Genomic DNA, 57,671 nt, shown 5'->3' on the forward strand with positions numbered 1-57,671 from the left:
TCTTTTACTGCTAAAGGGCTTAATAATCTTGAACAGCTTTTAGTTTCTAAAGGCATTATTAATGGATCTATGTATACCGATTCAAATTTTAATTATGTTCATTATATGACTCAAGCCTTGAAAGCGCATTTGCTTTTTTTAAAAAATAGAGAATATATTGTTGGCGATTCTGGAGTTGAAATTGTAGATGAATTTACTGGTCGAGTTTTAACAGGACGAAGATATTCTGATGGACTTCATCAAGCTATTGAGGCTAAAGAAGGAGTTAGAGTTGCTAATGAAAATAAGACCATGGCAACCATTACTTTTCAAAATTTATTTAGAATGTTTGATAAAATTTCTGGTATGACAGGTACAGCTGATACAGAGGCTAAGGAATTTCATAAAATATATAATCTTGATGTAGTTGTAGTTCCAACAAATAGATTGTTGGCGCGAATAGATGAGGATGATACTATTTATTATACCGAAGAATTTAAGTTTAATGCGATTACAGATGAGGTTTATAAGACTTACAAGAAAGGGCAGCCAGTTCTAGTTGGGACTGTTTCTATTGAAAAATCTGAGATTTTATCAGCTATGTTTAAAAATAGAGGGATTAAGCATGAAGTTCTTAATGCAAAAAATCATTCTAGAGAAGCATTTATTATTGCTGAAGCTGGAGCAAAGCATGCAGTTACAATAGCAACAAATATGGCTGGTCGTGGTACAGATATTAAACTTGGGGGTAATATTGAACACAGGGTTAGAAAAAAAATTGGAACTAATGTAAGCCTTGAAGAATTTCAAGAGGCTGTTAAAAATGAAAGAGAAAATTATTTAAAAGACTATAATGAAGTTAAAAGTCTTGGTGGGCTTTATGTTATTGGTAGCGAGCGTCACGAATCAAGGCGAATAGATAACCAGCTTCGTGGGCGTAGCGGAAGACAAGGTGATCCTGGGCGTTCAAGATTTTATGTGTCGCTTGAGGACGATTTAATGCGTCTTTTTGCCGGAGACAACCTAAGATCATTAATGGGTAAGCTTGGAATGGCAACAGGAGAGCCTATTACACATTCTCTTTTAACCAAATCTTTGATTAATGCCCAAAAAAGAGTAGAAGACAGGAATTTTGAGATTAGAAAGCATTTGTTAGAGTATGATGATGTTATTACAAAGCAGAGAGATTTTATTTATGCTCAGAGAAATTCTATTCTTGAAGACGCAGCTATTAAGGATCGTATTCTTATTGCCTTAGAAGAATATCTTAGTTTTTTGCTTGAGGGAACAAAAAGTAACACAGTTTCAAATGTTTTTTTAAATGAAGTAAATTTAATTTTTGCCTATATGCTTGAGAGTCTTGGTTCTATTGAAAATATTAATTCTCTTGATTTAAAGGCTAAGTTAATGCAAATAGCAAAGACAAATTTAGATGAGAAGGAAAATTCGATAGGTAAGGATCTTTTTAATGGATTTTTAAGGTATGAATATTTAAAAAATATTGATTTTAAATTTCAAGAGCATCTTGCAAATTTAGACTCTTTAAGAGAAGCTGTTTATCTAAGGTCTTATGCTAATAAAAATCCAATTACAGAGTACAAAGAAGAGGGGTTTTTAATATTTAGCGAACTTATTAAAGATATTAAAGTTTCTACCATAAGGCGCGTTCTTCAGTTAAAATTAGATAGTAATTCTTCCGATTTTAGGTCACTAAAGAAGTCTAAAAATGTTAATTCAATTCATAAAGAACTTTCAGGAATTTTTATTAATGAGAATAAAAGCATTTCTAATGTTCAAGTGGTTAGAAGTTCTCCTAAAATAGGCAGAAATGAATCTTGTTATTGTGGAAGTGGGAAGAAATATAAAAATTGTCATGGTAAAAGTTAGAATAGGAGGTTTTTATGTTTAAACTACCAGAACTTGGTTATAATTATGATGCTGTTGAGCCTTATATTGATGCTAAAACTATGGAAATTCATCATAGTAAGCATCATAATGGTTTTGTGATGAATTTGAATTCTATTTTTGAAAAAATGGGGAAAAGTCATTTAAAAGATGTGTCAAGCATATTAAAAAATATTCAGGATTTTCCAGATGAATTTCAAACTTTAATAAGAAATAATGCTGGGGGTTATTCAAACCATACTTTATATTTTAGAACTTTAAAACCAGGAAACAAGAGTAATCTTTTGGAAAATTTTAAAAATGATGTCAATATAGCTTTTGGAAGCCTAGACGTTCTTAAAGCTAACTTAAAAGATGCTGCAATGAAAGTTTTTGGAAGTGGTTGGGCATGGTTAGTATTATGTCCTGATAGTAAGCTTAAAGTCATTTCAATGCCTAATCAGGATAGCCCTTTAATGAAGTCTTATAAACCAATTTTAGGCATTGATGTTTGGGAGCATGCCTATTATCTTAAATATCAAAATAGAAGAATTGAATATGTTGATGCATTTTTAAAGGCTTTAAATTGGGAAGAAGTTTCAAAAATTTACAATGAAGCTAATAATTAGCTTTTATTTTATAAAGATAAAAATTTTTAATTTTAAAGCTAGTATTTTATTCTAAAATGTTAAGTAATTTATCTTAAATCATTATTAAAGTTTTCTCTTTCTATGTCGTTAAAGTATTCTACTGTTCCAACTTTTAATTCATAAGTTGCATTTTTATCAGATACTATGATTGCATTTTTATGTAATTGAAGTGCACTAATTGTCCACATATGATTAACGCCTTTTTCAATAGCATGCTTTAATGCTCTTGCTTTATTGTGTCCGTTTACTATTATTAAAATTTCTTGTGAATCCATAATTGTTCCAACCCCAACAGTTAGAGCGCTTTTGGGAACTTTATTCGGATTGTCTTCAAAAAATCTTGAATTAGCAATGATTGTATTTTGAGTTAAAGTTTTGATTCTTGTTCTTGATGTCAAGGAAGAGCCTGGTTCGTTAAAAGCAATGTGACCATCAGGGCCTATTCCACCTACAAAAAGCATTATTCCCCCAAAAGATTTGATTTTTTTTTCATATTCCTCACATTCTTTTTTAAGATTTAAAGCATTTCCATTTAGTATATTTATGTTTTCTTTTTTAATATCAATGTGAGAAAAAAAATTTTTCCACATAAATGAATGGTAGCTTTCAGGATGGCTTTTTTCAATTCCTATGTATTCATCCATGTTAAAAGTTATGACATTTTGAAATGAAATTTGTTTATTTTTATTTAATTCAATTAAATTCTTGTACATACCGATTGGAGAGCTTCCTGTTGGAAGTCCAAGGATAAATGGCTTTTCTTTTGTTGGAGAAAATTCTTTAATTTTTTGTGCTACGTGATTGGCTGCCCACCTTGATATGTCTTCGTACGTAGGTCTGATTATTAATCTCATTGCGATCTCCTTAAAATGGGTTAAAGTTAAAGATTGTTAAAAATTATTTTAGATTCTATCATTGTTAACTTTAGATTAAAATCTTTATCCAAGACATTTATGTTTGCATCATATCCATGGCATATTAACCCTTTTTTATCAATATTAAGAATTCTTGTTGGATTGTAGGAACTTGCTTGAACGGCATCGCTTAAACTGTAGCCGAATTCTACTAAATTCTTAAGCCCTTGTATCATTGTAAGTGTTGATCCAGCTATGGTGTTGCTTTTTACACTATGGAATAATCCATCTTCTGCAATATAAACTTCATCTCCGTTTGCAATTAATTTTCCAGAAGTTTGAAAATTTGGAGTAAGTCCGTCAGTTACAAGGACTATTTTACTTATATCTTTAAGCTTTCTCAGCATTAAGACTAATTTTGGGTGTATATGATGACCATCTGCAATAATTTCACAAGAAACATCACCATGTATTAATACTGCCCCAATTGCATTTGGATTTCTGTGGTCAAGTTTTGACATTGCGTTGAAAAAATGGGTTGTGTGAAGTATTCCGACTTGAAATCCTTCTATCATATTTTCATATTTTGCGTTTGTGTGTCCTGCTTGAAGGTTTATATTGTTTTCAAGGCAAAACATTGCAAGTTCTCTCATTCCTTTAAGTTCAGGGGCAACGGTCATTGTGCTTATATTTGTTTTTTTTTTACCGTTTGAGCCTGTAAATACCCCACCAGCTGCATCTATTAGTTTTTTCATAACTTCAATGCTAGGCTCGTGAAGATAGGAGACAGGGTGCGCTCCTCTTTTTTCAGGGGAGAAAAATGGCCCTTCAAGATGAAGTCCTAAAATTTTAGCTCCCTTTTCTTTACCAATTGCTGCTGTGCAAGCTTTTATTGTTTGAATCATTTCATCTATTGGTCTTGGATAAAGAGTTGGTAAAAATCCTACTACGCCGTATTGTGCTAAATACTCTGACATTTTAAGTATTGATTCTGTTGAACACTTGTCTGTCCCATGACCGTGAAATCCATGAATATGGCTGTCGTAAAGTCCAGGAGTTATATAATTGCCTTTTGTGTCAATCATTTGGTATTCTTTGAGATCCATTTTTTTAAGCCTATCAGATGTTACAATATCAAAAATTTTGTTGTCCTTAATTAGGACTGCTGAATTATCTAGTTTGTCGTTTCCAGTTAAAACGGATTTTGAGTTGAATAAGCAAAAACTTGGCATTTTCATGCTCCTTTTAATTTATTTTACTATAAAAATTGATCTTTTTTAAAGTTTTTGCCTATTTATATTTTTTTATTTTAAAGCCTTTGGATGTTTAAAAGTTTATGTTTTAAAATTTATTATATTTTATTTTCAATTTTATTAATGATATAATACACTTTGGAGGGCGTTATTATGGCATCAGGATTTTTTGTTCCTGGACTTGAGAGTAAATATAATACTAAAGAAATTCGTGAGTCCATGCTTAAGCCCGATAAAGCTAAAATTGATTCTTCTTTTAAGAAACTTGAATCTTTAGAGCAAGAGAAAAGTGCTTGGCAGTTAATTAATAGAAAAATTTCTACTTTAAATTCTCTTGCAAAAGAAATTACGTCATTTAACAGTCCTTTTAATTTAATGTCAGGAAATTCTAGTAATAGTGAAGTTTTAACTTTATCTACTCGATATGGATCTAAGAATGAGACTCACAAATTAATTGTTGATCAAATAGCATCAGCTGATGTGTTTTTGTCTTCAAGCTTTGATCCTAAAAAAGTTACAATTCCAGAAGGAGATTATATATTTTTAGTCGGGAAAAAAGAAATTAATGTAAAAAGTAATGGAAATATTGATTTGCTTGTTAGAGATATTAATAACAAAGGAAAGGGGTTTTTATCTGCAAAAATAGTAAAAAGTGATAAAAATGGGAATAGTCGTTTTATCTTGCAATCTTTAAAGGAAGGTAAAGAAAATAAACTTGTTATCAAGGGAGAAGGATTGTCTTTTGCCAAGCAAATTGGTATTTTAAGTGAACTGAAGACCAATTTTAATCCTATCCTTTCAGATATTGTTTTAAATCAATCTAGTAGCAATAATAGCCTTGCTTTTGAAAATAAAAACCTTGTTTTAAATCCGCTTTCAGAGGTGTCTATTGAAATTCCTGAAGATATTAAAATTACATCTAGGAGTAAAATTAAATTTGAAATTAAATATTTTGATACAGGCTTAGAAGAGTCTGATAACAAAATTATTTTTAATCCCGGAGAAGCTACATTTAAGGATGCAAAAGTCGACAGTGAAGATAGTGTAGTTGATCTTGGATCTGATTTAAAAATTCCTTTAGAAAAAAAATATATTCAAATGAATATGGTTAAAATATCTAGCAAGGAGGGGTCTTTAGAGCTTCCTTTAATAAATATTTCAAATAACTTTGAAGAAGTTGAAGTTGATATTGGAGCTCTTTCTAATTTAGAAGAAATAAATATTGAAAATAAGGCAAATAATAAAGTAATTGTTATTACCAATGTCGAAGTTTTTGATCCAAAAAATAGAGATGGTCATTTGCCAATAAATGCTAAAAGTTTTGCTGAGAATGCAAAAATTAAGTTTGATGGAGTAGATGTTGAAAGAGATTCAAATGTTATTAATGATTTAGTTCCAAATGTGACATTAAGTTTAAAAAAAGCTTCAAGTGATATTGTTGAGGCTAAAATTGAACCCGATTATGAGGGGATTAAGAGAGTTCTTTTAGATTTTATTGGTGCTTATAATGAGGTTCTGGCTGAGATTAACATTGTAAGTTCTAATGAAGATCAGCTTGGTAATCAAAAGTCTACTATAGTTGAAGAGTTAACTTACCTTAGCGAGTCTCAAAAAGAAGAGGCTTATAAAAATTTAGGCATTCTAAGGTCTGAATTTTTATTGAAAAATCTTAAATCCAGGCTAGAATCAATAATTTTTAAGCCTTATGTTACTAGTGATCCTAATTTTTCAATAATTAATCAGATGGGGGTGTTTACCAACTCTATTTCTTCTTCTGGCGGACTTTCTAGATATTTAAGGATTGATGAGAAAAAGTTTGATGAATCAATTCGCAACAACATTGATAATGTTAGAGAACTTTTTTTATTTGATTTTAATGGCGACAGAGTATATGATAATGGGATTGCCAAAATGCTAGGAGATTGTTTGTTGCCTCTTGTGACTTCTGGAGGAGTTATTTATAATAAAATAAAAAATTACGACTTGAAAATTGTTAATCAAAAAAATAAGGTTGAAGATTATAAAAAGAAGTATGATGATAGAGAGAGGAAAATAGAAGGCGAGTTGAATACTTTGGATTTTACAGTTAAGCGCATGAAAGATCAGGAGAATACATTAAGGGCTTTTGATTTTAATCAAAGAAATAGATAATAACAATTTATTTTTAATGCTTTGCTGCCTACGTTTCTTTTTTTTAAATTTTTGTGCTATTCTTTTTAACAGGTAAAAGGATTTGCCAAAAATAAATAATTAAATTTTATCATGGAGGAATGATATATGATTATAAATCATAATACATCAGCTATTAATGCTTCAAGAAATAATGGCATTAATGCTGCTAATCTTAGCAAGACTCAAGAGAAGCTTTCTAGTGGTTACAGAATTAATAGAGCTTCTGATGATGCTGCTGGTATGGGAGTTTCTGGTAAGATTAATGCTCAAATAAGAGGCTTATCACAAGCTTCTAGAAACACTTCTAAGGCTATTAATTTTATTCAGACAACAGAAGGGAATTTAAATGAAGTAGAAAAAGTTTTAGTAAGAATGAAAGAATTAGCAGTTCAATCAGGTAACGGTACATATTCAGACGCAGACAGAGGTTCTATACAAATTGAAATAGAGCAACTTACAGACGAGATTAATAGAATTGCTGATCAAGCTCAATATAACCAAATGCACATGTTGTCAAACAAATCTTCTTCTCAAAATGTAAGAACAGCTGAAGAGCTTGGAATGCAACCTGCAAAAATTAATACACCAGCATCACTTTCAGGGTCTCAGGCTTCTTGGACCTTAAGAGTTCATGTGGGAGCAAATCAAGATGAAGCTATTGCTGTAAATATTTATGCAGCTAATGTTGCAAATCTATTTTCTGGTGAGGGAGCTCAATCTGCTCAGGCTGCACCTGTTCAAGAAGGTGTTCAACAAGAAGGAGCTCAACAGCCAGCACCTGCTACAGCGCCTTCTCAAGGCGGAGTTAATTCTCCTGTTAATGTTACAACTACAGTTGACGCTAATACATCTCTTGCTAAAATAGAAAATGCTATTAGAATGATAAGTGATCAAAGAGCAAATTTGGGTGCTTTCCAAAATAGGCTTGAATCTATAAAGGATAGCACTGAGTATGCTATTGAAAATTTAAAAGCATCTTATGCTCAAATAAAAGATGCTACAATGACCGATGAGGTTGTAGCAGCTACAACTAATAGTATTTTAACACAATCTGCAATGGCAATGATTGCACAGGCTAATCAAGTTCCCCAATATGTTTTGTCACTGCTTAGATAAAATTTTAAATCAATTAGTGCGAATTATTAACAAAAGATCCTCTTAAAGGATCTTTTGTTTTTTTTTATTTTGGATCGGCAAAAATTTAATAATTTTAGTATAATTTATAATAATGTGTTATTAAGTATAATGCAGGCTTATTGAGGAGTTTGCCTTGAGTAGGGTTACTGTTAAAATTAGGGATTGTTATAAAGCGTTTTCTTATTATGTTGACAAAAAACAGATAAGTCGAGCTATAAAAGATTATGAAGATGGTAAAGATAGAATGCAAATTTACAAAGAATCTTCTATCTTTATTGCAAATGCCAATATTAATCTTGATGTTTATGAAAATGAAATTTTAGTTATTATGGGTATGTCAGGTTGTGGTAAGTCTACTTTAGTTAGATGCTTAAATGGTATTTACAAAATAGATTCGGGATCTATTTTAGTAAATAACATGGAAATGAATGCTATAAATCGCAAAGATCTTTCTAATCTAAGAAAAGATAAATTTGCAATGGTTTTTCAAAACTTTGGACTTTTCCCCCATATGAATGTATTGAGAAACGTTACTTATGGACTTGAAGTCAAGCATATCCCTAGGAAGGTTAGAGAAGAGCGTGCTATTGAGGTATTAAATCTTGTAGGACTTGAAGATTCAAAATATAAGTATATTGATGAACTTTCTGGAGGAATGAAGCAAAGGGTTGGAATAGCAAGAGCATTAGTAGTTAATCCAGATATTCTTTTAATGGATGAAGCTTTTTCGGCGCTTGATCCATTAATTAAAGGAGAAATGCAGGAAGAACTTTTAAGATTAGTAGCTAAGCTTAAAAAAACAGTTGTGTTTATTACTCACGATTTAATTGAGGCTTTTAAATTGGGACATAGAATTGCTTTTATGAAAGATGGAAATATTATCCAAGTTGGCAAACCTTTGGAAATTTTAGCCAATCCTAGTACGGATTTTATATCTCATTTTATTAAAAATTTGCCCGTTTTAAATATTTTAAAAATAAAAGATATTATAAGAGATGATTTTGATTTAAACTCTAGTAGTGATGATGGCTTAAATGTTGTTATTAAATATCAAGGTGAAAATTTTAGTTTATACGATAAAGTGCTTAATAAAAGATATGATAATCTTGTATCTTTAAATTTAGAGTTAGATGATGAGATAAAAAAAATTGTTGAATACTTGAATAAGCAAGACTATCTAATAATAAAAGAAAGAGGAGCTATTGTCGGATATATTAATTTAAATGAAATTTCCGACTTATTGTCAAGATAGGAATTTATGAATAAAGATTTTTTTATATCAAAAATAGATAATTTTTTTGATTTTTTAGTTGATAATTTTTCAATTTCTGATGGAATAGGTTTTTCTAAAAGTATAATTTTTTTATATGAAAATTTGAAAAATTTATTTCTTTTTGTTAATCCCATTATTTTTATTTTGATTGTATGCTTGCTAAGTTTTATTTTCTTAAAAAAGAGATTGGTATTTTTAATTTTGCCTGGGTTCTTTTTTATTTTGTATTTTAATCTTTGGGAAGCTTCAATGGATACAATAGCTATTATATTTGTTTCTGTATTTGTTTCTGTTATTTTGGGAATTCCTATAGGTATTTTTGGGGGATATTTTCCAAAATTTTATGTTTTTTTAAAACCCATTTTAGATTTAATGCAAGCTATGCCCCCGTTTATTTACTTGATTCCCGCTATTCCTTTTTTTGGAATGGGTACAGCTTCAGCTATTTTTGCTACAATAGTTTTTGCCATGCCTCCTGTTATTAGATATACAAGGCTAGGAATTGTTCAAGTTTCAGATGAGGTAATAGAAGCGGCCAAGTCTTTTGGCAGTAGTAATTTGCGCATTCTTTTACAGGTTCAGCTTCCTCTTTCTCTTCAGAGTATAATTGAAGGCATTAACCAGTCAATAATGATGGCGATATCTATGATAGTGATTGCTGCAATGGTTGGATCGTCTGGTTTGGGCAGAACTGTGATTTACTCTATAGAAAGATTAAATTTTGGCGAAGGGTTAATATCTGGATTGGCAGTTGTTATTATAGCTATTATTTTAGATAGGATTATGCAGTCTATCTTTATTAAATTTAGCTATTTGAATACGGACCATTATGGAGGAAAGAGAGAAAATAAATTTAAAAGATTTTTAGAAATGTATAATAAATAAATAAATGGAAGGTATTTTATGAGTTTTATTTATAAATTATTAGTTAGATTTTGTATTTTTCTTATTTTTTTATCTTGCGATGAGAAAAAGAGTTTAAATAATTTGAAATCGGTAAAAATTGCATATGTGAATTGGGGTGGAGAAACAGCAGCTACAAATGTATTGAAAGTTGTTTTTGAGAAAATAGGTTACAATGCAGAAATATTTTCAGTTACTACATCTGTAATGTATCAATACTTGGCATCTGGCAAAGTAGATGGCACTGTATCTTCTTGGCTTCCTACAGCTGATAAATTTTATTACGAAAAATTGAAAACAAAATTTGTTGATCTTGGCGCAAATTATGAAGGAACTATTCAGGGGTTTGTGGTGCCAAGCTATGTTCCAATTTCTAGTATTAGTGAGCTTAAAGGCAAAGGGGCTAAGTTTAAGAATAAGATGATTGGCATAGATGCTGGCGCCGGGACTCAGATTGTTACAGAACAAGCGCTAGATCATTATGGATTAAGCAAAGAGTATGAGCTAGTTCCTTCAAGTGAGAGTGTTATGCTTGCAAGTTTAGATTCTTCAATAAAGAGAAACGAATGGGTTTTGGTTCCTTTGTGGAAGCCCCATTGGGCTTTTTCTAGGTACGATATTAAATTGCTTGATGATCCTGATTTAATTATGGGGGGGGTTGAGAGTGTGCACACTCTTGTTAGGCTTGGTCTTGAAAATGATGATCTTGATGCATATTATGTTTTTGATCATTTTTATTGGAATGATGATTTAATATTGCCTTTGATGGATAGAAATGATAAAGAGCCAGGTAAAGAGTATCGCAATGCAGTCGAATTTGTTGAAAAGAATAAAGAAATTGTAAAGATGTGGGTTCCAGAAAAATATAAGATCTTATTTGATTAATCTTTTTTGAAATTCTTTTAAAGATGTTGAGATGGGATTGCATTTAGGAATAAAATCGCATCCCCCTTTAAATAATGCATTACATCTTATTATTCTTAATGTCATTAATGTTAAGGCCGTTGGAAGATTGTATTTTTTAAGGCATTCAATTGAATATTTTGAGCAAGTAGGGTTGTATATACATTGCAGTCCAAATACTTTAGAAAAAGTGTTTTGGTAAATTTTTATTAAAAAAATAATAATATAATTTAATATAAAGAAAATTTTGAGAATGTTCATATTTAGAATTGTATTATAATATAATGATTAATCAAGTGAATTAAAAAATATTAATTAAGGTTTATAATTTTTATTAAGGGGGCTTTGAATTAAAAAAATTTTTTTAATTTTTATGACTGTCTCTTTTTCTTTTGCTGAAATTATTCAAATATCACCGAAACAAGCTGTAAATATGGCTTTAAAAAGTAGCTTAGATTCGGAAAATGCTAGGTACAAGGAAAACATAAAAAAACTTTATAAAAATAATGCATGGAATGTTTTTGTTCCAAATGTTAACCTTAGCTCTACATTTAGTAGAAATCCCTCTGTTTCGAGTGAGCTTGAGAGAGATTATTGGGGCTTGGGGTTTGGAGTCGCTGTTAGTCTTTCTTTGTCGCCTTCTGTTTTAAAAAAGATTGAACTTATTATGTTGGAGTATGATAATGCAAAAATAGAAAGGGAGAGTGCTATTCGTAATATTAAGTTAAATGTTCTTAAGTCTTACAATCAATTAATAGCTTTAAAGAGTATTTTGAAGGTTTTTGAAAGTCAGATACAAAATAGTAAACTTAAGTTTGAACAAGCTAGAATTGCTTATAATAATGGACTAATATCAGAAATAGATTTCCTTGATGCGCAGCTTAAGTATAAAAAGTCTCAACCAGATTTAGATGGTCAGATTATTAATTTTGAAAAATCAAAAGAAATTTTCAAATTATTAATAGGATTAGATCCTGATCAAGATTTTGAGATTGTTGGAGAATTGCCAGATGAGACAATAGATTTTTCTTTATTTAATGAAGTGTTAAATTTTAATGAATCATTAGAGATTAAGAAATTAAATATGCGCTTAAAAATGACAGAGCAGCTTATTAGTTCGATTTGGCTAGATACTTTTTTACCAAGTCTTTTACTCTCATTTTCTTACTCTCCTTATAGATCATTTCATGAAAATTCTAAAGGTTTTTCAAGTGGGTTTTCAGCGTCTTTTAGCTTAAATTATGGTTTAACTGAAATATTTCCATTTTCAAAGAGTTTTACAAAAATACAAGATAACAACTATCAACTAAAAATATTGCAAAACAATATTGAGGATAAAATTAGAAATTTAAAATCTAGCATTGTGCAAAAAAGAAAAGATATTAGAAGATATAAATCGATTCTTGATGCTTCTAAAATTAATGTAGAATTAGCTAATAAAAATTATCAAATGGCATTTAATGCTTTTAATTCTGGGATCATAGATCTTTCCAAGCTAAATGATATTGAATTTGTTTATAAACAGAGCGATTTAAAGCTCGTTGAGGATAAATTGAATTATTCTAATTCTATACTTGAATATAAGGATTTAATAAATTCATTAGATTAAGAGGTATTTTTATGAATTTGATTTTTAATATTAATTTATATTTTAAAAAATATTTATTAGTCTTAGTCTTAGTTGGATGTGTGGGTAAGAACAAGTTAGATGAAAATATTAATGAAGGAAAAGAAAGTTCTTATAGATTTCCAGTAATTGCCATAAAAGCTAAAAGTGGAATCCTGAGTGATTATTTATCTTTAAATGGAGATATAGATACAAAAGTTAAAGCAGATATTTTCCCAGATACTACAGGTAAAATAACTTCCTTGAAAATAAAGCTTGGAGCTTATGTCCAAAAGGGACAAATAGTTGCGACTCTTGATCCTTCAAAGCCTGGTTCTGTATATTTGAAAAATCCAGTAAGAGCGCCAATCTCAGGATATATTTTAAATATTAGAAAAAGAATTGGTGAGACAGTCAATTCTCAGTCTAGCATAGCAGTAGTAGGAAGAATGGATACAAAGCAAATTTTAACTTATGTGTCTGAGAAATATATTTCAAATATTAAGGTTGGAAATGATGCTATTGTTGAGGTTAGAGCTTATCCTAATGAAAAGTTTAAAGCTAAAGTTTCAGAGATATCTCCTGTTTTAGATTCTAAAAGTCGTACTATCGAAGTATATCTTACACCTATTGGTAACAATTTAGATAAGCTGATTATTGGTATGTTTTCTAAAATCAAACTTATTACTAAACGCTTTAAAGATGTAATTAAGATTCCAAGAGGGGCTGTTGTTGAGAGAGAGGGTAAAAAGTTTGTATTTAAGCTTGATTTAGAAGGCAAAATTGTTCAAATGTTACCTGTTACAGTACTTCTTGAAATAGATAACATTGTGGCTCTTTCGGGAGAGGTTCAGGAGAATGATCTAGTTGTAGTAGAAGGCATGTCTACTCTTTCTAATGGAACTCCAATAAATTTGGTGGATACAAAAGAGAGTCTTTCAGCTGAAAGCAATATTTAATTTATTGGGAGATGTTTTATGTTGGTAAAGAGAATCGTTGGCAAACCAATAACAATGTTGATTTTATTTTCATTGTTAATGATGATAAGTTTATATACCTTTTCAAGATTAAAGGTAGACCTTTTGCCTGGAATTGATATCCCTCAAATAAGTATTTATACTGTTTATCCTGGCGCTTCTCCTAAGGAAGTCGAAGAGAGTGTTTCTAGAGTTCTTGAGAGTGGTTTGAGTTCTGTAAAAAATTTGAAAAATATATATAGTACTTCTTCTAAAGAAAGTAGCACTGTTTCACTTGAATTTTATCATGGGACCGATTTAGATTTGGTTTTAAATGAAATTCGAGATGCTCTTGAATTGGTAAAATCTTCATTGCCTAGTAAGTCGCAGACTCCCAGAATTTTTAGATACAATCTTAAAAATATTCCTGTAATGAAAATTCTTATTAATTCTGTAAGGCCAGTTTCTGAGCTTAAAAGATATGCCGATGAGATTATTAAACCCGGACTTGAAAGGCTTGATGGAGTTGCAATTGTTAATGTTAATGGTGGAAGTAAAAAACGTGTTTTAATTGAAGTTTCTCAAAATAGATTAGAGTCTTATGGACTTTCTTTATCAAGAATATCTTCGATTATAGCATCTCAAAATTTGGAACTTTCAGCTGGTAATATATTGGAGAACAACTTAGAATATTTAGTTCAAGTGTCTGGAAAATTTAAATCGATTGAAGAGATAGGCAATGTGGTTATAGCTTATAAGATGCCCGATATTTCTTCTGGCATAAATTCATCTGTTATTGAGATAAAACTTAAAGATATTGCTAATATTAAAACCGATTTTGAAGATTTGTTAGAATATGTTGAATATAATGGCTTGCCTTCAATCTCTTTATCGGTTCAAAAGCGTAGTGATGCCAATTCTATTGCAGTTTCTAATGTTATTAAGAGCGAAATAGAAAAATTGAAATTATCTATGCCTAAAGATATAAGATTAGAAATTGTTTCTGATAGTACCGATTTTATTAAAGCGTCCATTTCAACGGTTGTAGATTCAGCCTACTTTGGAGCTATGCTTGCAATATTTGTGATTTTTTTCTTTTTAAGAAGCTTTAGGGCTACAATAATTATTGCAATTTCTATTCCAATAGCAATTGTTTTGACTTTTTGTTTAATGTATTTTGTAAATGTTTCTCTTAATATTATGAGTCTTGCAGGTCTTGCGCTTGGGATTGGAATGGTTGTTGACTGTTCAATTGTTGTAATAGACAATATATACAAATATAGGCAAAAAGGAGCAAAGCTTATTTCATCTTCTATCCTAGGAGCCCAAGAAATGATGCTGCCTATTACATCTTCAACTCTTACTTCTATTTGTGTTTTTGGTCCATTTCTTATTTTTAAATCAGAACTTGGGATATATGGGTATTTTTTTAAAGACTTTTCATTTACGATTGTTATTTCTTTAGGGGTTTCTCTTTTGGTTGCGATTTTTTTAGTTCCTGTTTTATCAAGTCATTATGTTGGTTTATACACGAGTTTTCAAAAAAATATTAAGGGTGCTTTTATTAGGAAAATTGATGCCTTTTTTTCTAGTATTTATTATTTTTTAGAATTTTTTTATATCAATTTATTAAATATAGTTTTAAATCATAAATTGATTTTTGGATTAATTGTTTTTTCTAGTTTTATTGGTAGCTTGTTTTTAGGATCATTGCTAGATGTGACAACTTTTAGCAGAGGGAAAGAGAATTCCATTATTATTAATTTAAATTTTCCTCATAAAACTAATTTAGAATATGCAAAATTTTATTCTAATAAATTTTTAGAAATTGTAAAAAGCGAGGCTAAAGGATATAAAAGCATTATTTCTACCTTGAGCGCTGACAGAATAACTTTTAATATATTGTTTCCTCTTAAAGAAGAAGTAAAAGATAATTTGATTGAAAGTATAGATTATGATGCTATTAAATATAAAATTATGAATCGCATTGGAAATCTTTATCCTGAATATAATATTGAGCCTTCTGGTGGCAATGCTTTAGGTGGCGGAGATTCTATTAAAATTAAAATTTCAGGGAATGATTTTGAATATATAAAAGATTATGGAAAAATTTTAGTTTCTATGTTAAAAAAGGAAATTCCTGAACTTGTAAATCCAAGACTTAATATAAATGATTTTCAACTTCAAATTAGCGTTGAGATAGACAGAGCGTTAGCCTATAATTATGGCGTTGATATGAATACCATTTTAAATGAATTGAAGGCCAATATTAATGGTGTTATTGCTGGACAATATGTAGAGAATGGGCTTAATTATGATATTGTTCTTAAGCTTGATAGAATGGATGTTAAAAATTTAAAAGACTTAGAAAAAATATTTATTACAAATTCATCTGGAATTAAAATTCCTTTTTCATCAATAGCTACTTTTGAAAAAACTAATAAAGCCGAAGCCATTTATAGAGAAAATCAAGCTTTAACCATTTATCTTAGTGCATCTATTTCTCCAAATAGTAATTTAACTCAAGTAACTGCAAAAGTCATAGATTTTATTAACAATAAGGTACCTCATAAAGAGGGCACAGTGCTTAAGGTTGAAGGAGAGTATAATGAATTTTCAAATATTATGGATCAGTTTAAAATAATCATTATGATGGCCATTATTGTTGTCTTTGGTATTATGGCTTCTCAATTTGAATCTTTTTTAAAACCCTTTATTATTATTTTTACAATTCCTTTGACGGCAATAGGAGTTGTACTTATACATTTTCTTGTAGGAGAAAAACTTTCTATTTTTGCCGCAATTGGAATGCTTATGCTTGTTGGTGTTGTGGTAAATACGGGAATTGTTCTTGTAGATTATACTGGTTTATTGATTAAGAGGGGGTTTGGTCTAAGAGAAGCAATTATTGAGTCTTGTCGTTCAAGGTTTAGACCAATTTTAATGTCTTCTTTAACTTCAATAATAGGGCTTATTCCGATGGCATTTTCTAGTGGGAGTGGAAATGAACTTTTAAAGCCAATTGCATTCACTTTTATTGGTGGAATGACAGCAAGTACATTTCTTACTCTGCTTTTTATTCCCATGCTTTTTGAGATTTTTTCTAATATTGTTTCAAGTATTAAATCTAGGTTAAAAAGAGTGGTTCTTAGTGGAGATGTTGAAAAATCATTCAAAATTAATAATTCAACTAAAAGTAGTTATGATAATTTATTTGAAGAAGATGGAGATTAATATGACTAAATTTTATAGATATAGGATTGAAATAATTTCCAATTTATCTTTAGAGCTCGATATTTTTGAATGTATAGGAAAAATAGAGCGAGAGTTTGGGGAGCCTATATATTATTCTAAGATAGAAAATGTTTATGGAAAAGGCAAGAAGGGGGAAAAGCATGGTAACGGTGTTTGGCCTGAAGAAAATTTTATTCTGATTATTTATACTTCCAACCAATCTATTGTTAATAAATTAAAGGACATTGTAGATAATTTGAATCGTTCTTACCCTACAGAGGGGGTTAATTTTTTTATTTTGAGAAATTAATGCTTGGGAGTAGGATTTTGATTGCTGTTTTGGGTAATAAATTTTTGAATAATAAGAATTATGTTTTAAAATTCGGGTGTAAAATATAGCTTAAAGAAGGTTAATATTCGTTGCTAAGTTTTCAAAATTTTCACTCAATAAAATATTTTAAAAGAAACTTAGAATGTTACAGTCAGGCGATCAAGCTTATGTTAATTGTCTTGTGGGGATTTTATTTTAAATGAATAAATATTTATTACAAAAAAACTATATTTCTTTTTTAAAAGAAATATAAGGATTCTTTTTAGAAAAGGTGATTGATTATTTTAAAGGTAATAAAATGGATCTTAATAATGTTGTTTTTATATTTGTGAAAGTAATTTGATGATGTTTGATGTTTGATATATTTTGAGAAAAAAATATTACTTGCTAAAATATTAAAACGGAAATTTATTTTTAGATTTTAAGCTATTTTTTAAACTTAGTTTTGATTTTTTAGGTTTTTATTCTTATTAGCTTTTTGTGTATTTTTTATAATAGCGGGAAAGCTTTATAAAAAATTTTTTTATGAATTTATGGTTAATAATGATATAATAAACCATATTAATTTTGTTAAAAGGAGGATTATATGTCAATAGCAAAGGCATTCTTTGAAGTGGCTGATCAACAAAAGGACAAAATTGCTCAAATATATAAAATTTGCAATGGATATGCCCGCGTTACTTATGGCGACTTAAAAAACAATGTTTTAAAGCTTGCTTCCTTTTTAAAGTCAATCAATGTTAAGTATCAAGATAAAATATTTATTTGCTCTGAGAATAGGGCCGAGTGGTCTGTAATAGATTTTGCAATTTTATCTTTGGGTGCTGTTGATGTTCCAAAAGGCTCTGATATTACTCTTTTTGAAGCTGAAATTATTTTTAACTCTGTTCTTCCAGGTGTAGTTATTTTAGAAAATTTAAGTCTTCTTGATATGTTTGTTCGAATTCAATTTACAGTAAAGCCAATATTTATTATCATTGAAAATTTGAGCAAAGAAGATAGGCTAAAGTATAGTGATTTTGAAATTTATACTTATAGCGATTGTATTTTATTAGGGGACAATTTAAGAAAAGATATAGAAATTATTGAGATTGCAAGTAAAGTTGATTCTAATGATATGGCAACAATAATATATACTTCTGGAACAACGGGCCATCCAAAGGGGGTTATGCTCAGTCATGCTAACCTTCTTTATCAGGTTTCTAGTTTTAGTTTAATGGTTGATACACAAGTGGGACAAATATTTATGTGTATTTTGCCAATTTGGCATTCCTTTCAAAGATCTTTTTCTTACAATATTTTTCTCAAGGGTATGGTTTGTTTATTTTCTACCATTGTTCCAAGGGCAATGCTTGATGACATTAAAAATATTAATCCTCATTATATTGCAGCTGTTCCTAGGCTTTGGATTGCAATAAGACAAAATATTTACAAAGAAGTTTCCAAAAGGCCGTTTATTTCTAGAATAATTTTTCATTTTTTTATAAAATTAGCGTTTCTTAGCGATATTTGCTATAGGATGGTAATGGGACTTTATCCGGACAATGGGTTTAGTTTATTTTTCCCTATAAAGAAAATTTTAGGAATGTTTGGGTTAATCTGCATATTTCCTTTTAAAGCTTTGGGAAATATTTTGATTTTTAATAAAATAAATAAAATTTTAGGTAATAATTTTGTTGTTGGAATTACTGGCGGGGGGAGTATGCCTTTGTCTGTTGTTAGATTTTTTAATTCAATCGGTATTGAATTAGCTAATGCTTATGGATTGACAGAAACTTCGCCAGGAGTGGCTTCTAATAAGCATAAAAAAGTGATCATTGGTACTTGTGGGAAAATTTTACCCGGAACTGTTGCTGAGATTAGAGATTCTGATGGGAATAAGCTTAAAAAACCCGGAAAAGGAATTTTATTTGTAAAAGGGCCTCAAGTAATGCTTGGATATTACAAGGATAGAGTAGCAACTTATAAGATTATTGGTTCTGATGGGTTTTTAAACACAGGTGATATTGTAAAATTGTCTAAAGACAATGTTGTTCAAATTATTGGTCGAGAAAAAGATACAATTGTTTTGAATAATGGAGAGAATGTTGAGCCTGCTCCAATTGAGATTAAGCTTGAAGAATCAATCTTAATAGAAAAAGCGGTTGTTGTAGGGCAGGATCAAAAATTTTTAGGCGCGCTTATTCTCCCAAATTTTGAAGAAATAAATAAATATTTAGAAAGTGTTGGGCAAAAGATTTTTGATGCTAATAATAGGCGTCAAATTATTTCAAATAATATTGTTCTTAAGGCTATAAATGATGAAATAAAAAAATTAATCAATAGAGCTAATGGATTTAAACCTTTTGAACAGATATTGAAGTTTGCTCTTTTAGAAAAACCATTTGAAGTTGGTAAGGAAATATCGATTAAAATGGATATTAAGCGAAGTTATATTTTAAATTTTTATAAAAATGAAATTAAAAATTTATTTGCCTGATTATTTTAAATACAGTTCAAGCTCTACTATATCTTCTAATTTTGTATTGGGGGGTATGCTTTGCTTATAAACAAATCCTTTGCCATTTATTTTTATTTTTATATTGCTTTTATAGTGCTTTAGTATGGCTATTGCTTCTCTTTTAGAAAGGTTGATAAAATTTGGCAAGTATGCTTTGTTTTTATAATTGGTAGCGATTTTAGGTATTTTGATTTTTGATGGTATTTTGATTTTTTTATATGCGCTTGTATTTTGTTGGTATTCAATAAATTCTATTATTTCTTTTGCCATTGGGGCTGCTATTCTTGTTCCATATATTATTTTTTTTGGGTATCTGTATACAATATAAATAATGTATTTTGGTTGTTCTGTAGGATATATTGCCAAGATAGAAGATGTATAGTCTTCTTCTGAGTATTTGCCGGTTTTTCTATCAATAGCTTGAGATGTTCCGCTTTTTGCAGAAATGTCAAGATTTTTAATTTTAAGATTCGGAATTCCACCTTTATTTACAACTTCTCTCATCATTTTTAAAACTTTTTGTGCTGAATTCTTAGATATTGCTCTTTTTATTTCTTCTTTATCAAATTCTTTAATATTTTCTCCTTTATCGTTACTTATTTTTTTTATTATTCTGGGTTTTAACATTATTCCATTGTTGCCTAGTATGCTTGCAGCTTGTAATATTTGAACTGCTGACACCCCTATTTCTTGTCCAAATCCAATTGTAGCTTTACTTCGTCCTGACCATTTTAAATAATGATTTAGAAGACCTTTTGTCTCTCCAGGAAATGGAAATCCAACTTTTTTCCCAAATCCAAAATCTAAGAGTTTTTTATAAAAGTATTCATTGCTAACTTTCTCAGTAATATAAGCTATTCCTACATTTGATGAATAGATTAAAATCTCTGTAGAATCGATATATTTATAAGGAGGATTTAAGGTTTTAATTGTAATTTTCTCTCCTGATGGAAATTGTTTTTGATATATTCCATTGTCTAAAAATTTTTCTCCTAAATTTAATTTTCCACTTTCTAAAATTATTGCAACTGTAAAAATTTTATTAATGCTTCCAGGCTCATAGGCTAGCGATGAAGAAAGGTTTTTTCGTATTTCTTCAGGATATTCAGAATAAAAGTTCGCATCATATTGGGGAAATTGAACCATAGAGAGTATTTCTCCATTTTGGGAGTTCATTACTAAAGCAATCAAACTTTCAGGATTATTTTCTTTAAAGTATTTTTTAGCGATTTTGCTAACACCCTGTTGTATATTCATGTCTATTGTTAAGTAGATGTTATTTGTTTCTAATTCTTCGTTTAAAAATTGTTGTCTGGTTTTATCTTTTCCCAATATGCTGTTTAGAGAAAATTCAATGCCCTCAAGGCCAAGATTATCTGTTCCTACAAAGCCAGTAATATTGCTTGTGATATGCCTAAAAGGGTAAATTCTTGTGTAATCAGGATATAAAGCAATGTTTGAGAGTCTGCCTTCAGCTTGAATTCTTTTAATCAAATCTGATTCTTCTCTTTTTATTTTTCTTTTTATATATAAAAATTCTTTATTTGAAGAAAGCTTTTCCTTTAAAATTTTTGAATCAATTTGGAGTATTGCACCAAGAGTTTCAGATGTGCTGACAATGTTTTCTATTTTTTGAGGATTTGTTCCGATTGAGTATGACTTTGAAGAGAATGCTATTGGTTTGCCATTTCTATCGTAAATTGTTCCTCTTTTGACAATATCATTTGATTTTAAAGGTGTTGTGTTGTTTAGGCTGTTATTAAAGACCATTAGTGTGAAGTATTTGTAAATAGTTAGCAAAGTTATTCCTAAAAATATTGTTAATACCATCTTTATTCGGTACTTATTATTAAGTATTTTTTTGGTCATAAATTTTGGACCTCTTAAATTATTTTATGACTATATGAAATAAAAAATTATTCATTTTTTTTGCATCTACATTATTATATGTTATTATATTCTGAAAAAGTAGATTACTTATATATCAGAGGGTATAATATAATGGATATTAAAACTTTAAAAGGCTTTAAAGATTATTTACCTAAGGATTCTTTGATTCGAATTCATATTGTTAGGCAGATATTTAGCATTCTTAATTCTTATAATTTTGATTTAATAGATACTCCAGTTCTTGAATATTCAGATATGCTTTTAAAAAAGAGTGGGGATGAGACCGAAAAGCAAATTTATAGGTTTAAAGATAATGGAGGCAGAGATGTTTCCATGCGATTTGATTTGACTGTTCCTTTTGCCAGATTTGTTGCTACAAATATTTCTGATTTAAAATTTCCTTTCAGACGCTCTCAATTTGGAAAAGTTTTTAGAGGAGAAAATTCTCAAAGGGGTAGATACAGAGAATTTATGCAATTCGACTTTGATATAGTTGGGGAGGATAGTTTTAGAGGTGATGCCGAGATTCTTTCTGTTGTGTATTATGGACTTGAAGAGATTTTTTTGAATTTTATAGAAGGTATTAATAAAAAATTTATTATCCATTATTCTCATCTTGGTATATTAAATTCTTTTTTTGAAAAGTTAGGAATTAAAGAGAAATCCCTTTTTATTTTAAGGAATATTGATAAAATAGATAAAATAGGAATTGATAAGGTTGAAGAGGCTCTGCTTCTTGAGGTCGAAAAAGAAGCAGTGGATTCAATCTTAAGTTTAGTGAGCTTGCAAGGCGCTTTTAAAGACAAAATACAAGCCTTAAAAGGTATTTTAGGTGATAATGAGTCTGTTAAGAGAGTAGAAGCTGTTTATCAGCATCTTAGTTTATTAAAAATTCAGGATTCTTTTAATTTAAATCTTAAAATATCTCGTGGGCTTGATTATTATACAGGGATTGTTTTTGAAGCTGAAGTGTTTGGTAGTAATATGGGCAGTGTTTGTAGTGGGGGAAGATATGACAATTTGGTTTCTTCATTCTCAGGCTCTATTCAAAAAATTTCAGGAGTTGGGGGATCTTTTGGTGTTGACAGAATAAAGGATATAATTGATCTTGAAAAGTTTAGCTATATTAAAATATTTGTCACTAAAGCTAGGTCTAAGGTTTTAATTGTAAACCTAGATAGTGCTTTGCAAAATTATTATTATGAACTTGCTACTAGGTTTAGAAATCACGATTATTCTAAGGTTAAAAATATTTCTTGTGAAGTCTATTTGAAAAATAAAAATGGTAAAAATATTAAAGAGCAAATAGAGTATGCTTTAAGCAAAGAGATAAGATTTTTAATTTTTGTTGGTCAAGAAGAATACAAAGAAAATAAAATGAAAGTAAGAGATTTGACAAAAAAGGAGGAGTTGCTGCTTTCTTTTGAAGAATCAATAAATCTTATTAAATGTAATGAAAAGTTACTGTGCACCCCTTTTTAATCTTAAACATTGATTATTCTAAAAAGTTTTGGCACAGATATTAAGGTTGATTTGCATTTTTATCTATTTTCCTAATTGTGATTGCATTTAGGATAAGTTTTTTATTTTTATATTCTATTTGTCCAAGTATTTCAACACTGTCTTTAAAATCAATATCAATATCAAAGGTTGTTTTTGCTGGAATAATTCCAGAGAGTACATTTTTGTTGTATCCAACATAAAAGTCAAACTGTATTATATTGTCTTTTTTTTCAATATTATTTACTACCCCTTCCCATTTTACATATACGTTTGAATAGATGAATGGATCTTTTTTAATATCTTTTAAGTTTATATGTTCATTAAAGCTAATAAAATCTGGCCTTGAAATAAAACTTGCAAGATTTTTGGCTTTTAGCTTTATGGATTCTGATGCGTTTGAATTTAATATTTTATTTATCTCTACTCTTGCAAAATTATCTTTTCCTGTTTTTAAATAAATTTTGATTTTTTCGAAAGAATTTTTAATTTCGTCGTTGGTTAGTATTAATATAAATTGGCCTTCTTCATTTTTTATTTTTTCTTTGTTGTTTATTTTAATGTTGTCAATATAAGCAGCAATGTTGTTTAAATTTTTGTTTATTTCTGCTTTTCGATTTGTGTATATTGTTATTTTTTGTTCATAAAAAATAAAATAGATTGCTAACATTAAAATAAATACAATTGCACCAATGGTCATTATTATGACTAACTTTGTTAAATTTTTATCAGGCATTGCTTTAATTATTGGAAATAATTTCTCATATAGGTTGCTATTTTTAAAAAAAACAGATCCTTTGATAGGATTTTTTCTAATAATTTCAAGAGACAGCTCCGATCGATCTACTTCTTGATTTTCTTCTATCATTTTAAGCCATATCTGAATAGCTTTTTCTTCTTTACCTTGACTTACTAAAAGTATAGCAATAGCTTGCTTTATATTTGATTCGCCAGGATTTAAAGTATAAGCTTTTTTAAGATATGTTTGAGCATTGCCAAGGTTTCCAATGCGAAGATAAGACATTCCCAAGACATAGTGATATAAATAGTAATTTTTGTAGAAAAAAATTTCTTTTTCTAGGAGCTTTATTGCTTGTGAATATTTTTTTGAATTATAGTAATAAATAGCCTTATTAATAATTTTATTAGGTTCCATATAGCTATAATTTGACTCCACAATTTTCTTTTTAATATTATAATATAAGATTTTGTTTTAAAAGAATAATAAATAGAATATTGTTATTTTGCCTTAATTTCTTGTTTGACTAAAAATTGATAAATGATATAATTATATAAAGTGTAATGGGGGGTTTTATATATTTTTAAAATGGTGGGGATGTGTCATCAGATAGAATCGCTGAATTGATTAAAGAAATTTATTTGGATTTTAGAAAAGGCAACTTCAAGGAAGCTTTGTTGAAATCTGAAGAAGCCCATTCTCTTGATTTTGATAATATTGAAATTTTAACAGCTTTAAAAAGCGCTGTGTATTGGAATGGTCAAGTTGAAAGCCTTGATAGAATAGGGCAGGATTATGAAAAGGCAGAATTTTTAATAAGAGAGTGGAATAATTTTGCAGGACGATATTTGAAAAAGATGGGTTGTAATTTTTTGCAAGGTCGTAATTCTATAAAATATTTTGTCTTTCAGACTTGTCTTTATATATATAAAAATATATATAAACTTCATCCAGAAAATTTGGATCTTTTAATAAAAATTGCTAAGTCTTATAAAGGTATGGGGAATTACGAGAGAGCAATTAATGTCTTTTTGCAAATATTAGGAGAGGCTAAGGAAAATTCAGATGTTGTTGCAGAGCTTGCTGATTCTTATGCGTTGGTTGATGAAATTAAAGAGGCTAAGGTCTTATTCAGAGAGGCTTTTTTTATTAATCCTCAAAAGATAGATATATATTCTCTTGAGTCTGATATGATTTTAAGATTAATAGATCTTATTAGGTCTGACAAAAACATTTCAGATGATCTTATAAAAGAATGGATTCCTGTTTATGGCTCTCTTAATGGTGTTTTTAATGTTAAAAGAGAATTAAGACCTATAGAGCTTGGACAGCTGAAGCAGTCTGTTTACAGTTTGCGTAATGAGCTTAAAGAAAAGTCTTATAGATCAATAAATGAGAGCATATTGCTTCCAAGACTTATTAATAAGTATTTTTGGCTTATTGATCATTATGTAAGGATAAAAGAGGATAGAGCACGTATTGATGAGATTTTGTTATACATAAAAGAAATAGACTTGGGAATTTATCAACAGTATGTAAATTAGTTGCTTGATGCTAAAAATCGATGTTAGGAGAGTTTGATGTCTAATGTTACCATAGAAAAATTAGATAGTATTTTGCAAGAAGATAAGTGGACAAGAATAGTTGTTAATAATTATTCTCTTGCCAAAATAAAAGAATTGGATGATTTGATAGATAATATAATTGATGAGGGGTTAACAGAGGATGTGCTTGATATTTGTGGCAGGCATTTAAAAGATGTTAAAAAAAGCATAGCAGGTCTTTATATTTCTGGAATGCTTATATATAGTAGGCGGCCTTTAAATGATATGAATTTACTTGCTGTTATTGATTTATTCTCTCAAAACTTAAAATGGACCCTTGTTGAACATATTTGCAATGAAATGCTTTTTATTTCTGAGAATAAGCATGCTCTTTATACTCTTGCAAAGATATATGCCCAAAACAATGAAAATGATAAGCTTCCAGGTATTTGGACTAGAATTGTTGAAGCAGATATTGATGATACTGTGTTTGTAAGACAGCTTGCTACTTATTACGAAACTATTGATTTGCAAAAATCAATTTTTTATTTTAGAAAGGCTATTTATCGCTTTATTGATAAAAAACAAATGTCAGGAATAAGGGAAGTATGGGCAAAACTTATTTATTATGTTTCAGATGATTTTGATTCTTTTTTGCTTATTTTGCAAAAAATTGAAAAAGATCTTGGATTTAAAAAGGCTATAGTCCTTTATGAAGATTTGTTTGATCATTATTCTTTGACCGATAATATTGATGAGACAATAGAAATTCTAAAAGGTATTTTAAAGCTTGACAATAAAAATCATAAGGCAAGAGAAAATTTAGTTAAATTTTTAAGAGAAAGATATAAAGATGTAAAGGATATTGAGAATTATCTTATAAAGTCTGATATTGAAAACTTAGATAAAAATTTTATTGATGTATATTCAGATTTTGAAAAATATTTGTTTTTTGCAAAGGGGAATTTTGTTTATCATCAGACTTGGTCTGTTGGAATAGTAAAGGATGTAAATGATCATGGCATTACGGTTGATTTTGTTTCTAAAAGAGGCCATTTTATTGGTTTTGATATGGCAATGTCGGCTCTTTCTCCTCTTAGCAGAGAGGATATTAGGGTATTAAAGGCTGTAACGCCCAAAGAAGAACTTGCAGATAGGGTAAAAAAAGATATTGAGTGGGCTATAAAAGTTATTATAAAAAGTTATAAAGCTATTGATTTAAAGGGAATAAAAAAAGAGTTAGTACCAAGCTTGATGACTCAAAGTTCATGGAATTCTTGGAGCTTGAAAGCAAAGCAAATCTTAAAGGATAATCCCCATTTTGTTATGGACTCTGGTAAGCTTGATTATTATATATATAATGAGAGATCTTCCAATTTAAATGAAAAAATGTATGATAAATTTAAAATTGAGAAAGATTTTTATAAAAGATATGAGATATTTATAAACTATTGCAATGTTAAAGGAGTTGTTAAGGATTTACATATTGAAGAAGAGATGCTCAACTATTTTTTAATTTATGTTAACAATTTTACAAAGGTTGATCATCATGTTATAAGTTCTTATGTTATTCTTAAATCTTTAGATAATTTTTCTGAAGAATTGTCATCAAAAGTTAATATAGAAAAAGATGTTAATTTAGAGTCTCTTTTAAAGGAGTATTCAAAAGGAATAGTAGATCTTTTTGATTCAATTTTGAATGCAGAAATTAAAAAAGAATTGGTTGTTTTAATTAAAAGAGAACTTAGCAATTGGATTTTATACTATAAGGAGCTTTTTCCCCATTCTGTTAATAAGAAATTGATTGAATCTCTTTATAAAGAAGATCCCAAGGAAGTGGAAAAATTATTTAATTATGTTATAAAAAATTATAAGGTCTATAAAGATGCTTATATTTGGATTTTGAAGCACTGTAAAACTTACTCTATTGAGCTGAGTTATTCAGATTCAGATCTTTTAGCCAATTTGATTAAAATTTTAACAGATAGTGTTATTAAAATTAATAATAAAAATAATTCTGTTGCAAGTAAAAGAATTTATAAAATGGTAATGAATCTTTTAGTTAAAGATGGATATCTTAAATCGGTTTTAGAGTGCATAAGAGATGAGGAGCTTGCAAAGAGAGTCTATATGACTTGTTTTTATGTAAAAGATTTTCCTCCCAAGGATCTTTTAGAGATCAAATCTATAATAAGACAATTATTTGATTCGGTTGAATTTGAAGATGAAAAGATGCAACTTACAGGCGAGAGAATGGAAGTTGGATTTTTAACTATATTAAGTTCTTTAAATAAAAAGCAAAAAGAGCTTAAACATTTAAAGGAAGTTGAAATTCCAGAAAATTCAAAAGAAATTGGGAAAGCTCGTGAGCTTGGTGATTTAAAAGAAAATGCTGAATATCATTCTGCTAGGGAAAAACAACAGTTTTTGACCAAAAGATTAAATTCCTTAATGTTGGAAATAGAGAATGCAAAAGTTGTGGATACTAAAGATCTTCAAAGTTCTGTTGTTGGTTTCGGGACTAAAGTTGTCATTTTAAATGAAGTTACGGGTAAAGATGAATCTTATTTGATACTTGGACCTTGGGAATCAAACCCTGATGAAGGCATTATTTCATATAAATCACCTTTTGGAGAAAATTTGCTTAATTCTAAGGAAGGAGATAGTCTTGATTTTATTATAAATAATACTAATTTTAAATATTTTGTAAAGAAAATAGAACCCATAAAATTTAGTTAGGAAAAATTTAAGAATGTCAAAGTTAAAGGAAAAAAGAGAAAAAGTTGTTATTAGTATGGAAAGAGCAAGCAAAGAGGAAGCTGTTGAGCTTGCAAGAGTTCAAATAGAAAAAACTTTTGGAAAAGGAAGTCTTATTAAGATGGGAGAATCTCCTGTAGGACAGGGTATAAAGAGCATGTCAAGCGGGTCTATTGTATTAGATGAAGCTCTTGGCATTGGTGGGTATCCCAGAGGGCGCATAATAGAAATCTTTGGTCCTGAATCGTCTGGCAAGACTACTTTGACCCTTCATGCAATTGCTGAGGTGCAAAAAGAAGGAGGCATAGCTGCTTTTATTGATGCTGAGCATGCTCTTGATCCTGTTTATGCAAAAGCTTTAGGAGTTAATGTTGCGGAACTTTGGCTTAGTCAGCCTGATACCGGAGAGCAAGCTCTTGAGATCGCTGAGCATTTAATCAGAAGTGGTGGCATTGATTTGATTGTAGTTGATTCTGTGGCAGCTTTAACTCCTAAATTAGAGATAGATGGAGAAATGGGAGATTCTCAGATTGGTCTTCAAGCGAGGCTAATGAGCAAAGCTCTTAGAAAGATTACGGGGATACTTTCTAAGTCTAATACTTGTATTATGTTTATTAATCAAATAAGAATGAGGATTGGTATTATGTTTGGCAATCCCGAGACCACTACTGGTGGGAATGCTTTGAAGTTTTATGCATCTCTTAGGCTTGAGGTTCGAAAAATTGAACAAGTAACTAGATCGGGCTCAAGTGGTGATGTTATTGGTAATAAGATTAGAGTTAAGGTTGTGAAGAATAAGGTTGCTCCACCCTTTCGTAAAGTAGAATTGATAATTTATTTTGGAAAAGGTATTTCCAGAGAAGCTGGCATTTTAGATGTTGCTATTAAGTATAATTTAATACAAAAAACAGGTTCTTGGTATTCATTGGGAGATAATAAGTTAGGTCAGGGAAGAGAGAGTGTTATTGAATATCTTAGTAAAGAAGTAGAACTTACAAATGATTTGGATAAGAAGCTTAGAAAAATAATGTTTAATAATTTTGATCAAGAGGATGTTAATTTTATTGAATTTAAGGAAGATGAATGTGAGTAGTGGAGAAAGCTTAAGTGTCAGAATTAGGTAGTTACTCTATCAGTCTTGATAATTTTACAGGCGGAATAGAGCTTTTTTTTGAATATGTCAGTATGAATAGGCACATTTTAAGAACTTTGAATTTAAATCAAATAATTGAAGAATTTATAGTTGTTTCAAGTGACCTTAATATAAGTATTAAGGGATTGATTGATTTTTTTTATCTTGCTAATAATTTGTTTTATTGGAAAACTCAAATTTTATTTCCATTGAAGCTTGAATACAAAGATAAAACAGATCGCAAAGTTGTGGAAAGGCTACTAGGATATAGCAAGAATAGAGAAAATGAGAAATTTCAATTAAATCAAATAAAGAATTTTAAATTCTATGATCCAAAAATGATTGAAGATTTTATTTTTAGCAATGGTGTTAATTTTGTTAAAAATATTAATACTATTACTAAAAATAACAATAGAAAGAAAAATTTAAATAGTAAGTCTGGTGTATTGAAGAAAAAAGCTGTTAATAAAAATTCTTTGTGTAATAAAAAATCCGAAGTTGTTTGTAATAAGTATGAATTGAAAATTTTTGAGAAAAAGATGAAAATTATTTCTATCCTAAATAAGGAGAATAGCATAACTTTTGATTCTCTTCTAGATTTTAATGCTGATAATTATTCTTTTGAGAGATTTTCTTATTTTTTGGTATCTCTTGAGTGCAAAATGCTTAATATTGTAAATTTAGGATATCTGAATGATAAATTAGTATTATATCGAGGTTGTAAAATTAATGATTGCACTTAAGTTTCCCAGAGTTCACGTGTTTTTAGCTGAAAAGGGAGTAGGGTCAAGAAGATTTTGCGAGGAATTGATAAAAAAGAAGCTTGTAAGAGTTAATGGCTCTATTGCTAAGCTTGGAGATAAGGTAGCTTTAGGGGACAGAGTAATTTATAAGAAACAGATTTATGTTTTTAAAGATTTTCAAAGTAATAACAGAATTTATCTGGCTCTGAACAAACCTAGAAATTATTTATGTTCCAATTTTGATATTAATAGAAGAAAGTTGGCAATATCTTTGGTTCAGCCGCTATTTAAAGAGCGTGTATTTTCAATTGGTAGGCTTGATTTTAAAAGCTCTGGACTTTTATTATTTACTAATGATGGGAAATTTGCAAATGATATTATTCATCCAAGGCAAAAAGTTGAAAGAGAATATATTATTGAATCAAAAAGAGATATTGATGAAAATTTGCTTATTTCTTTTAAATCGGGCATAAAGGTAAAAGAGGAGTTTTTTAAATTAAAATCTTATGAAATTTTAAATAAAAATTCTGCTAGATTGATTTTAGACGAAGGAAAAAATAGAGAAATAAGAAAAGTGTTTTTAAGTAAAAATGTTTTTTTAAAAAAAATTCATAGAATTAGAATTGGTAATATTAATTTGGATAGTTTAAAGGAAGGTCAAGTAAAAATTATTCCTTTGATTAAGATAAATAGGTTGAAATCTAGGCTGGAGAAGGCAAATGATAATAGCAATTGATGGTCCTTCAGCATCGGGAAAAAGTTCAATTGCAAGAGAGCTTGGTGTAAAACTGGGCTATAAATTTATTAGTTCTGGGTATCTTTATAGGATAATAACTTTAATTGCCCAAAGATCTCTTATGAGTAGCTGCAATTTTATTAGCGAGAATAGACTTTTAAATTTAATTTTTGAGAATGATATAAGTTTTAATGATTCTGGCTTTTTGCTTAATGGAGAGAATGTTGAAAGTCAAATTTTAAACGATAAGATTGATTTTCAAGTTTCTTTTTATTCTTCTTATGTTGGAGTAAGAGACATTGTGAATAAAAAATTAAGAGAAGTTGTTAAATTTAGCGATGATAATTATATAATAGAAGGTAGAGATATTACTACTATTGTTTTTCCAGAATCTGAATTCAAAATATATCTTGATGCTTCTGTTAAAGTTCGAGCTTTGAGGCGATATAAGCAAAGAAATGGGAATGATACTTTAGAAGAATTAGAGCGTGCTCTTAAAATAAGAGATGATGTTGATAAGAAAAAACAATATGGTAAGTTAAAATTATCAAAAGGGGTTTTTTACCTTGATACAAGCTATAAAGGATTAGACGATGTATGTAATATTATAATAGAAAAGTTTAATTTGAAAAAAGTAAGAGAGAGGTGAGAATGGAAAATCAAAAAGATTTACAAGAAAATTATTTGAAAGTGCTTGAAAGAGTAGAGCTTGGAAGTCGTGTTTCTGGTACGATTGTTAATATTATGAAGGATTATGTTTTAGTAGATATTGGTTATAAATCTGAAGGCTTTATCAAGATTGAAGAATTTGAAAATGTTCCCAAAATTGGTGATAAACTTGAAGCAATCGTTGTAAGAATAGGTGGAGAATTAGGGCTGATTTTAAGCGTTGAAAAGCTTGATTCTTTAAATTTTCAAGATAAAGTATATGAATATATTCAAAATAAAAAAGTAATTAAAGGGAAAGTGTTGGCCGAGCTTCCAAATGGTTATAAGATTCAAATTAATGAAAATGTTTCTGGCTTTATGCCTTTTTATTTAAGCTCTAAATCTAAGGATGAGAAATTAAAAAGAGGCTCTATTGTTGAATTTTATATTCTTGAAGCAAGCGAAGTAGACGGTTTAAAACTTATTCTTGATAGGCGCACTTTAGAAAGAGAAAAAGATCTTGCTAAGAGAATAGAGCTAGTAAGTTCTTACAATGAAGAAGATGTGGTTGATGGTGTGGTTGATCGTATTACAGAATATGGTGCTATTGTAAAAATTAAAAATTTTGTTACAGGAATTTTGCATAAAAGAAATATTGCCTTTAGTCAGGTTGAAAATATTGAAGATTTTGTTAGAGTTGGCGATAAATTAAAGTTGAAAATCATTAAGATAAATCCGCAAACAGGTAAAATGGAATTATCTCTTAAGGCTTTAAAAGCAAATCCTTGGGATTCTGTGGATATTAAATATAAAATTGATAGCATTGTAAAAGGAAAAGTTGTAAAAATTTTGCCCTTTGGAGCTGTTATTGAGCTTGACAGTGAATTGTCAGGGTTTTTACATATAAGTAATTTTTCTTGGATAAGGGTAATAAAGAGTCCTCAAGAATTAATAAAACTTGGTCAGATAGTAGAAGTTAAGATTTTAGAAATAGACAAAGAAAATCAAAAAATATCGCTAGGTATTAAACAGATTAATGAGAATCCTTGGGAGAAATTAACTGAAAAATATCCTATTGGAAGGGTTATTCAAGGAGTTGTTACTAATATCACAAAAACAGGTGCTTTTGTAAACATTGAAGAAGGTATAGACGCTTATGTGAGTAAGTTTGACATTTCTTGGCTTGAAGAGGTTGATCCTGAAAAATATTTCAAGATAGGCGATTTAGTGAATGGGAAAGTGTTAGAGGTTGATAAACGAAAGAGAAATGTTAGATTAGGAATCAAGCAGTTAGAAGAGAGTCCTTGGGAAGATTTTTCTAAAAGTTATAAAAAAGGTGATGCTATTGAGGTTGAGATTGTAGAGAAAAAGTCAAAAGGCTTTCAAGTAAGAGTTTATAATAAAATAATGGGATTTATTAGCAAAATTCAATTAGGAGATACAAAAGAATCTAGTTTAGAGACTTTTGAAAAATTAAACATTGGAGATAAGCTTAAGGTGGTAATAACAAGTATTGATTCTAAAGACAAATCAGTGCTACTCTCTTATAGGGAGTATGAAAATCAAAGATCAAGAGAAGAAATTTCTTCTTATTTGTTTAAGGGCAATGATGAGGAATCTTATAAGCCATTTGAAAATTTACTAAAGAGGGATGAATAATGGCTAAAAATAATCTTTTAGTTTTCTTTATTGCTGTTATTTTTGTGTTTGTATCTGTTATTGTTGTTTTTTATAATTCTTTAAGTAAAGATTATGTAAAGGGTGGTGGAGAAATAGTAGAAAATCTTGAAAAGGATTTAAATGATTATTTAAAAGAAAATGATGTTAAAGAGAGAGAAAAAATATCTATTAGGATAAAGGAGCTTATTTCAAAGGAAAAAGAAATTTCATCTTACTTTATTTCAAGGTTTTATTTAGCTAGAGCTGTTTATTTGCAAAGTCAAGCGCAGTATGATGCGGCTATTAAGGATTTAGATATTGTTATTAAGGCAAAAGGTATTGAAAGCGAAATTGCTTTTATTAGTAAGGCTGCAGTTTATGAAAAAATGGGATTAAAAGAAGATGCTTTATTGGTTTATGAGAATCTTATTAAAAGTACTAGTTTAGATTTTTTAAAAGTAAGAGCCCTTTTGAGTAAAGCAATATTAATTGAGGAAAAAGATAAAGATCTTGCTGTTAAAATATATGAAGAGATTGTTAAGTTTCCATATGAAAATAATTTATATATAAATATAGCAAATAATAAAATTTTAGAACTTAAGCAAAATTAATTTGTATTTTTTGGGGGAGGTTTTATAATTTTTTTTATCTTATATTTTGTATTTTGTTTAGGAGTTTTTGGGTGTGGCCTTGACAATATTTTAATACTTCCTTCTCCAGAAAAGATTGACAATCGAATTTCAAGAGATTCTGTAGCGTTTTTTTTGCCAGCAGGTTATTTTTCTAATCAAGCAGCTGAAAAATTAAGGGGTTTTGATATATATTATAAGTTTTATCCAGAAGGTGCCAATTATCACATAAGTAGTTTCCGAAAAAGCGTGGAAAAAGATTTTGAAGCTTTAAGGGGTGTTTTTAACAATGTTGGTGAATTTAATAATAGAGGGTTTTATAAAATAAATTTGAGCTCTACTACTTATTCAGGCAAGCCTGTTTTTAAATTAAATAAAGAATGGGTTGATAACAAATTGCCTTTATATTTTGAAATAAATTTTGGAGAATTAAGAAAAAATTTTCCCGGCGAAGCTTTTATTGTTGTAAAAAATGGAAATACTTCTTCGTCTTCTGTTATTCTTGAAAAGAAAAATATATATAGGTCCTATATTGAGAAAGGAGAATACATAGGTTTTTCAAAATCTATTAAAAAGTCCAATCTTTTAGACAAAGAAAAAAGACCAATTGATCTAAAGCATATAAATGATAATTTTTTTACAAAAGATATTGCCCCTAAATATAATTTGGCAATTTTTGTTATGGGTGTGGGCAGTATTGTTGACGATGCCTATAGTGTACTTATTGATCTTGGAGATTTGTCGGGATTTAGTTTATCTGACTAGTTGGTTTTAAGGAGAGTATGATAGTATTTTTTTATCATTTAATTTTGACAAACATTATTATTTCTTTTTTGGTAAGCTTTTTTGTTATGTTTTTAAATATATTAAATTTTAAGTTCTTAGTAGTTTATTTTATAAGTTTTTTAGGTGGCATTTTATTTTTGTTTTTTATCCCTTTTTTCTATTCTGATTATTACGAAAGGCGAATAGATCTTATTCTTTATTTATTTCCCATTTTGGGTTCAGTTATTTTCATAGGTTTGATTAAATTCTCTGAAAGAAATAAGAATGATTTATAAAAGAATAATTTTAAAAAGCTTTGGGTATCAGGTTAGCTTTTAATATTTTTTATTAACGCAATTTGTTAATAATTTTATTAAAGAGATGATGTTTATTTTTAATATGGTAGACTTATTAATTAGATTGTTTTATTATATTCTTATAAAAGAAAGAATAATTTCCGCTATGTTTTGTCATAGTGAGTAAAAGAGAAGGATAATAGGAGGTTGATTTGGCAATTATTACGATGAAGAGCTTATTGGAGGCAGGGGTTCATTTTGGCCATCAGGTAAAAAGGCTTGATCCTAGGATGAAAAGATTTATTTTCTCTGAGAGAAATGAAATACATATTTTAGACCTTCAAAAAACTTTACAGGGCATTAAAGATTCTTATGAGCTTGTTCAAAGAGTGATAAAAGATGGTAAAAAGGTTCTTTTTGTTGGAACTAAAAAGCAAGCTAGCGAGATAATTGAACAAGAAGCAAGAAGAAGTGATATGCCGTATGTTAACAATAGATGGCTCGGGGGTATGCTTTCTAATTTTAATACGATTAGAAAATCTGTTCAAAAATTAAAAAAGCTAGAAAAGATGGAAGTTGATGGAACTTTTGATATGATAAGCAAGAAAGAGATTTCACAGCTTAATCGTGAAAAATTTAAATTAGCAAAAAATTTAACAGGTATTAAAGACATGGAAACATTTCCTGGTGCTATTTTTATTATTGATCCTAAGCGAGAGCAAATAGCTATTAATGAGGCTAGAAAATTAAAAATTCCTATTATTTCTGTGGTTGATACAAATTGTAACCCTGATGTTATTGATTGCCCAATTCCTGGTAATGATGATGCGATTCGTTCTGTTGCCTTGTTTACCAAAATAATATCCGATGCTATTTTAGAAAGCGATAAAGAGGTTGGTATTCAAATAATTGAAAATTTAAATGAAGAAGATTTGATGAAAGAAATTGAAATTAAAAATGATAAAAGTGATTCTATCGAAGAAGGAGTAAGTGATTTATGAGCATTATTAGTCCTCAAGATGTAAAAAAGCTTCGGGAAGAAACTAATGCTGGTTTTGGAGATTGTAAAAAAGCTTTGTCTGCTGCTGGTGGAGACTTTGAATTGGCTAAAAAAAAACTTAGGGAAATGGGGATTGCATCTGCTGAGAAAAGACTTGACCGAGATGCAAAAGAAGGTAGAGTATTCTCATATTCAAACAATATTCATGCCGGTCTTTTGCTGGTTTCTTGTGAAACAGATTTTGTTGCTTTAAATCATAGTTTTGTTGATTTAGGTAATTCTTTAATTAAGGAATTGGTAGAGAGCGGAAGAAATTCTTTAACTATTTCTCAAGAATCAGAGCTTAAAAATTTAGCAGCTACTATAAAAGAAAATATTCAGGTTAAAAAAATTTTTATTACCGAGATTCAAGCTAATGAATTTGTAAAAATTTATTTGCATGGTGAACAATCTAAGATAGGTGTTTTAGTTAAATTAAAAGTGGATGATTTTTCTAAAACTGAAGATAAAATGTTGCAAAATTTTGCTATGGATTTAGCTTTACATGTAGCCGCATTTGCTCCTATTTATTTGAAAAGTGATAATGTTTGTCCAAATTATATTAAAGAGCAAGAAGAGATATTTTTCAAACAATTAGAATTTAGCGGTAAGTCAGAAAGCATAATTAAAGGTATAGTTGCGGGGAAAATAAAAAAACATCTTGCTGAAATTTCTCTTCTTGAGCAAAGTTTTGTAAAAAATGATAAAATCACTGTCAGGGAAATGTTAGAAGAGATTTCAAAAGCAATTTTAAGCAAGATAGAAATAGTTGAGTTTAAGTATTTAAGAGTAGGGTAGATGGTATACTGCTTTTTATCAGCAAGGAGGAGTTTATATGGAAGATTATAAGGCTTTTCTAGATGAAAAGATGAGCAAAGTTCTTTTATCACTTGATAGTGAATATAAAACATTAAGAACAGGCAGAATTAGTAGTAATATTTTTGATAAAATTTTTATTCAATATCATGGTCAAAGAACCCCTATAACACAAGTGTCAAGCATTAGAATTCCTGAAGCAAGGCTTGTTGTTATTCAACCTTGGGATAAGACCATCTTGAATAAGATAGAACAAGCCATACTTAATTCTGATCTTTCTATGAATCCTTCAAGTGATGGCTCTGTTATTAGAATTAAGGTTCCAGCTTTAACTAGTGAAAGGCGGCAAGATATTGTGAAGCATGCTAAAAAAATAGCAGAGGAGCATAAAATTTCAACTAGAAATATACGGCAGGATTTAAACAATAAGGTTAAAAAGCAAGAAAAAGAATCGGAAATCACAGAGGACAGTTTAAAAAGAATTTTAGACGATATTCAAAAATCTACAGATATTTATATTAAAAAGATAGATTCGATTTTAGAATCTAAAATTCAAGAAATAATGGAAGTTTAAAACCATGAATAAAAGTTCTCTTCCAAGTCATGTTGGAATTATCATGGATGGTAATAGAAGATGGGCTTTAGGCAAGGGATTATCTTATTTAGAAGGTTATAAAGAGGGTCTTAAAAGGGCAAAAGAAATAGTTAAACATTCTTTAAAGGTAGGTATCAAATATTTATCCTTTTATGTATTTTCTACTGAGAATTGGAAAAGGGATGATTGTGAGATAGAAGAATTAATGTTTTTAATTTCTCATTATTTGAGAGCTGAATTTAATTTTTATAAAAAAAATGGAATAAAAATAATAGTTTCAGGAGATATTGAATCTTTAAGTAAAGAAGTAAGAAGTTCGATAAAAGATTCTATTAGCTTTTCTAAAAATTTTAACAACCTTATTTTAAATTTAGCAATCAATTATGGGGGTCGCAATGAAATACTTCTAGCTATTAGAAAATTTGTTTCAAGTGATTTTAATTTAGAGTCTTTAAATGAGAATACTTTTTCCAATTTTTTATACAATCCAGAGTTGCCCGATCTTGATCTTTTAATACGTACAGGTGGAAATACTAGAATAAGTAATTTTTTCTTATGGAGGATTGCTTATTCTGAATTAGTTTTTTCAAATGTTTTGTGGCCTGAATATTATGATAATAGGTATAGTAGGGATTTAGAATGTTTTCAATTTAGAAGAAGAAATTTTGGGAGATGATTTATTGAGCAAGGTTAAGAGATTCGCGTTTTTTGCAAGGTTGGGAACATTTTTATTTTTTGTTCCTTTGATTTTATTTTTAATATTTTTAGATTTTAAAAATTATTTATTTCTCAATATTTTAATTTTTATATTTAGTGGTTTTGCGGCAAAAGAAGTTAATGATTTATTAAAATTTAAATCTTCAGGCCTTTCGGGTATATTATCTTTTTTTTTAGGTTTTATTCCTCCAATTTTAACTTACATTCATTTTAATGTTTTTTATTTAGGTATGAATGTGATATATTACTTGGTTGTAGCATTAGTTTTTAGTAATTGGATTGTTAATTTAGTATTTATTAAAGAGCATGAGATTGGAAACTTTTTGTCTCAAGCAACGTCAATACTTTTTATACTTATATATCCTGGGGTATTAATGTCTTTTATAGTTTCTATTACAACTTTACCCAAGGCTCCATTTTTAATGTTAATACTTTTTGCCATGGTAAGTGGAAACGATACTTTTGCATATCTTTTTGGTTATTTTTTAGGGAAAAACAGTTATCGTCCTACTATTATTAGTCCAAATAAAACATTAATGGGGTTTATCGGGGGTATTTTGTTTTCTGTGTTTACTGCTATATTTGCAGTAATTTTTAGATTAATAAATTTAAGCTATGGAGAAGCTATTATTTTTGGCATTTTAATCGGAGTTTTTACTATTATTGGTGATTTGTTTGAATCTGGATTAAAACGAAGTGCTGGAGTAAAAGATTCTGGAAAAATCATTCCTGGTAGAGGTGGAGCTCTTGACTCGATTGATTCTTTTCTTTTGACAGGTCCAATATTTTATTTATATTTATCTTAGTAATTTTTGGAGGTAATTTTTATGTATATTCTTTTTAGCGTACTGGCTCTTAGTTTTATAATATTTATTCATGAGCTAGGACACTTTTTATTTGCCAAGCTTTTTAAAGTTAAGGTTGAAGTTTTTTCTGTGGGTATAGGTCCTAGCATATTAAAGTTTAAAATTAATAGTACTGAGTATAGACTTTCTCCAATCCTTCTAGGAGGATATTGTAAACTTAAAGGATTTGATCACTTGGAAAAGGAGCTTAAGGCAAATAAGGAATTAGAAGCAGATAAAGATTCTTTGTTTGGAATTTCACATTTTAAAAAAATTTTAATATATTTTGCAGGCCCTTTATTTAATTTGATTTTTTCATTTATTGTTTTTATTTTTATAAGTATGATGGGTATTATATATTTTGATTATTCTTCAAAGGTTAGTATTTTAAATAAAAATTCTTTTTTAAAAGATAAATTTAGAGATGGCGATGTTATATTAAAGGTTAATAATAAAAAAATTGAATATTTTTCTGATTTGAGAAATATTATTCCTAAGGAAAAATCTACAGTTACATTTAATATTTTAAGGGAAAAAGAAAATATTACTTTTGAAGAGGCTATTAGTTTGCAAGATTTTTTAAAAGAAATTGGCCCTTGGATTGATCTTGTGGTATCAGATGTAGTTTTAAATTCGCCTGCTAAGATTGCTGGAATTAAATCGGGTGACAAAATAATTAGCATTAATAATATTCTTTTGGAAAATAAAAGAGATTTAGATGATTTTCTTAAGAATTTAAATTCAGATATTGCAGAAATTAAGTTTGCTAGAAATGGAGAAATTTTTTCTTCAAAATTAGTATTTCAGGATAAAAAGAAAATGATTGGCATATATTTTTCACCGCCTTTAAAAAGAATAATTAAAGTGGAAAATGTTTCAGGTGCCGTTAAAGAGTCTTTTTTTAAAGTTGTAAATGCTTTGCAAGATATTTTGCATTCTATTTTTTTATTGATAACAAATTTTTTAAATACTTCTAAGAGTGTATCAGGGCCTGTTGGAATTATAGGTATTCTCTCTTCATCTTATTCTTTGGGACTATTGTATTGGATTAATAGCATTTCTGTTTTAAGCTTAATTCTTGCTGGTATGAATCTGTTTTTTATTGTAATACCTGTTTTTGACGGAGGGCAAATTTTTATTAGCTTTATTGAACTTTTGCGTGGAAAAAGATTTAAGGCTAAAACTATTTATTCTTTTTATAGCTTTGGTATTTTCTTAGCGCTATTTCTTTTTGGATTAGGACTTTTTAACGATCTAAAAGGCTTTTTGCATATTTTTAATTAAATATATTTAATTAAAAATTAGAAATGTATTTTAGCATAAGCCAAAAGTGAGATACTGATGCGATTATTATTAATATATGAAATACATCATGCATTTTCATGTTAATTGTCGGATTGAATTTTTTACTTAATATGTACACTATTCCACCTATTGTATATACGACTCCACCAAAAACTAGCCAAAAAAAGCCTTTTCCGCTAAGAGCTTTGTAAATGGGGTTAATTTTAAAAAGGATGATCCATCCCATAATTATAAATATAAGCCCATTAAACCAGCCAGGACTATTTGTAAATATTGCTTTGAAAATGATCCCGATTATAGCTAGGCTCCACACTATACATAAGATTATTAGTCCTGATTTGTTTGGTATAAGGATTGCACATGCAGGAGTATATGTTCCTGCTATTAGAATAAATATTGAAATGTGATCAAATTTCCTAAAGACTTTTTTTATCTTACTTCCTTTTGGAAATATGTGGTAAAGGGTGCTCATTGCATATAATAGAGTCATTGAAAATCCGTAAATAAAAAATACAAGTATATGCAAATCTTTTTTCTTAAGAGCAGATATAGTAATAAGAATTGTTGTTCCAATTATAGACAAAATAATTCCAAAAAGATGCGATATAGAACTAAAGAGTTCATTTTTTGGTATTTCACTTGTATTAACATTGCTTAATGAGTACTTTTTAAGTTTGTTTTTTGTAAGCACAACTTCGCCTCCATTTGATCATTTATTTATAAAAAATATAAAATATATAATACATTACTTTAATTGTAAGTTTTTCTCAAGATTAAATTAAATCTTACTTGATTTATCTAATCTTATGGTTTAGTTTGTTTTATAAAGTAAGGTTTTTTTTTGTAAAAAAAGCTTTATAATAAATAGTGTTTGTTTAAATTAGCATTGGAGAGGCTGAACATGATTAATTTTATTAAAATAATTAACTTTTCAAGTTTGCAAAAATTTTCTAAAGCACTAAGAGTGCCTATTTCTATTTTACCAGTTGCATGTTTATTGATTGGTATTGGATCTGTATTTTCAAATCCTTCTAATTTTGTTTATTTTGATAAATTCTTTTTTCAAGATGTTTTAGGTTTAATGAAAGCCATAGGCAATGCTATTCTTCTCAATATGCCTTTAATTTTTTCTATTGGAATTTCTATTGGAGTTGCAAGAATGGGGCAGGGAACAGCCGCCTTAGGTGGGCTTATTGGTTATTTAACATTTAATATTGCTGGAAATTATTTTATTGAAGCTTTCTCAGGACTTGTTGAAGCAGAGGCGATGTCTTCTGTGGGTCGTATAAATTTTCTTGGTGTTCAAACTTTAAATACAGGAATTGCAGGTTCTTTAGCGGTGGGGCTTTTGGTTGGCTATTTGCATAACAAATTTTATAATATGAAGTTGCCAAAGCCTTTTATTTTTTTTTCAGAGTGCCATTTTGTGCCTATAGTAATAATTTTACCTTTTTGTATTATTTTGGCAATATTTTTTTGTTTGGTTTGGTCAAGCGTTGATAAGTTAATTGCATCTTTAGGCATGTTTGTTTTTAGATTTGAATATTTTGGTAGTTTTCTTTATGGATTTTTAAATAGGCTTTTATTGCCTTTGGGATTGCATTCTATTTTATCTTTTCCTTTTGATTTTACTTCTTTAGGGGGAGTGGAGACAATTAATGGTAATATTTTTAGAGGTCTTAAGAATATATTTCATGCCCAGTTATTAGATCCATCACTTGTTAAATTTTCATCAGGTTTTGCTAAGATTAGTAGTGGATTTTATCTCTCTATTATGTTTGGACTGCCTGGAGCAGCATTAGGAGTTTATAAGGGTATTGTTCATGAGGATAAAAGCAAGGTTTCAGCTCTTCTTTTTTCTGGGGCTTTGACGGCTTTTTTGACTGGAATAACTGAACCTTTGGAATTTTTATTTATCTTTACAGCGCCTTTGCTTTATTTTGTTCATACCATTTATTCAGGATTTGCATTATTACTTGCTAATTTTTTTGATGTTACAATTGGCAATACTTTTTCTACCGGGTTTTTGGATTTTTTTATGTTTGGAATACTTCAAGGGAATTCTAAAACAAATTGGATTAGTGTAGTGCCTTTAGGAGCAGTCTTTTTTGTTCTTTATTATTTTACTTTTAGTTGGCTTTATAGATATTTTGATTTTCAGATATTTGTTGTAGACGATCCATTTTTTGAAGGTCAAGAAGGCAAGCTAGAGAGTCTTGGGATTGCCCATCTTTTAATTCAAGGTCTTGGTGGATTTGATAATATTAAAAAGCTTAATGTTTGTTCTACAAGATTGCATGTAGATGTTGTTAATACTGAGCTTGTTGATAATGATTTGCTTAAAGAGGCTGGAGTTCTTAAGATAGGACTTGTTAATGGCAAAGTGCAGCTCTTTTATGGATCTAATGTATATTATATTAAAAAGGCTATTGACACCTATTCTCCAAGGAGTCTTTTTGAAGCTAGTGTTATGATTGCAGTTGATAATGTAAAAAAAGGCTTTAAGACTTATATTGAAATGAAAGAAGACAAAAAACTTGAAAAACAAGGTAAGTCGGGGAAAACTTATAAGCTTAGCGAATTAGAAGAAGATTAAAAGTTAAGATTATGTTTTAGTTAGCGTTTTTATGCTATAAATAAAATTTTTATTGTTGAAAAAAATCAATCTCTTTTATATACTAACTAAGTAGCCTTTGTTGCATATTTTGTAACACGATAGACCATAAGGAGTTTTAATAATGATTAAAAGATATGAGGCATGTTTTTTGTTTAAAAGTGAAGAAATTGAGTATAAAGGTTCTTTAGAAGAAGTTAAAAAATCTTTAGAATTGTTTGGTGCAACTGATATTGTTAACAATTTTATTGGGGAGAGAGCCTTGGAATATCCTATCAAAAAGCAAGCTAGAGGTCGTTATGAAATAATAGAATTTAGTATGGAAGGTAATAATTTAAAAGAACTTGAATCAAGGCTTAAGCTAATTAAAAACTTGCTTAGATATATGATTTTGGTTAAAGTAGTTAGAAAGATTAATACTAAAAAAATTAAAAGAAGAAATTTTAGAGAATTTAAAGACAGTATTGATAAAGACGGTCTTAAAGGTAGCTCTAAAATCGAAACACCAAGGGGTCCTGAAAGCACAGAGATTCAGGAAAGATAAGAGGATTTTGATGGCCGATATTAATTCATTAGTATTATCTGGTAGACTTACAAGAGATTCTGAGCTTTCTTATACAGATAGTGGTATGGCTATTCTTAGATTTTCTTTAGCTAATAATAGAAGAATGAAAAAAAATGATGAATGGATTGATTATCCACAATATTTTGATTGTGTTATTTTCTCAAAAAGAGCCGAAAGTCTCAATGAGTATTTGAAAAAGGGCAAGCAAGTTGTGGTAAGTGGATCTCTTAAATATGAAAGCTGGCAAGATAGGAATACAGGCGATAAGAGAAGTAAAGTGAATATATTTGTGGACAATTTGCAAATGTTTGGTTCAAATTCTAATACTTTTCAAATGCAAGATTCAGATATTAATGGCTTGACAAACCATAAAAGAGAAGATGCAATTAAGGATATTGATGCTGTTGATGATAAATTTAGCGAAGATATACCTTTTTAATGGAGTTTAAATTTATGTATAAAGATAGAGATGTAAATCAAAGAGACTCAAGATTTGAAAATCAGCAGGATGGCTTTAAAAAAAATTCAAATTTCAGATTTTTTAAGAGAAAGTCATGTAAATTTTGTGATTCTGGCAAACATCCTGATTATAAAGATTTTGATTTTCTTAAAAAGTTTATTACCGAGCAAGGTAAAATTTTACCTAAAAGAATTACGGGAACTTCTGCTAAGCATCAAAGGCGTTTGGCATTAGAAATTAAACGGGCAAGATATATGGCTTTGTTGCCTTTTGTAAAAAAATAGTTATTTTAGGGGTAATTATGAAAGTGATTTTAAGGGAAGATTTTATTAATCTCGGAAGAGAAGGAGATACCGTAGAAGTAAAAGATGGATTTGCAAGAAATTATTTACTGCCCAAAGGTTTTGCGGTTTTTTCAAATAAACATAATATTGAGATTTTTAATCAAAAAAGAAGATCAATATTAAAAAAGCAAGAAACAAAAAAACAGATTGCCAATGATTTGAAATCTAAGCTTGATCTTGTTAAATTAGAGTTTTTTATGAAGTCCAATGATTCTGGAAAATTATTTCATAGCGTTAACAGTTTGAATATTGCTGATGAACTTTTTAAACTTGGTTTTGATATAGAGAGAAAAAAAATAGATATACATCATGGAACTTTAAAAACTTTTGGAACTTATGATGTGACAATTAAGCTTTATGAGGGCATTAGCTCTATTATTAAAGTAGAGATAAAAAAAGAAGAAAAGCAAGAGGATAAAAAGTCTTTAAATAAAAATTTAAATAAAGTAAATGAGTAAACTAAGAGATGGAGTGTAGTTCGTGGCTTTAGCAGCTTTTTCAAATTCTGCACTTCTTTTTAATGATGGTGCAGAAAAAGCGGTAATTTCTAGTATATTTTATAATTCGGATAAGTTAGAGCAAATTGCTTTTCATGTAAGAGCTGATGATTTTTACAATGAAACTCACAAGTTGATTTTCAAAGCAATGGTTTCGCTTTATGAAAAAAGGGAAAATATTGATCCTATTACTGTTTTTGAAGAAGTATCTAAGCATGTTTCAAAAACACAGCTTTTGATTAAAAAAGATTTAATCAATTTGCCGGACTATTTAGATTCACTGTCAGTTTATTTACCAACAGATAGAACTATAAATGTTTATGCAAAAATTGTAAAAGAACAGAGTGTTCGTAGAAGCATTTTAAATGTTTCTAAAGAACTTAATGATTATATAAATGATTCTACAAAAACTATTAATGAGGTTGTTGAAGAATCTCAGCAAAAGATTCTCTCAATTGAGTTAGATTATTCTAGTAAAAACCTCTATCATGCTAAAATTATTGCAGAACGTGTTCATAATGAGATATATGAACGTAGTATGAAGAAAAAGGAAGCGAATTTTGGCATTCCAAGTGGCTTTAGAAAAGTTGACTCTCTTATAGGGGGGTTTAGAAATAGTGATTTTATTATAGTTGGTGCTCGTCCTAGTATTGGTAAAACAGCATTTGCTTTAAATATTGCTTCTGCTATAGCTTTGAGAAAAGAAGGAAAGAAAAAAGTAGGGTTTTTTTCTCTTGAAATGACAGCGGATGCTTTAATAAAAAGAATAATATCGTCTCAATCTTGTATTGATAGCTTTAAGGTTCAAAATAGCATTTTATCTGGTCAAGAAATAAAGTTATTGAATGATATCGTAAATGAGATTAGTGATTCTGAGCTTTATATTGAAGATACTCCCAATATTAGTTTACTAACTTTAGCAACTCAAGCTAGAAAGCTTAAGCGATTTTATGGCATAGATATAATATTTGTTGATTATATCAGTCTAATTTCTTTTGAAACAAAAAATCTTCCAAGGCACGAACAAGTTGCATCGATTAGTAAATCTCTTAAAGAGCTTGCTAGAGAGCTTGAAATTCCAATTATTGCATTATCTCAGCTTACAAGAGATACAGAAGGACGTGAACCTAATCTTGCTAGCCTAAGAGAATCAGGAGCATTAGAACAAGACGCTGATATTGTAATTTTACTTCATAGGGATAAAGATTTTAAATTTGAGTCTTCTGCTGAGATGGAACCAATAGAAACTAAGGTTATTATAGCAAAACATAGAAATGGTCCTACAGGTAGGGCAGATATATTATTTTTACCGCACATTACCAAGTTTGTTAACAAAGATCATCATTATTAATTTAATGTCCTTATTTAATGACTATTCCAATTCCTAAATAATTAAAGTTAATAGAATGTTTTTCTACTTTTTTTTCATCTATGTTATAAGCTAGAGGTACATAGCTGGCCTTTGAATATATTTTGAAAATATATTCAGTGTTGCGATATTTTAACATTTTAAACAAAAGTCCCAATTCATTTTCAATTCCAACTTGAAGAATGTTTTTTATTCTTATTGGTCTGAAGATGCTTTTAATATTTTTGTTATTTTGATTATAGGCAAAAAATAATCCCGAAATGATGTAAGGATTGAATGTTTTTTGGGGTAAAAATTCATACATTATGCCTGATGATAATCGATTTGTAAAGCTATTATTTTCATTGTAATTGGTATAGTAATTTGTTGATATTGAGAAGTAATAGTTTATGTTTTCATTTATTTTGTAGAATATTAAATTTCTTACTTTAAGTGGGATCATAATATCAAATCCAAAATAAAAATTATTGCTTATAATATTAAATTCATTTTTCGGTTCTGATATTTTTATGCATTCTTCAGGCGTAATGATTATTCCAAATCCTCCAACGCTTAAGAAATTTTCTTTGGTTGAAAAATTTTTAATGTTTAAATTATTTGTTATGAAAAAATTGTTAGAGTAAAGTCGATAATTTATTCCAATTCCTGTTTCTGCTTCTTGTGTTTTTGAATATGTTTTAAGGCTTTTGATTTGATTTTGAGTTTGGGCGTAAAGTTTTATATCAAATCCAATATTTTCATTTTTCAAGGTGATTCCAATGCTGTTTTTGATAAAATAATCTGCAAAATAAGATAAATCTATATAATTTTCTAAATTTAAAAAATTCATGTAAGAATAATTTAGAGCAAAGCTTAAAAATCCTCTGTAATTGTAGTTATCGTAGCTTTTTATACCCGGAATTGGACGTTTTTGATTTAAAATGAGATGAATTATGCTTTGTATTAAGTATCCTCCCCAGTCTCCAAATAATAAGTTTTTAATTCCAATGCCAAGGTCTATTTCTCCAAAATTTTTTCCATTAATTAGCAATAATATTGGAAAGTAATACATGAAACCTATTTCAATTAAGTCCGTTCTACTAATTAAAGATTTTGGTGAGTCTTCATAGCCTCTAAAAGTTAACATGTGTGCTTCTAAATTTACTATAAAATTGTATTTTGAAGTATAGGTAAAAATTAGAGAGCCACTTCTCAAATCATCAAAAAAATCGCTTAATGAAAATCCAAATCCATCATTTAGTATTTCAAAATAGTATTTGTCAATACCTTCATTTTTGTATTGGATTGCATAATTATAAGAATAAGCTTTTAGAGTAGAAATTATTAATATTATGAAAAATATTTTTTTAAAGTTCATTTTAAAATTATAGCATTTTAGCTTATTTATTAATTAATTCAGGTTAAATAGTTTATTTTTCATTAAATAAACTTAGTTTTATAGTGGGCTATTGTATTGTATAATTCAATGGAGTTGCTAAGACTTTAGGAGTAGTTTTGATGAAAAAGGTAGCTATTATTGATGGACTTAGAACGCCCAATGCCAAGTTTGGAGGTTCTTTTAGGGGTTTGGATATTATTGATGAATCTTCAAAAGTTGTTAAAGCTTTACTTAAAAGAAATAAGTTATGTGAAGTGGATGAGGTTATTATTGGAAACGTAATATCTTCAGGACTTGGTCAAAATATTGCAAGGCAAATTGCTTTGAAATCTAGTTTAGGTGACACTGTTCCTGCATTTAGTGTTAATAAAGTTTGCGGTTCTGGTCTTAAGGCTTTAGAGCTTGCATTTAATTCTATTGTTCTTGGAAATAATGATATTGTTTTAGCTGGAGGGGTAGAAGATTTAACCAATGCTCCTTATCTATTGCCCAGAAAGATTAGATTCGAAGGTCTTAAATTTGGTAATTTTGGACTTGAAGATTCAATCCAAAAAGATGCTTTAATAGATCCTCTAAATTTTATTTCCATGGGACTTACAGCAGAAAATCTTTCAGAAAAATATAAGATAACAAGAGAGATGCAAGATGAATTTGCATATAATTCTCATTTAAAGGCCTTAAAAGCAAGAGAACTTGGATATTTTGAAGATGAAATTTATCCTTTGATTCTTTTTGATAAGAAGACTAATTCTAGTAGGGTTGTCTCAAGTGATGAGGAAATAAGAGATAATTTAACTTTAAATAAGCTAGCATCTCTTAATCCTGTTTTTAAAGAATCAGGCACAATAACCGCTGGAAATTCTTCTAGTTTAAATGATGGGGCTTGTTTTTTAATTTTAGCAAGTGAGGAGAGAGTAAAAAGCTTAGGGATAAAACCATTAGCTTATATTGGGGGATTTAAAAGCGTGGGGCTTGATCCGCTTTATATGGGTTTTGGAGCTTATACAGCTATTGAAGGCATTATTAGTAAATTAAGTTTAAACCCTAGAGAAATAGATTTGATTGAGGTTAATGAAGCGTTTGCTGCTCAAGCATTAAGCATTGAAAAAGCTTTGTTAAAAAAATACAATATAACTAGCGATATTATTAATGTAAATGGTGGTGCTATTGCTTTGGGACATCCATTTGCAGTTAGTGGTTCAAGAATTTTATTAACGCTTTCTCGTACTATGAAAATGAAGAATAAAACAAAAGGAATAGCATCTATTTGTGTTGGCGGTGGGCAAGGAATTTCTAGTTTTTTGTATAGATGAAAATATTTTATTAACTAGATTTAAATGTAAAATTTTGTTAAATTAGTGGGTAAGCGATTCTTTAATAAGAGGTTATGTTATGAAGAGTTTTTTATTTTTGGTAATATTGGGAACTGTGGGGATTAACTCTTTTGCTCAAAATACTCCTGTTGCTATTATTAATTTATATAAAAATGAAATTATTACTAAGACCAGTTTTGATTCTAAGGTTAATATATTTAAAAAGACCCAAGGCCGAGACTTAACTGATGCTGAGAAAAAGCAAGTTTTGCAAGTTTTAATAGCAGATGTTCTTTTTAGTCAAGAGGCTTCAAAACAAGGAATTAAAATTTCAGATGATGAGGTTATGCAAACGATTAGAACTCAATTTGGGCTTGTAAATCTTACTGATGAGCAAATCAAGCAGATGATAGAAAAACAAGGTACAAATTGGAGCGAGCTTTTGTCTTCAATGAAAAGATCTTTATCTTCTCAAAAACTTGTCTTAAAACAAGCTCAACCTAAGTTTTCTGAAGTTAAAACTCCTAGTGAGAAAGAAATTGTTGAGTATTATGAGGCTAATAAAACTAAATTTGTAAATCCTGATATTTCAAGAGTTAGTCATGTATTTTTTTCTACTAAGGATAAAAAAAGATCAGATGTTTTAGATCAAGCAAAAAATATTTTAAGCCAAATAAGGTCAAAAAAAATTACCTTTGAAGAAGCTGTAAGAAAGTATTCAAATGATGAGTCTTCTAAAGCTAAAAATGGAGATCTTGGATTTTTGTCAAGGGATGATCAAAACGCTAAAAATCTTCTTGGAGCTGATTTTATAAAAGAGGTTTTTAATTTTAATAAGGGTGATATATCTGCGCCTATTGCTTCAAAGGAAGGGTTTCATATTATTAAAGTTACAGAAAAATATGCTCAGAGATTTTTAGGCTTGAATGATAAAGTATCTCCTACTACAGATTTGATTGTCAAAGATGCAATAAGAAATAATATGGTTAATATTCAACAACAGCAAATTGTTGTTCAAGTGCAGCAAGATGTGTATGGTAAGCTTAACAAGTCTGCAAATATACAAATCTTGGACTCTAGTCTAAAATAAAGCATATTTTTATTTGTATAATTTTGGTATGGATTTAATGCATGAAGTTAGAATTTTGGCTTTTCAAAAGATTTATAGTATTGACATTAATCAAAGCGCAATGGACGATATTTTTGATATTTTTAATATTGAGGATAAAGGATTAGATATAGAAAATGAATCTATTAAGTCATTTTATTCTTCTTTAGTAACTGGTACTTTTAATAATTTAGAACATATTGACAGCTTGATTAGAGATATTTCCTGGAATTGGTCCTTAGATCGAATAGACAAGGTTGATCTTGCAATACTTAGAATGGGTGTTTATTCTTTGAAGTTCCAAAATTTTGGAAATTCAAAGCGTGCTGTAATTGATGAGTTGATTTTGATTGCCAAGAAATATGGTAGTAAAAACTCTTACAAATTTATAAATGGCATACTTGATGCTTTGCTTAAAAATATGGAGAATTGTATTGAAAAAAAATAAAACTTTAGTGTTCATTTTATTATTCTTATTATCGGTTTTTTCAGGCGGTTTTTATTTCTATTTCAATCCCAATATTTTATATTTTTTAAAGGGTGAGAAAGATTTTAGCAAGCTTATTATAGGAATTGATTTTTATATCGATAAAAAGAAATTTTCTGATGCAAAAAAAGCAATACGATTTTCATCATATTATGCTAATACTGAATTTAAATGGCTAGCTCTTATCAAAAGAGCTAAGGTTTGGGCTTTAAATACAGGCAACTACCATCTTATGGAAGATATTGTAAATCTTAGTGTTAAAGTTTTGCCAGGTAATTTAAAACTAAGAGCTTTAGAGGTTTATTCTAAGCTTAAAATTGGGTCTTTAAAAGACGCTTATAGAATTGCAAATCAATATCTTTTAAATAGCGAAGAGTATCAAAGTCTTTATGATGAAGTTTTTATAAAAAATTTAAGTTCAGATAATAATGTTTTAGATTTTAATAAATTTATTAATAAAATTTATAGAGAAAAGGATCCTCGTGTTTTTGAAGAGATAGGCTTAAATCTTAAAAATAATGCATTTTTAGTAAATGCAATGCTTTTGCATATAGAGAAAAAAAATATAGATGCTGCTAAGCGTATACTTTTTAAAATTAAAGAAGACAAAAATTTTTTAAAAGAGCTTGCATATATTTCATACAATCTTAATGATTTAGATTTTACAATTTCCAATCTTAAGTTGCTTAAAAATGAAGATGATCCGACTTTACTTTTTTTGCTTGCCGATGCTTATTTTAAAAAAGGAGATATCAAGAGTGCTAAGAATGAGTATTTAAAGCTTTATACAAAATTCCCTGATTATAATGTTCTTGTTTATTTAAATCTTGCACTTATAGCTAATAATGAGAATGATTTTAAAAGAGCAATTTCTTATTTAAATAAAGCTAATGAGCTGTTTAAAGACAATAAGATAATAAATTATTATTTAGCAAACATATACTTTAAAATTAAAAATTATTTTAAAGCTAATGAAATTATAGCTAATTACAAGGAAGATCCCTTATTTTTTAAAATTTATTTTGCGTTAAATTATGCAAATTCTGAGTATGAGGCAAAAAAGTCTTATTTGTGGCGATTATTTTACAAGACAGAGTACAATCCTATTATTGCCCAAGTTTTGGCTTGGAATTTGTTGCTTTATTCAGATTTAAAGGATTTAGATTTATTTTTTAAAATTTATAATTTTTCTGAAAATAGACAAGATTGGTATGATTTTTATAAATTTTATTATTATTTTCTTAAAAGAGATTTTGCTGGCTCAAAAAGAGTAATTTTTGATAATAAATCTCAAAAATATATGTTTGGAATTTATTATAATCTTGGAGTTTTGAGCTTTTCTAAGAAAGATTATAAAGAAGCAGAAAGATATTTTAATAAAGGAATATCTTTATTGCCTAGTAGTTTTTATGATAAAGATGCTAGCACTCATTATGAGCGTGAGCTTGTATCAAAAATCTACTTAAAACAAGGAATTAATTATCTTTATTTGGGGAAAATGGAAAAAGGCAAAGAGTCTATTTTGGCTTCTTATTCTTTTTACAAAACTGATGAAGGAAGGCTTTATAAAAATATGATAGATACACTTAGAGAAAGGAAGTTAAATTTTGACTAAACTAAGATTAAAGTCTAGAGATGAAATTAAAAAAATAAAAGCTTCAGCGAGTTTGCTAGCGCTTACTTTGTTAGAAGTAGAAAAAAATATTGCTCCTGGTATTAGCACCAAGGAACTTGATTTGATAGCCTATGATTTTATTATTAAAAATAAAGCTAAGCCCGCTTTTAAAGGATATCATGGGTTTAAGGGTACTATTTGCGCTTCTATTAATGAAGAGGTTATTCATGGTATTCCTGGGAAAAGAAAACTAGCTGATGGGGATATTATCAGTATTGATTGTGGGGTTATTCTTGATGGGTTTTATAGTGATATGGCAAAAACTTTTAAAGTAGGAAGTGTAGACCCTAGTATCGATAAACTTTTAGAAGTTACAAATGCTTCTCTTTACAAAGGTATTGCTGAGATGAAAGTGGGAAATAGAATTTTAAATATATCAAAAGCAATAGAAGAGCATATAAAACCATTTGGTTTTGGAATAGTTAGGGAATATACGGGACATGGTGTTGGATTTCAACTTCACGAAGAACCAAGTGTTCCAAATTATTATGCTCCTTTTTTTAAAAATATTAGAATTCAAGAAGGTATGGTTTTAGCTATTGAGCCTATGGTAAACTTAAAAGGGCATAAGGTTTCAATAAAAAGTGATGGTTGGACTGTTTTCGCATCTGATCTTAGTTATTCTGCGCACTTTGAACATACTGTTGCTGTTGTTGACGGATTGCCTTTAATTTTAAGTGAAGTTTAAATTTTAAATTAATCAAATATTAAAAATTTTATTTATAAAATAAAGTAATTATGTGGAGGTTATAAAAGTGGAAAAAAAGTTTTTTTCTGGATTTATTCTCAGTTTTTTGGCCTTAGGTATTGGATTTTTTATTGGAATGCATTATCTAGATTATAATAAAAGTAATATTGTTTTTGCAGAAGAAAAGGACAATACAGTACAAGCCTTACAAGATTCTTTTAGAGAAGTTTCTAAAAAAATTTTACCATCGTCTGTAGAAGTTCATGCAACAGGGGTAATTAAGAAGAGTTTTCCTATTCCATTTTTCTTTTTTGATATGCCAGAATTTGATTCTGAGAGAAAAAGCAATTGGGCAGGGTCTGGAGTAATAATTGGTAGAGATTCTCAAAAAAAATCATTATTTTATGTGGTTACAAATAGTCACGTAGTAGATAAGGCAACTGAGCTTGAGGTTGTATCTTATGATAAAAAAAAGCATAAGGCTAAGTTAATTGGCAAAGACGAAAAAAAGGATATTGCTCTTATTAGTTTTGAAAGCAATGACGCAACTATTAAAGTAGCTGATCTTGGCGATAGCGATAAGCTTGAAATAGGTGATTGGGTTATGGCCGTGGGGAGTCCTTTTCAATTTAGTTTTACAGTTACAGCAGGTATTGTAAGTGGATTACAACGCTCTGCAAATCCTAATTTGCAATCAAGAAATTTATTTATTCAAACTGATGCTGCAATCAACAGAGGTAATTCAGGTGGTCCTCTTGTAAATATAAAAGGCGAAGTTATTGGGATTAATGCTTGGATAGCTTCAAATTCTGGTGGAAATATTGGGTTAGGTTTTGCAATTCCTGTTAACAATATTAAAAGTACTGTAGATTTTTTCCTTAAAGGTAAAAAAATTGAATCAGCATGGCTTGGAATTTCTTTTTATCCGCTAAAGACAAGAGATTCTGAAGTCCTAAAAAGCTTAGGGGTTGAAGGCAATGATGTTTCAGCGGCAATTATTGCTTCTCTTTATCCAGGTTCACCCGCTGTTAAGTCAGGGCTTAGAGCAGGAGACATTATTGCGAAGGTTAATGATGTTCCCATGAGCGTTTTTCAAGACGTTACATCATATATTAGTGATTTTTATGCTGGTGAAAAAGTAAATGTAGAAATTTTAAGAGGTAATGTCAAAAAAAATATTGAGATTATTCTTGCTGTTAGACCTAAGGAGAAAGAACTTGTTTCTTCAAAAATGTTGCCAGGTTTTGTTGTATATCCATTAGTTGAGGATATTAAAGCGCAGCTTAATTTAAGAAATTGGATTAAAGGTGTTGTTGTTGATTATATCGATAAAAATTTAGCATCAAATATTAAGATGAAATCAGGAGATGTAATTCTTTCTGTAAATTCAAAAAGTGTTTCTAATTTAAGAGAATTTTATGATGCTCTTAAGATTGGTAAAAATACTTATAAAATTTTAAGAGACAATGATTCTTTTAATGTTTCTTTTTAGTGAATTTTAGTTTTGGGTTAAGAGTTTATCTTAACCCTTTTTTGGTTTGTGTATAATTTGTTAAACTTCGTTTTAGATGTTGCTATTTTTATTTTACGTAAATATTTATAAGATATTTTTACAGGTAAAATATTTTGATTAAATAAAATTTATTGTTATTAAGAAGGAATAAGTTTAAATTATGAAAAAATATATTTCTTATGAAGAGATAAGAATTAATGGGTTTAAGCTTGCTTATAAAATTTATAAAGATGGATTTATTCCAGATATTATGTATGTCTCTTTGAGAGGGGGAGCCTATCTTGGTAATATTATTAGTGAATTTTTTAAATTTGTAAAAGTAGATAAGCCCCTTTTATATGCCGCTGTTGTTGCTAGATCTTATGATATTTTTAATGAGCAAAAAAAGATAATGATAGATGGTTGGACTTATGATCCAAAATATTTAAGGGCAGGCGATAAAGTTTTATTTGTTGATGATATTTTTGATACGGGCCGTACTATTGTTTATTTAAGAGGTGAGGTTTTAAAAAAAGGTATAGAGAATAAAAATGTTAAAATAGCAGTTTACGATTATAAGGATCATGGATTTGTAGATTATATTCCTGATTATTATGTTAATAAATATTCTAGCCAAGAAGAATTAAATACTTGGATTCATTATGGAAATCATGAATTGACTGGATTGAATGAAAGTGAATATTTGAATAGTTTTGAATATATAGATGATGAGCTTAATGAGATTTTAAAATTTTTAGCAAAAAATAAATCTTAATTATTGTCTTCTATATATTCTATTAAAGAATATCCTTTTGTTTTTAACATTTTAATTATTATTCCTAAATTATCTTTTAATATTGGGCCGATTAAGACATGAGTTTTTTCGGTTCTAACTGGAAATTTATTAGTATTTTTAATTGCTTCAAAATTATCATTTTTATAGCTAGGATAGACTTTAATATAATGATTTGTTGTGTAATTTCCATCATTTGCGGTGTTTTGATTGATGTTATTGCTTAAATTTCTGTTAGGATAATTAATTTTTTTTGATTTTTGTATGTATATATTGGAATTTATATTCTTTTTGCTGTTTTCATCTTTTTTTAAAATCGATTCTTTTCTAATTTTTTTGAGATTTGAGTTTGAATCGTAAGTCTTAATTTTTTTTTTTATTTTTGTTTCTATGTTTGAAAATAATTCTAATTTATTGTTTAATTTTTCATCTTTTACTGGAAATAATCTTAATACAAAAAGAAGGAGTAACATTAATTTGTAGAGTTTTTTTAATCTCATTTCTTTGTTTCCTTTTTTTGATTAAAAATAAAGATTTTTAGGAGTCCTTGGGAATGGTATTGAATCTCTTATATTAGATATTCCTGTTGAGTATTGCACTAATCTTTCAAGTCCAAGCCCAAAACCAGAATGAGGAGTGGAGCCAAATCTTCTTAGATCAAGATACCAGTTTAGATGCTCAATGTTTAGATTTAATTCTTTTATTCTATTTTCTAATTTCTGCAAGTCATCTTCTCTTTCGCTTCCTCCTATAATCTCTCCAATTCTTGGAACAAGTATATCCATTCCTTTGACGGTTTTGTTATCTTTGTTTATTTTCATGTAAAATGCTTTAAAATTTTTTGGGTAATCAATAACCACTACTGGTTTTTTAAAAGTCTCTTCTGTTAAGAATCTCTCGTGATCTGTTTGCAAATCTATTCCCCAGTAAGGTTTTATTTCGAAATTTTTTCTTGAGCTTTCAAGAATTTCAATTGCTTTAGTATAGGTAATAACTTCAAAATTTGAATTTATTACGTTTTCTAATTTTTTGATTAAACCTTTTTCGATGTAACTTTCTAAAAAATCCATATCTTGTGAGCATTCATTTAAAATTGAACTTAAAAGATATTTTAAGAGGTCTTCTGCTAGGGTGATGTTGTCGTCAAGTTTGTAAAAAGCCATTTCTGGTTCTATCATCCAGAATTCTGAAGCGTGGCGTGTAGTATTAGAATTTTCTGCTCGAAATGTTGGACCGAATGTGTATATTTTAGATAAAGCCATTGCATATGCTTCACCGTGCAATTGACCAGTGACAGATAGAAAAGCTTCTTTTCCAAAAAAATCATCTTTAAAATCAATATTACTAAGTGTATTGGTTGGTTTGTTGAATTTTAATGTGGAAACTCTAAACAGTTCCCCAGCGCCTTCTCCATCATTTGATGTAATTATTGGTGTATTAATATAGAAAAACCCATTTTTTTGGAAATATTCATGAATCTTGTATGAAATTTTATTTCTTACTCTAGCAATAGCTCCAAATGTGTTGGTTCTTATTCTTAAATGAGGTATTTCTCTTAAAAATTCAAAGGTATGTCTTTTTTTTTGCAGTGGGTAAGTTTTTGAATCTGTTTCTCCGATTACATTAAAACTATATGTTTTTATTTCATAATTTTGTCCTTTTGCAGGACTTTCTACTAATAAACCTGTTAACGATATGCTTGCTCCTGTTGTTAATTTTTTTAGATCTTTTTCAGCAAATTGACTTTCTTCTTCGTTTATTACAGCTTGAATTCCTTTAAGCGTTGAACCATCATTAATTTCTATAAATCCAATCTTACCATTACTCCTCTTGGTTCTAATCCACCCGTTTATTGTAACATTGCTGTTTAAAATTGGATTTTCTAAAATATCTTTAATGCTTGCAAACATTTTATTTATCACCTTAAAATTTATTAATATTGCTAAATCAATTTTATTATAGCTTAAAACCTTTTTTAAAAAAACATTCAAAACATTTTTTATTATTTTAATTCTTGAAATTAACTTTGTTAATATTTATACTATGGTTTTTAGGAGTGATTATTATTTTGTAATGAAAAATTTCAAAGAAGTAATAATTGTTTTTGATTCAGGAGTAGGAGGGCTTTCTTATTTTAAATATATTAAAAGTAAAATCAAGGGATGCCAATATGTTTATGTTGCCGATAATAAAAATTTTCCTTATGGAGAGAAGAGCTCAGAATATCTTTTAGAAGCAGTTTTGTGTTTAATTGAGAAACTTAAAAGAATCTATAATATTGGTGCATTAATTTTGGCTTGCAATACAATTTCTGTTAGTGTGTACAATAAATTAAATTTGGTTTTTCCAGTAGTCTATACTTTGCCAGAGATAAGTTCAGCTTCAGAGCTTGCTTTAAAAAGAGTTCTTTTGATTGCAACAAATACTACTCTTGAGAGCAAATTTGTTAAAGATCAAGTAAATATGCATTATGATTTGATTGTAAAATCTGCTGGAGAGCTTGTTAATTTTGTTGAATATGGAGAGAAGTATAAAAAAGATGCTCTTAGCTGTTTAGAAGCTTTAAAATTTGAAGTTGCAAACACCGGTAGAGAAATTGTTTTTCTTGGATGCACGCATTATTTGCATATTAAGGCAATGATAGAAGATTTTTTAAAAATTCCTGTTTATGAGAATCGTGAATTAGTGGTACAAAATCTTATTAGGGTAATGAATTTATCCGAACGTAAACGAAACTATTATGAAAAGGATATTCATTTTGTAGATGAATTTTATTTGACTAGAAACGAAAATTTGACTTTTTATCAAAATTTTTGCAAAAAATATAATCTCCACTTTAAAGGAACGATAGTTTGAATTATCTTAAATTTGAAGTTATTTGGGGAGTTAATAATATAT

At 28.8% G+C, this 57,671-nt stretch carries 53 protein-coding genes (2 of these 53 cut by a window edge); 44 read left to right on the forward strand and 9 right to left on the reverse strand.

Going from position 1 to position 57,671, the window contains the following annotated elements; translation table 11 throughout:
* Both secA and DB318_RS03675 read left to right on the forward strand, forming a co-directional pair.
* Positions 1-1,866, forward strand: the 3' portion of a protein-coding gene (gene secA / locus DB318_RS03670) for a preprotein translocase subunit SecA (protein WP_151073754.1). It extends 834 nt beyond the left edge of the window; 1,866 of the gene's 2,700 nt are visible here — the last part of the coding sequence; the start codon falls outside the window, past its left edge; its stop codon occupies positions 1,864-1,866.
* A gap of 14 nt (positions 1,867-1,880) precedes the next feature.
* The gene (locus DB318_RS03675) at positions 1,881-2,492 is read left to right on the forward strand and encodes a superoxide dismutase (RefSeq protein WP_151060555.1); all 612 of its coding nucleotides are present in this window, start codon (positions 1,881-1,883) and stop codon (positions 2,490-2,492) included.
* A 68-nt stretch (positions 2,493-2,560) separates the two neighbouring features.
* On the opposite strand, the gene nagB is transcribed toward DB318_RS03675, so the two are convergent.
* A complete protein-coding gene (nagB, locus tag DB318_RS03680; protein ID WP_151060556.1) occupies positions 2,561-3,367 on the reverse strand; it encodes a glucosamine-6-phosphate deaminase in 807 nt (268 codons plus the stop codon).
* 26 nt (positions 3,368-3,393) lie between these two features.
* Positions 3,394-4,599, reverse strand: coding sequence for an N-acetylglucosamine-6-phosphate deacetylase (gene nagA, locus DB318_RS03685; protein WP_151060557.1), 1,206 nt, complete (start codon positions 4,597-4,599; stop codon positions 3,394-3,396).
* Positions 4,600-4,773: 174 nt separating this feature from the next.
* On the opposite strand from nagA, the gene fliD reads away from it, so the two are divergent.
* The 5 genes from fliD (at position 4,774) to DB318_RS03710 (ending at position 10,990) form a co-directional block, all read left to right on the forward strand.
* A complete protein-coding gene (fliD, locus tag DB318_RS03690; RefSeq protein WP_151060558.1) occupies positions 4,774-6,771 on the forward strand; it encodes a flagellar filament capping protein FliD in 1,998 nt (665 codons plus the stop codon).
* A gap of 126 nt (positions 6,772-6,897) precedes the next feature.
* Positions 6,898-7,908 (forward strand): flagellin FlaB, encoded by a 1,011-nt coding sequence (gene flaB, locus DB318_RS03695; protein ID WP_151060559.1) that lies wholly within the window; start codon positions 6,898-6,900, stop codon positions 7,906-7,908.
* Between the two features lie 154 nt (positions 7,909-8,062).
* On the forward strand, positions 8,063-9,181 hold the full coding sequence (locus tag DB318_RS03700; RefSeq protein WP_151060560.1) for an ATP-binding cassette domain-containing protein: 1,119 nt from the start codon (positions 8,063-8,065) through the stop codon (positions 9,179-9,181).
* A gap of 6 nt (positions 9,182-9,187) precedes the next feature.
* The gene (locus tag DB318_RS03705; RefSeq protein ID WP_151060561.1) at positions 9,188-10,087 is read left to right on the forward strand and encodes an ABC transporter permease; all 900 of its coding nucleotides are present in this window, start codon (positions 9,188-9,190) and stop codon (positions 10,085-10,087) included.
* Positions 10,088-10,105: 18 nt separating this feature from the next.
* Positions 10,106-10,990, forward strand: coding sequence for a glycine betaine ABC transporter substrate-binding protein (locus tag DB318_RS03710; RefSeq protein ID WP_172964867.1), 885 nt, complete (start codon positions 10,106-10,108; stop codon positions 10,988-10,990).
* On the opposite strand, the gene yidD is transcribed toward DB318_RS03710, so the two are convergent.
* Positions 10,979-11,269 (reverse strand): membrane protein insertion efficiency factor YidD, encoded by a 291-nt coding sequence (gene yidD, locus DB318_RS03715; RefSeq protein WP_151060562.1) that lies wholly within the window; start codon positions 11,267-11,269, stop codon positions 10,979-10,981. The two genes, DB318_RS03710 and yidD, sit on opposite strands and share 12 nt — an antisense overlap.
* Before the next feature lie 112 nt (positions 11,270-11,381).
* On the opposite strand from yidD, the gene DB318_RS03720 reads away from it, so the two are divergent.
* The 5 genes from DB318_RS03720 (at position 11,382) to DB318_RS03740 (ending at position 19,614) form a co-directional block, all read left to right on the forward strand.
* Positions 11,382-12,617 (forward strand): TolC family protein, encoded by a 1,236-nt coding sequence (locus DB318_RS03720; RefSeq protein WP_151073756.1) that lies wholly within the window; start codon positions 11,382-11,384, stop codon positions 12,615-12,617.
* 11 nt (positions 12,618-12,628) lie between these two features.
* Entirely contained in the window at positions 12,629-13,573 is a 945-nt protein-coding gene (locus DB318_RS03725) for an efflux RND transporter periplasmic adaptor subunit (protein WP_151060564.1), read from the forward strand.
* Between the two features lie 18 nt (positions 13,574-13,591).
* Positions 13,592-16,804 (forward strand): efflux RND transporter permease subunit, encoded by a 3,213-nt coding sequence (locus tag DB318_RS03730; RefSeq protein WP_151060565.1) that lies wholly within the window; start codon positions 13,592-13,594, stop codon positions 16,802-16,804.
* Between the two features lies 1 nt (position 16,805).
* The gene (locus DB318_RS03735) at positions 16,806-17,114 is read left to right on the forward strand and encodes a PG0541 family transporter-associated protein (RefSeq protein ID WP_151060566.1); all 309 of its coding nucleotides are present in this window, start codon (positions 16,806-16,808) and stop codon (positions 17,112-17,114) included.
* A gap of 607 nt (positions 17,115-17,721) precedes the next feature.
* Positions 17,722-19,614: an AMP-binding protein gene (locus DB318_RS03740; RefSeq protein WP_151073758.1), complete on the forward strand. Its 1,893-nt coding sequence runs from the start codon at positions 17,722-17,724 to the stop codon at positions 19,612-19,614.
* On the opposite strand, the gene DB318_RS03745 is transcribed toward DB318_RS03740, so the two are convergent.
* Complete coding sequence (locus DB318_RS03745; RefSeq protein ID WP_151060568.1) at positions 19,615-21,504, reverse strand: penicillin-binding protein; 1,890 nt, start codon at positions 21,502-21,504, stop codon at positions 19,615-19,617.
* Between the two features lie 132 nt (positions 21,505-21,636).
* Here DB318_RS03745 and hisS point away from each other — a divergent pair, with 132 nt between their 5' ends.
* Positions 21,637-23,007 carry a histidine--tRNA ligase gene (gene hisS, locus DB318_RS03750; protein WP_151074323.1) on the forward strand — a complete coding sequence of 457 codons (1,371 nt, stop codon included), beginning with the start codon at positions 21,637-21,639 and terminating at the stop codon, positions 23,005-23,007.
* A 40-nt stretch (positions 23,008-23,047) separates the two neighbouring features.
* Here hisS and DB318_RS03755 read toward each other — a convergent pair whose 3' ends face one another.
* Positions 23,048-24,181 (reverse strand): tetratricopeptide repeat protein, encoded by a 1,134-nt coding sequence (locus DB318_RS03755; protein ID WP_151074324.1) that lies wholly within the window; start codon positions 24,179-24,181, stop codon positions 23,048-23,050.
* Between the two features lie 182 nt (positions 24,182-24,363).
* On the opposite strand from DB318_RS03755, the gene DB318_RS03760 reads away from it, so the two are divergent.
* The 16 genes from DB318_RS03760 (at position 24,364) to rseP (ending at position 39,969) form a co-directional block, all read left to right on the forward strand.
* Entirely contained in the window at positions 24,364-25,308 is a 945-nt protein-coding gene (locus tag DB318_RS03760; RefSeq protein WP_151060571.1) for a tetratricopeptide repeat protein, read from the forward strand.
* A gap of 36 nt (positions 25,309-25,344) precedes the next feature.
* A complete protein-coding gene (greA, locus tag DB318_RS03765) occupies positions 25,345-28,047 on the forward strand; it encodes a transcription elongation factor GreA (RefSeq protein ID WP_151074325.1) in 2,703 nt (900 codons plus the stop codon).
* Between the two features lie 13 nt (positions 28,048-28,060).
* Complete coding sequence (gene recA, locus DB318_RS03770) at positions 28,061-29,158, forward strand: recombinase RecA (protein ID WP_151074326.1); 1,098 nt, start codon at positions 28,061-28,063, stop codon at positions 29,156-29,158.
* A 14-nt stretch (positions 29,159-29,172) separates the two neighbouring features.
* Positions 29,173-29,940: a hypothetical protein gene (locus DB318_RS03775; protein WP_151074327.1), complete on the forward strand. Its 768-nt coding sequence runs from the start codon at positions 29,173-29,175 to the stop codon at positions 29,938-29,940.
* On the forward strand, positions 29,927-30,676 hold the full coding sequence (locus DB318_RS03780; RefSeq protein WP_151074328.1) for a pseudouridine synthase: 750 nt from the start codon (positions 29,927-29,929) through the stop codon (positions 30,674-30,676). Before DB318_RS03775 ends, DB318_RS03780 begins: the two co-directional genes overlap by 14 nt.
* Positions 30,660-31,325: a (d)CMP kinase gene (gene cmk, locus DB318_RS03785; protein ID WP_151073765.1), complete on the forward strand. Its 666-nt coding sequence runs from the start codon at positions 30,660-30,662 to the stop codon at positions 31,323-31,325. The genes DB318_RS03780 and cmk overlap by 17 nt, the downstream gene beginning before the upstream one ends.
* Before the next feature lie 2 nt (positions 31,326-31,327).
* Positions 31,328-32,983 carry a 30S ribosomal protein S1 gene (locus DB318_RS03790; RefSeq protein WP_151074329.1) on the forward strand — a complete coding sequence of 552 codons (1,656 nt, stop codon included), beginning with the start codon at positions 31,328-31,330 and terminating at the stop codon, positions 32,981-32,983.
* On the forward strand, positions 32,983-33,594 hold the full coding sequence (locus DB318_RS03795; RefSeq protein ID WP_151074330.1) for a tetratricopeptide repeat protein: 612 nt from the start codon (positions 32,983-32,985) through the stop codon (positions 33,592-33,594). Before DB318_RS03790 ends, DB318_RS03795 begins: the two co-directional genes overlap by 1 nt.
* 87 nt (positions 33,595-33,681) lie before the next feature.
* On the forward strand, positions 33,682-34,377 hold the full coding sequence (locus DB318_RS03800) for a hypothetical protein (RefSeq protein ID WP_151074331.1): 696 nt from the start codon (positions 33,682-33,684) through the stop codon (positions 34,375-34,377).
* Between the two features lie 17 nt (positions 34,378-34,394).
* Positions 34,395-34,673, forward strand: coding sequence for a hypothetical protein (locus DB318_RS03805; protein WP_151060580.1), 279 nt, complete (start codon positions 34,395-34,397; stop codon positions 34,671-34,673).
* A gap of 212 nt (positions 34,674-34,885) precedes the next feature.
* On the forward strand, positions 34,886-35,674 hold the full coding sequence (gene rpsB, locus DB318_RS03810; protein ID WP_151060581.1) for a 30S ribosomal protein S2: 789 nt from the start codon (positions 34,886-34,888) through the stop codon (positions 35,672-35,674).
* The gene (tsf, locus tag DB318_RS03815) at positions 35,671-36,510 is read left to right on the forward strand and encodes a translation elongation factor Ts (protein ID WP_151060582.1); all 840 of its coding nucleotides are present in this window, start codon (positions 35,671-35,673) and stop codon (positions 36,508-36,510) included. Before rpsB ends, tsf begins: the two co-directional genes overlap by 4 nt.
* Before the next feature lie 37 nt (positions 36,511-36,547).
* Positions 36,548-37,102, forward strand: coding sequence for a ribosome recycling factor (frr, locus tag DB318_RS03820; protein ID WP_151060583.1), 555 nt, complete (start codon positions 36,548-36,550; stop codon positions 37,100-37,102).
* A 4-nt stretch (positions 37,103-37,106) separates the two neighbouring features.
* Positions 37,107-37,799, forward strand: coding sequence for a polyprenyl diphosphate synthase (gene uppS, locus DB318_RS03825; RefSeq protein ID WP_151074332.1), 693 nt, complete (start codon positions 37,107-37,109; stop codon positions 37,797-37,799).
* A complete protein-coding gene (locus DB318_RS03830) occupies positions 37,789-38,646 on the forward strand; it encodes a phosphatidate cytidylyltransferase (RefSeq protein ID WP_172964377.1) in 858 nt (285 codons plus the stop codon). The genes uppS and DB318_RS03830 overlap by 11 nt, the downstream gene beginning before the upstream one ends.
* Before the next feature lie 21 nt (positions 38,647-38,667).
* A complete protein-coding gene (rseP, locus tag DB318_RS03835; RefSeq protein ID WP_151074333.1) occupies positions 38,668-39,969 on the forward strand; it encodes an RIP metalloprotease RseP in 1,302 nt (433 codons plus the stop codon).
* A gap of 10 nt (positions 39,970-39,979) precedes the next feature.
* Here rseP and trhA read toward each other — a convergent pair whose 3' ends face one another.
* Entirely contained in the window at positions 39,980-40,681 is a 702-nt protein-coding gene (trhA, locus tag DB318_RS03840; protein WP_151074334.1) for a PAQR family membrane homeostasis protein TrhA, read from the reverse strand.
* A gap of 210 nt (positions 40,682-40,891) precedes the next feature.
* Here trhA and DB318_RS03845 point away from each other — a divergent pair, with 210 nt between their 5' ends.
* From DB318_RS03845 to dnaB, 6 genes are all read left to right on the forward strand, one after another.
* Positions 40,892-42,586 (forward strand): PTS transporter subunit EIIC, encoded by a 1,695-nt coding sequence (locus DB318_RS03845; RefSeq protein ID WP_151060588.1) that lies wholly within the window; start codon positions 40,892-40,894, stop codon positions 42,584-42,586.
* A gap of 142 nt (positions 42,587-42,728) precedes the next feature.
* The gene (gene rpsF / locus DB318_RS03850; protein WP_151060589.1) at positions 42,729-43,148 is read left to right on the forward strand and encodes a 30S ribosomal protein S6; all 420 of its coding nucleotides are present in this window, start codon (positions 42,729-42,731) and stop codon (positions 43,146-43,148) included.
* Between the two features lie 10 nt (positions 43,149-43,158).
* Positions 43,159-43,608, forward strand: coding sequence for a single-stranded DNA-binding protein (locus tag DB318_RS03855; protein ID WP_151060590.1), 450 nt, complete (start codon positions 43,159-43,161; stop codon positions 43,606-43,608).
* Between the two features lie 14 nt (positions 43,609-43,622).
* Positions 43,623-43,913 carry a 30S ribosomal protein S18 gene (gene rpsR / locus DB318_RS03860; RefSeq protein WP_004792283.1) on the forward strand — a complete coding sequence of 97 codons (291 nt, stop codon included), beginning with the start codon at positions 43,623-43,625 and terminating at the stop codon, positions 43,911-43,913.
* A gap of 17 nt (positions 43,914-43,930) precedes the next feature.
* Positions 43,931-44,431 (forward strand): 50S ribosomal protein L9, encoded by a 501-nt coding sequence (rplI, locus tag DB318_RS03865; RefSeq protein ID WP_151060591.1) that lies wholly within the window; start codon positions 43,931-43,933, stop codon positions 44,429-44,431.
* 22 nt (positions 44,432-44,453) lie between these two features.
* Complete coding sequence (dnaB, locus tag DB318_RS03870; protein ID WP_151060592.1) at positions 44,454-45,821, forward strand: replicative DNA helicase; 1,368 nt, start codon at positions 44,454-44,456, stop codon at positions 45,819-45,821.
* 10 nt (positions 45,822-45,831) lie between these two features.
* On the opposite strand, the gene DB318_RS03875 is transcribed toward dnaB, so the two are convergent.
* Positions 45,832-47,196: a hypothetical protein gene (locus tag DB318_RS03875; protein ID WP_151060593.1), complete on the reverse strand. Its 1,365-nt coding sequence runs from the start codon at positions 47,194-47,196 to the stop codon at positions 45,832-45,834.
* A gap of 140 nt (positions 47,197-47,336) precedes the next feature.
* Here DB318_RS03875 and DB318_RS03880 point away from each other — a divergent pair, with 140 nt between their 5' ends.
* The 7 genes from DB318_RS03880 to DB318_RS03910 all read left to right on the forward strand — a co-directional run bounded on the left by DB318_RS03880 (position 47,337) and on the right by DB318_RS03910 (position 54,755).
* Positions 47,337-48,530, forward strand: coding sequence for an acetyl-CoA C-acyltransferase (locus DB318_RS03880; protein ID WP_172964868.1), 1,194 nt, complete (start codon positions 47,337-47,339; stop codon positions 48,528-48,530).
* Positions 48,531-48,609: 79 nt separating this feature from the next.
* Entirely contained in the window at positions 48,610-49,620 is a 1,011-nt protein-coding gene (locus tag DB318_RS03885; protein ID WP_151060595.1) for a peptidylprolyl isomerase, read from the forward strand.
* Positions 49,621-49,657: 37 nt separating this feature from the next.
* Positions 49,658-50,086 (forward strand): transcription antitermination factor NusB, encoded by a 429-nt coding sequence (nusB, locus tag DB318_RS03890; RefSeq protein WP_151060698.1) that lies wholly within the window; start codon positions 49,658-49,660, stop codon positions 50,084-50,086.
* Positions 50,073-51,740 carry a tetratricopeptide repeat protein gene (locus DB318_RS03895; protein ID WP_172964869.1) on the forward strand — a complete coding sequence of 556 codons (1,668 nt, stop codon included), beginning with the start codon at positions 50,073-50,075 and terminating at the stop codon, positions 51,738-51,740. The genes nusB and DB318_RS03895 overlap by 14 nt, the downstream gene beginning before the upstream one ends.
* Positions 51,733-52,488 carry a type I methionyl aminopeptidase gene (gene map / locus DB318_RS03900; RefSeq protein WP_151074336.1) on the forward strand — a complete coding sequence of 252 codons (756 nt, stop codon included), beginning with the start codon at positions 51,733-51,735 and terminating at the stop codon, positions 52,486-52,488. Before DB318_RS03895 ends, map begins: the two co-directional genes overlap by 8 nt.
* Before the next feature lie 67 nt (positions 52,489-52,555).
* Positions 52,556-53,980, forward strand: coding sequence for a DegQ family serine endoprotease HtrA (htrA, locus tag DB318_RS03905; RefSeq protein ID WP_151060597.1), 1,425 nt, complete (start codon positions 52,556-52,558; stop codon positions 53,978-53,980).
* A gap of 181 nt (positions 53,981-54,161) precedes the next feature.
* Complete coding sequence (locus tag DB318_RS03910; RefSeq protein ID WP_151060598.1) at positions 54,162-54,755, forward strand: phosphoribosyltransferase; 594 nt, start codon at positions 54,162-54,164, stop codon at positions 54,753-54,755.
* Here the strand turns inward: DB318_RS03910 and DB318_RS03915 are convergent.
* Together DB318_RS03915 and asnS are read right to left on the reverse strand one after the other, a co-directional pair.
* The gene (locus tag DB318_RS03915) at positions 54,752-55,273 is read right to left on the reverse strand and encodes a hypothetical protein (RefSeq protein WP_151074337.1); all 522 of its coding nucleotides are present in this window, start codon (positions 55,271-55,273) and stop codon (positions 54,752-54,754) included. The genes DB318_RS03910 and DB318_RS03915 overlap by 4 nt on opposite strands.
* A 21-nt stretch (positions 55,274-55,294) precedes the next feature.
* The gene (gene asnS / locus DB318_RS03920) at positions 55,295-56,683 is read right to left on the reverse strand and encodes an asparagine--tRNA ligase (RefSeq protein WP_151060600.1); all 1,389 of its coding nucleotides are present in this window, start codon (positions 56,681-56,683) and stop codon (positions 55,295-55,297) included.
* 163 nt (positions 56,684-56,846) lie between these two features.
* Here asnS and murI point away from each other — a divergent pair, with 163 nt between their 5' ends.
* On the forward strand, positions 56,847-57,629 hold the full coding sequence (gene murI, locus DB318_RS03925; protein ID WP_151074363.1) for a glutamate racemase: 783 nt from the start codon (positions 56,847-56,849) through the stop codon (positions 57,627-57,629).
* A protein-coding gene (gene rsgA / locus DB318_RS03930; protein WP_151060602.1) for a ribosome small subunit-dependent GTPase A crosses the window boundary here: on the forward strand, positions 57,626-57,671 show its start. The gene runs 878 nt beyond the window's last position; the window shows 46 of its 924 coding nt (coding positions 1-46); it begins with the start codon at positions 57,626-57,628; its stop codon lies off the right edge, out of view. Before murI ends, rsgA begins: the two co-directional genes overlap by 4 nt.

The sequence above is a fragment of the [Borrelia] turdi genome, assembly GCF_008828755.2.
Taxonomy (GTDB): domain Bacteria; phylum Spirochaetota; class Spirochaetia; order Borreliales; family Borreliaceae; genus Borreliella; species Borreliella turdi.

Bases quoted from the DNA above. Each gene is read 5' to 3' on its own strand.
- DB318_RS03675 (WP_151060555.1), top strand. From the start codon at position 1,881: ATGTTTAAACTACCAGAACTTGGTTATAATTATGATGCTGTTGAGCCT.
- nagB (WP_151060556.1), bottom strand. From the start codon at position 3,367: ATGAGATTAATAATCAGACCTACGTACGAAGACATATCAAGGTGGGCA.
- nagA (WP_151060557.1), bottom strand. From the start codon at position 4,599: ATGCCAAGTTTTTGCTTATTCAACTCAAAATCCGTTTTAACTGGAAAC.
- fliD (WP_151060558.1), top strand. From the start codon at position 4,774: ATGGCATCAGGATTTTTTGTTCCTGGACTTGAGAGTAAATATAATACT.
- flaB (WP_151060559.1), top strand. From the start codon at position 6,898: ATGATTATAAATCATAATACATCAGCTATTAATGCTTCAAGAAATAAT.
- DB318_RS03705 (WP_151060561.1), top strand. From the start codon at position 9,188: ATGAATAAAGATTTTTTTATATCAAAAATAGATAATTTTTTTGATTTT.
- DB318_RS03710 (WP_172964867.1), top strand. From the start codon at position 10,106: ATGAGTTTTATTTATAAATTATTAGTTAGATTTTGTATTTTTCTTATT.
- yidD (WP_151060562.1), bottom strand. From the start codon at position 11,269: ATGAACATTCTCAAAATTTTCTTTATATTAAATTATATTATTATTTTT.
- DB318_RS03720 (WP_151073756.1), top strand. From the start codon at position 11,382: ATGACTGTCTCTTTTTCTTTTGCTGAAATTATTCAAATATCACCGAAA.
- DB318_RS03725 (WP_151060564.1), top strand. From the start codon at position 12,629: ATGAATTTGATTTTTAATATTAATTTATATTTTAAAAAATATTTATTA.
- DB318_RS03730 (WP_151060565.1), top strand. From the start codon at position 13,592: ATGTTGGTAAAGAGAATCGTTGGCAAACCAATAACAATGTTGATTTTA.
- DB318_RS03735 (WP_151060566.1), top strand. From the start codon at position 16,806: ATGACTAAATTTTATAGATATAGGATTGAAATAATTTCCAATTTATCT.
- DB318_RS03740 (WP_151073758.1), top strand. From the start codon at position 17,722: ATGTCAATAGCAAAGGCATTCTTTGAAGTGGCTGATCAACAAAAGGAC.
- DB318_RS03745 (WP_151060568.1), bottom strand. From the start codon at position 21,504: ATGACCAAAAAAATACTTAATAATAAGTACCGAATAAAGATGGTATTA.
- hisS (WP_151074323.1), top strand. From the start codon at position 21,637: ATGGATATTAAAACTTTAAAAGGCTTTAAAGATTATTTACCTAAGGAT.
- DB318_RS03755 (WP_151074324.1), bottom strand. From the start codon at position 24,181: ATGGAACCTAATAAAATTATTAATAAGGCTATTTATTACTATAATTCA.
- greA (WP_151074325.1), top strand. From the start codon at position 25,345: ATGTCTAATGTTACCATAGAAAAATTAGATAGTATTTTGCAAGAAGAT.
- recA (WP_151074326.1), top strand. From the start codon at position 28,061: ATGTCAAAGTTAAAGGAAAAAAGAGAAAAAGTTGTTATTAGTATGGAA.
- DB318_RS03780 (WP_151074328.1), top strand. From the start codon at position 29,927: ATGATTGCACTTAAGTTTCCCAGAGTTCACGTGTTTTTAGCTGAAAAG.
- cmk (WP_151073765.1), top strand. From the start codon at position 30,660: ATGATAATAGCAATTGATGGTCCTTCAGCATCGGGAAAAAGTTCAATT.
- DB318_RS03790 (WP_151074329.1), top strand. From the start codon at position 31,328: ATGGAAAATCAAAAAGATTTACAAGAAAATTATTTGAAAGTGCTTGAA.
- DB318_RS03795 (WP_151074330.1), top strand. From the start codon at position 32,983: ATGGCTAAAAATAATCTTTTAGTTTTCTTTATTGCTGTTATTTTTGTG.
- DB318_RS03805 (WP_151060580.1), top strand. From the start codon at position 34,395: ATGATAGTATTTTTTTATCATTTAATTTTGACAAACATTATTATTTCT.
- tsf (WP_151060582.1), top strand. From the start codon at position 35,671: ATGAGCATTATTAGTCCTCAAGATGTAAAAAAGCTTCGGGAAGAAACT.
- frr (WP_151060583.1), top strand. From the start codon at position 36,548: ATGGAAGATTATAAGGCTTTTCTAGATGAAAAGATGAGCAAAGTTCTT.
- uppS (WP_151074332.1), top strand. From the start codon at position 37,107: ATGAATAAAAGTTCTCTTCCAAGTCATGTTGGAATTATCATGGATGGT.
- rseP (WP_151074333.1), top strand. From the start codon at position 38,668: ATGTATATTCTTTTTAGCGTACTGGCTCTTAGTTTTATAATATTTATT.
- DB318_RS03845 (WP_151060588.1), top strand. From the start codon at position 40,892: ATGATTAATTTTATTAAAATAATTAACTTTTCAAGTTTGCAAAAATTT.
- rpsF (WP_151060589.1), top strand. From the start codon at position 42,729: ATGATTAAAAGATATGAGGCATGTTTTTTGTTTAAAAGTGAAGAAATT.
- DB318_RS03855 (WP_151060590.1), top strand. From the start codon at position 43,159: ATGGCCGATATTAATTCATTAGTATTATCTGGTAGACTTACAAGAGAT.
- rpsR (WP_004792283.1), top strand. From the start codon at position 43,623: ATGTATAAAGATAGAGATGTAAATCAAAGAGACTCAAGATTTGAAAAT.
- rplI (WP_151060591.1), top strand. From the start codon at position 43,931: ATGAAAGTGATTTTAAGGGAAGATTTTATTAATCTCGGAAGAGAAGGA.
- DB318_RS03875 (WP_151060593.1), bottom strand. From the start codon at position 47,196: ATGAACTTTAAAAAAATATTTTTCATAATATTAATAATTTCTACTCTA.
- DB318_RS03880 (WP_172964868.1), top strand. From the start codon at position 47,337: ATGAAAAAGGTAGCTATTATTGATGGACTTAGAACGCCCAATGCCAAG.
- DB318_RS03885 (WP_151060595.1), top strand. From the start codon at position 48,610: ATGAAGAGTTTTTTATTTTTGGTAATATTGGGAACTGTGGGGATTAAC.
- nusB (WP_151060698.1), top strand. From the start codon at position 49,658: ATGCATGAAGTTAGAATTTTGGCTTTTCAAAAGATTTATAGTATTGAC.
- DB318_RS03910 (WP_151060598.1), top strand. From the start codon at position 54,162: ATGAAAAAATATATTTCTTATGAAGAGATAAGAATTAATGGGTTTAAG.
- DB318_RS03915 (WP_151074337.1), bottom strand. From the start codon at position 55,273: ATGAGATTAAAAAAACTCTACAAATTAATGTTACTCCTTCTTTTTGTA.
- asnS (WP_151060600.1), bottom strand. From the start codon at position 56,683: ATGTTTGCAAGCATTAAAGATATTTTAGAAAATCCAATTTTAAACAGC.
- murI (WP_151074363.1), top strand. From the start codon at position 56,847: ATGAAAAATTTCAAAGAAGTAATAATTGTTTTTGATTCAGGAGTAGGA.